Consider the following 47,436-nt stretch of genomic DNA (forward strand, 5'->3'; position numbering starts at 1 on the left):
CAGGAGTCTGGACATACTGCGGTATATGAGTTTCCCTACCGACAGGGCGGGGCCAAAGTGCGCCTCACGCTGCGTGTTCGCTGGGAATCCGATCTGGAGCGGGGACTGAGCACTGCGTGGTGCGCGTCGTTCAGCCGCCCACCGTGGCGACTGGATGGGGAGGCCTGCGGCCTGGTCCCCGTCGATGCCCTGAAGGATGTGGTCGCCGCCGAGCACCAAAACGCCGGCCCCGTTGGCCCCGCGCCGTAGAGAGATGGCGAGCACTCGCGAGTCCAAACGATAATCGCCGCGTCCGACAAAGCCTGTCGGACGCGGCGATTGGTGGTTTGTCAGACGCTAGTCAGCGACCCTTCGGCTGCTCTTTGAGGAGCATGTTGCCGATGGGCACGCCGAAGTTGTACGTCGTGCCGACGTAGCCGTTCTTGGTTCGGCGATACTCGGTCCGGTAGTACCACTCGACGGCCGGGTGCGACGAATAGCTAGCCACGCCACCGTTTTTCGTCGGCCGGATCGAGTACTGATACACGTTTGCCGGGCCGACGCCGTAGTAGTCCTGCTGGTAGGTGTTTCCGATGACCCGAGCATTCGACTCAGGTGTCGGCACGACGCCATACATGAGGAGCTGATGCTTGTAGCGCCCCTCTTTGATCTTCGCGTCAGAGTCGCCGGCACCGGCGACCAGTCCGAAAGTTGCTGCTCCGGCGATCAACGCCCCCGCTATTAATCGTTTCACAAGGTTCGACGCTAGCAGCCGAACGCCGGTTTCCACTCGGGCAAAGTCGATCCCGTGAAAGTGGCTCGGTTGTCCGAGCAGCACGCTTCGAGTCCGGCCAGTTCCACGAAGCGAGCATAGGCAGAACGTATGACATTCGGTGTCGCGAGCCTAGCCAGAAAACGTGATGCATGTACAGTTACGTCACTGGTGACGTAACCCGTTGTCCCACAACGCATTTCGCCGATAATAGCGATTATGTCAGGTAAGCCTGACGTCGATTCGGGTAGCGTCTGGGCATCCTGACATTCGGGTGTACCCTACCAGCATGGGTTGGATACATGAGACCGACACTCATTTGCACGAGGCGGCGTTGGTGGCGGTATTCGAGGACGGCGCCGAGAGCCACGCATCGACCATGGTCGACGGCGCCGACTACGAGATCGTTGAGCGGGGCCGAACCTCGAGCGAGGATCGTTTGCGGCCGTCGACCGAGATTGTCGGCTGGCTTCTGCGGTGCCATTGCGGCCGCTCGAACAGTTCCGACGGCTCATCCTGGACCGATCCCGTCCAGTGGACACGGGTGCCCTCAGCCTCCCTCGAGGACCTGGCCCGGCATCGTGTGTTCGCCCCAGACGCTGACCTCGACGTCGGCGTGCGAGCCGAGGTCGCCGCGGCCGCCACAGCAGTGTGGCGGCGTGAGCATCTTGACCCGCTCGACGTCGACGGCGAGATCCGGGCGGCGGTCACAGCCCGCAGGGACGCCGACGCACAACTCGACGCCGCGGTGGCCAAGGCCCGTCGACTGGGCCGTTCGTGGGCCGAGATCGGCGCGGCGACCGGCATGACCCGGCAAGCAGCAAACGAGCGCTGGAAAGACCGCACGTGAGCGTTGTCGGGTCATTCCGGGGTCCCGGTAGTAATGGCGCAAAAAACAACGAGGTTCGCGTAGCGCCTGGTCGGCGGTGATTTCTCGGTTCGGGCTGCGGGCCGGGGTGGTTGGTGCTTGGCTTGGCTGCCGATGAGGTTGGTCGGCGTTTTGGAGGCTGGGGTTCGTGGCGACGCGGGTATTCGCGGACGAGGAGTTGCAGCGCCTGCGGGAGTTCCCGGAGATCAGTCGTGAGGAGTTGTTCCGGTACTTCACGCTGACCCCGGCGGATCTGGCGTTCGTTGCTCCGCAGGGCAGGGGCCCTGCGGTCCGTCTGGGCCTGGCGGTGGCGTTGTGCACCTTGCCGTGGCTGGGGTTCGTGCCGGACAAGGTGTCGTCGGCGCCGCCGGTGGCGGTGGCCCGGTTGGCGGATCAGCTGAATGTCGATGCGGTGCAGCTTCGTTCGTATGGCAAGCGGGCGCAGACGCGGACCGAGCATGTGCGGCTGGTGGCCCAGTATCTGGGGTGGCGGCCTGCCGGGTCGATGGAGTTGAAGGAGCTGGATGAGTTCCTGCTGGCGCGGGCGATGGAGCACGATTCGCCGACTCTGTTGTTCCGGCTGGCGTGTGAGTACCTGATCTCGGCGCGGGTGATCCGGCCGGGCCCGGACACGGTGGTCCGGCGGGTCGCGCATGCTCGCACGCAGGCGCAGCGGGAGACCTATGATCGGTTGGCGCGCGAGTTCACGCCGCAGCGGTGTAAGGAACTGGATGCGTTGCTGGTCGTCGACCCGTCTATCGGGATGTCGCGGTTGCGGTGGTTGTCGACCGGCCCTGTGGAGGCGTCGGCGACCGCGGTGAAGGCCGAGGTCGAGAAGCTGGTGTTCCTGCGCAACCTGGGCGCGGATGAGCTGGATATGTCGGTGCTGCCGGCGGAGCGGCGGCGGTTCCTGGCGACTGTGGGCCGACGCTTGACGGGCCAAGCCTTGGAACGCCGGGATCCGGCGGCTGCGCGGCCTTGACCCTGTACTCGGGTACAGGGTTGAGAATGTGTGCATGCGGACCGGTGAGCTGGCAGCCAGGGCGGGGATCAACGCGCAGACCCTGCGCTATTACGAGCGCCGTGGTCTGCTCGCGCGACCGGCGCGGTCCCCGGCAGGCTACCGCAGCTACCCCGACGAGGCGGTCGCGGTGGTCAGGTTCGTCAAACGATCCCAGGAGCTGGGGTTCACCCTCGACGAGGTCGCCGAACTGCTGCGGCTGGCCGACGGCGGCCCCGACGACTGCGACACCGCCCGCGCACTGGCCGAGTCGAGGGTTGCCGAGCTGGAACGGCGTATCGCGGACCTGCAGCGCATGCGCGGCTCGCTGGCAGAGTTGATCGCGACGTGCGAGCTGCCCCGCAACCGCCGGTCCTGTCCGATCCTGACCTCGCTGCACGAAGGAGACCACCCGTGAAACTGGAAATCCTCCAGGTCCCCGACTGCCCCAACGTGGCGGTACTCGAACAGCGCATCCGGCAGGCGACCGCCGGCCAGCCGGTGCAGCTCGAGATCACCCGCCGTGTGATTGACGATCCCGGCCGGGCCGCCACCGCGGGTATGACCGGATCACCCACCCTGCTGGTCGACGGCTGCGACCCGTTCGCAACGCCGGGCCAGGTCCCGAGCCTGTCGTGCCGCCTCTACCCCTCCGACACCGGGCGGCTCGACGGCGCACCCTCGGTCGCCGCGTTGCGCGCCGCGTTGCGGCTCGTCCCGGACGGCACCGCGGCACTCGGGGACGACACCGCATCCTCATGCTGCACCCCACCCGCCGCCGAATCTCCGGCAACAGTGCTCCGCGCCTGGCGCGCCGCCGCGCAACCGGCAGACCCCACCGAAAAGGCTGTGCACCAGGCGATCCTGCGTGCCTTCGCCACCGATGGGCAGGCGCCGACCGGTGACGATCTGACCGAGATGGCCGCCGGGCCCGACGTGCCGGTCGAGCAGCTACTGCGCCGCCTGCACGACGCCGACATCGTCCGCCTCGACGCGACCGGGAGCATCGCGGCGGCGTATCCATTCTCGGCCACACCGACGCCGCATCGAGTCCGGATCGCTGGTGGAGCCACGGTTTCGGCCATGTGCGCGGTCGACGCGCTCGGTATGGCCGCGATGCTCGACACGCCGGTGACGATCACCTCCGCCGACCCGGTGACCGCCGACCCGATCACGGTCACCGTTGACGGCGGGCACGTCACCGCCGACCCGGCCACCACGGTCGTCTTCGTCGGCGCACAGGCCGGCCCAGGCCCGTCCGCCGACACCTGCTGCCACTACCTCAACTTCTTCACCGACCGCGCCAGCGCCCAGGGCTGGGCAGACACCCACCCCGGCATCGGCGGCGTTATCGTCGAACTCCCCGACGCCCACCACCTCGGCACCACCATTTTCGGGCACCTGCTGCACAGCTGACCGCACCCGGGCGTGCCACAGATAACACCCTGTTATCTGTGGCACCATGAAACCCGGCCTGCGACGACTCCGCTCCGGCGGTGCGCGAAGCGGCCCTGTTATCTGTGGCAAGCAGGCCAGGGAGGTCACAATGTTGCCGTCCGGGATCACCGTCCGCGCCGCCGGCGACAGCTTCCTCGACTCGATCCACTCCCCGAACACCCGCCGCTCCTACGCCATCGCCGTCGACAAGACCACCGCCACGCTCGGCGAGACCCGGCCGCTGGCCAACGTCGCCGACGACGAGATCGGCGAAACCCTCGAAACCCTGTGGGGCTCCTCAGCAGTCAACACCTGGAACGCCCGCCGCGCCACGGTCGCGTCCTGGCTGGCGTGGTGCCGCGAGCACGGGCACACCACCCCGGCGGTCCCGGCCTGGGTGAAACGCTCCACTCCACCGGACTCCGCCACCCCGGTGCACTCGCGCACCGCGATCGACCGGCTCATCGCCCGCCGCGACATCGACATCCGGGAGAAGACGCTGTGGCGGATGCTTTACGAAACCTGCGCCCGCACCGAGGAACTGCTCCAGGTCAACATCGAAGACCTCGATCTGGCCGGGCGGTGTTGCCTGGTGAAGTCCAAGGGCGCCAAGCCCCGCACCCGCCGCCGCGGTGCCACCTACCACGAGTACGCGCACGAGCTCGTGTACTGGGATGCGGGCACCGCCCGGCTTCTGCCACGCCTCACCAAGGGCCGCACCCGCGGACCGCTGTTCGTCACCCACCGCCGACCGGGCCCCGGCAAGGCCGCCGCCGACCGGGACATCTGCCCCGACACCGGGCTGGCACGGCTGTCCTACGGCCAGGCCCGCGCCGTGCTGGATGCCGCCACAGCGACGAATGGCCCCGGCACCGGCTGGGACCTGCACGAACTCCGGCATTCTGGCCTGACGCATCTCGGCGAGGCCGGAGCCAGCCTGCTCGAGCTAATGGCCAAGTCTCGCCACCGCAAACCCGACAACCTGCGCCGCTACTTCAAACCCTCACCGGCAGCCATGCGCGGAATCACCAGCCTCCTCGGTCCCGACCGCAGCCACCGATAGCGGCCACCAACAACGGCTCGTCCGTCTACCCGCTGACCAGGCGCTACGCGAACTTCGTTGTTTTTTGCGCCATTACTGCCGGAACCCCATTCCGGCCTAGGTTGCATGTCGCGTATAGTTGACATCGACCTAGTCGAGTCGACGGAGGACCAGCCCCCTTGTCATAGGACTCGGGCAGGATCAGACGCACACCACCCAGGCACAACAGAGCCGCCACAGCGGAAGGCCCAGGAATGTCGATAACCGTAGGCCATGTATTACTCATGATCCTCGCCTTCCTGCTCGCCCTGTTCATCTACCGGCCCCGCTCCGACCGTCAACCACGCGAACCCCACCGTCAGCCACGCGGTAAACGCCCAGCTGATCCGGCCACAAAGTACGGTGTGCTCCTGGTGCTCGTCGGCTACCCGTCGTTCGGCTTGCTGGTCTACTCAATGTGGCCGAACCTTCAGGGCCTGTTCACCGCGATTGGCGGCGATACCCCCAGCGACAGCACAGGAATGAGCGGATCGCACTGGGCGGCACTTGCCGTCGCTATCATCCTTCCCAATTTGATCGGCGTCCTTCACATGCTGCAATCCCGCCATGCCAAGACACCGAACTCGGAAGCCAACAGCAGCGACCAAGCACCCAACCTCGAGAAATGACTCACACCGATGGAACGGCTCAGACTCGGACTCGGACCGCTCTGCGGCGGCCTGGCCGCCGTGGCGTTAATCGCGACCAGCTGTAGCGACGGCGAGGACTCCACATGGAGCGCCAGCCGCTCGTCGTCCACGAACCCACCACCCGTCACAACGCTTGCAACTCCCCCGCCTCCTAAATGGATCGGAGACCGTAGCTGCGGGGTGACCTGGGGACCAGACGGCATTTTGGACATCGTGCCGCTGAGCCCAGGCGTTGACTGCGCAGCCGCGAAACGGGCCGCGGACACCTACATGTCCAGTGTCGACGGGTTCATGACCAGCAATCCACTCGAAGTCACCGATGGATGGACCTGCCGAATCTCCCTAAAGGACCGAGGCGAGATCGTTCGATGCACAGCTGGCCGGCAACAGGCTTCCCTCAACCGGAGAAACCACCAGACGAGCCCAGGAACCGGATCGGATGCCGGGACCACCTCCCCACACTGAGCCGCTTACTGCGGGACGGTCGTGTCCTCCGAACGGAGGAAATCATCTTCCAGGTTCTTCGTGTACTCGCGCACTGAAGTTGTCACCGGGATAACAACATTCACTCCGCAGCGGCTACACATCGTGAACGCACAATCAGCTTCGACGTCGACCAGTTGAACTTTCGCTTGGCCTTCAAACTTGGCACGGGCACAACAACTGACGATCCGAGTGCCTCGAAATTGGCAGAGTAACAACAACTTTCAATTCACCCTAGGGTTCCAACGGCACGTAGGCTGCCCGCCATGCGCCATCTCATCAGCAAGAAGATCCTCGTTGCCGCCGGCTCGGCCCTGGTTGTCGCTGGAGGAGTTGCCGGTGGCGCGGGTCCCGCGTCGGCAGTGAGGTGGGCCCTTCGTAGTGGTCCAGTTGTTGTGCGACTCTGTTGCCCGAGTGTTTGGGCAGGAAGAATCGACGACGACATGGCAGGTAGCAAGCGCCGGCGGCATACGCCGGATCAGATCATCCGCAAGCTGGCCGAGGGCAACAAGCTCCTCGGGACCGGGCAGGAGTTGGCTGAGGTGTGCCGGCATCTGGAGGTCACAGAGTCGACCTGGCATCGCTGGGTGGCCCAGTACGGGGGCATGAAGGCCAATGACGTCAAACGCCTCAAAGAACTCGAAGCTGAGAACGCTCGGCTCAAGAAGTTGGTCGCCAACCAGGCCCTCGATATCGACATGCTCAAGGAGATTTCGTCGGGAAACTTCTGACCCCGAACCGCAAGCGCAGCGCCGTGACGATGCTGCGTGAGCGGTTCGGGGTATCTGAGCGGCGAGCATGTGCTGTGGTGGGCATCCACCGCTCCACGATGCGACTGCACCCAGCGCCGATCACCGCGGAGGAAGCCGAGCTGCGGTCCTGGCTACGTGGGTTTTCCACCGACCGGCCCCGCTGGGGCTGGCGACGCGCCGCGATCGCCGCGCGCAAAGCGGGCTTCACGGTCAACAACAAACGCATCCGCCGCCTGTGGCGTGAGGAGGGGCTGCGAGTTCCCCAGCGCCGCAGGAAGAAACGGCTCACCGGAATCGGGACCGCGGTTGGGGCGATGTGCCCAATCCGGCCGAACGTGATCTGGGCGATGGACTTCCAATTCGACACCACCGCCGACGGCCGAACCATCAAAATGCTCAACGTGATCGACGAGTTCACCCGCGAAGCCCTGGTGATCCACGTCGACCGCGTCATCAACGCCGATGGCGTGGTTGACGTTCTCGACCGCCTGGCCCTGATACATGGTCCACCGTGCTACGTGCGGTTCGACAACGGACCGGAATTCGTCGCTCACGCCGTCAACGACTGGTGCCGATTCAACGGCACCGGATCACTATTCATCGACCCCGGCTCCCCGTGGCAGAACGCCTGGATCGAATCGTTCAACGGCCGCCTGCGCGACGAGCTGCTCAACTCCTGGCGCTTTGACTCCCTGCGCGAAGCCCGGGTCATCATCGAAGACTGGAGGATCGACTACAACGCCAACCGACCCCATTCGGCCCACCACGGACTCACCCCCGCCGAGTTCGCCCTACAGTGGACCACGACCCACCAACCTCAAGCCGCATAGCGACTGGACCATCGAATGGGTCCCCCTCAGCAGCACCCGGACCGGCCATGATCTTCATCGAGAACGGCGTCAACATTCGCACTGCCGCCGACATCGACGCGACCATCGTCGGACACGGCCAGCGCGGACAGAAGTTTGACTCACAGTGCTCGCGCCTCGTCCCGGATCGCCGCTGGAATGGCGCTGTGACCAACTGGGTTTACGGCACGAACCGGGCCACCGGAGTCAAAGGCTGGACCTCGACCGAAGTCCTTGAGGGCATCTTTAACAAGATTCCCGACTGCTGACATCGTTTAGGTCGCGTGAGCGACTACTGCAGACGTTCGACTTCACTACCGTTGGCTCGCGCATATTCTTCAGCTTCGGCGACCTCTTCACCGGCGAACACCCTGATGTCAGCGGGGCGGCCAGGCGGTCGCACGATGAGAGTTAGGTCGGATAGAGCAGCTCGGCCGCGCTTCGGAGTCACCCGCCTGGTCACTCCCCCACTGTCGTTGTCGCTCATTGTTCCTCCTGGACCTGAATCGCTTCGGGCGGCACCCAGAGCGTGATGGTCATCGAGGAAGTGCGGTTGGCACTTCGGAGCTGCATCTCGCAGATCCCGCGCCACAGCCCGTTGCTGAGCTGGAGCCAGGCGAGTTGCCGCGCCGGCATCGCCGCCTCGATCCGCGCACCAGATGCGCGCACTCGTAGGGACACTCCCTCTGGTGCGGCTGAGTACGGACGGCCCGAGGTTGGATCGAAGCGCACCATGTCAACAACGACGGGGCGTGGTGGATCGAACACCCGCAGCGTCCGCCCGTCGGGCCAGCCCTCGAACATGATCGACCTCGAAGTCCCATCTCACGCCCTGCTCAAACCGTCGATGGGGCACCAGCCGCTTCCCGACGACCAGTACCCCATCCGCCGTCAGAATAGACCATTGTCGAACTAATGTGCGAACAGGGGTTTGTTCAATTGCATCCCCTTCACTCCCCCACCAAATCCTTGTCGTCCGACCGATCTCACGCCGATCTGGGTACGGATACCAGAGGGCAACCGACCCGAAGGGAGGGCGGCAGCGCATCGTAGCGAAGTCTCAGTTGCGCCACGATCAAACAGGACAATCCCCTCCTAGAGCAGCCGTACTGCTGTACAGCTGTACAGCTGTACAGCAGAGGGTCGCTCGACACCTTCCATTGCGGACCACGCCGCCACCTCCCCTGCCAAGCACAGGAATGTGTGACTTAGCAGGGGTGGCGGAGCCTAGCTAGTGAGCATCAACGAGTGCACGCTCGCCAAGCTCAGAGTGCGCCGCCTGCTCGTTGTGCGCGCGTGCGTTGCTCCTGCACTCCTGAGAGAGAGTCAGCCATCGCCCGATCGTGGTTCTGTGCGCGCCGATGAAGATGGCGGCTTCCTCTTTCGGTGCATCGAGGCGCTCACACACAAGTGCGCGCGCGACGGCGAGTGCACCGTGCTTAACGCGGCCACGGCTGCACACCAGATGCGCTAGCTGCCAGTCTGCGTCGGTGATCTGCCCATCGATCTCGGCAAAGCTCACGCTCATCGCGGTGTGCTGCGCTTCTGAAACCGACGATCCTTGTACCGATCCGCTGACCTGGGGCTGTGCACACTGCGCATCGGAGCTCGTAGCGTCGTCAGCTTCCTCCTGGGGACGCTCGGGTACTCGCATCGGCGGGACCGGGATACTCTCCCCCGCACCCCGATTCCCTGTCCAGACGTGCATCACGACGCCGTGAACGCTCGCCAAGAGCGCGAGGGGCGCGACGATTGCGATGGCCACAGACAGAAGCCCGTGCGTGACCCCTCGGTCGGCGACGAGGAAGGCATGCGCTGCATTCCCTGCGACAGAGGTCGCGGAGAAGATGGCGAGCATGGCGAAGTGATACCGCCGGCCAGCGGCATCACCCCGCCGTGTGGACAGAAGCGCGCAAAGTGTGGCCTGAAGGATGAATGTGTCAACGACGACCGGGAGGAGCGGGGTGAGTCGTTGAGGAATGGCTCCGGACATGGCTGCCAGTTCGGACAGGGCGCTGAAGGACAGTATGAAAGAGGCGGCAACGACGATCAGGCTCAGGACGACTGCACCGGCCATGCTGGCGGCGCTGGGTGATCCTTCGTTGTGCTGGGCGGTGCGCGAAGTATCGTCATGCATAGATCAACAGGCTCCATCTGTTGGTCGGTAGGCCCTGGTGGTGCTCCAATCACCACCAGGGCCGTTTCTTGGCAGGGGTCGGACTCAGCTCTCGTTCTTGCGTAGCCATTCGGTGATCAGTTCCTCCATGACGTCGCCCATCGTGGTGCCAGCGGCGGTCGTCGCAATCTTGAACCTGCGACGGAGATCCCGGTCGATCCGATGGGTGAGCTTCACCTGAGAGTCACTGAGGGTTTGAAAGGTGGACGAGACCGGCACCTTGACAGGCTCAGGCGTCGGTTCCGCAACCAGTGGCTGACGAGGCGCCAGGTTGGCTCTGGGGTTGCGTTGGATACTCATTCGACTCCCTCTTTCAGCGCCTCAAGCATTTCGTTGAGAACGTCGGCGTATGCGCCATCGTGTGGAGGTCGGAACCCATACGCGGTGCGGATGTGCTCACGAAGGGGCACGATCGTGTCGAAACGACTAATGCCCTGGTCTTCCAAGGTTGCGATCGTGTCGTTGAGAAGTTTGGTATTGAGCCGTGCTGAGGTGATGAGAACTGCGTACATCTGTGTGGTGATCGCCGGCAGCGTTTCCCACACACGACTGAGGTCGAGTCCTGCGGCCTGGGTCGGCACGATGACGAAGTCCGACGCCTCGATCGCGTTCTGGATCACCGTGCTGTCCCCTGGCGGGGTATCAATGATGATGGCAGCCTCGGCGTCGCTTTGCGCCAGGCGCGGCAGTCGCTTGATGTTCGACACTTCAACCCGGAATGGAAACGGGTCGCCGTTGTCCTGGGCGCGGTCAGCCCACTCGGTGGCTGAACCCTGCTTGTCGAGGTCCGCCAGAATGATCTCCCGATCCGGCTCCCGAAGGGCTAGTTCGTTCGCAAGGAAGACACTCGTCGTCGTCTTCGACACACCCCCTTTCGTGTTCACAACCGACACGATCATGTGGCACTCCCCTTTCACTGGTGCTGTATTGCCGTACTGCCGCACTGCTGTAGTGGCGGCTGCCGTCTGGCAGGATGCGCGGCCCAACTAAGCCTGCCGTACTGCTGTACTGCAGTACTGCTGTACTGGCTGGCTATCTGTAATGCCGTACTGCTGGCTATCTGTAATGCCGTCTCGCCAGCACTACTGCTCTCGCTGCTGCCGGTGTCGTATTGCCGGGTTTGTTGGTTGGGCAGCTGAGCTGAGGTTATGGCTGATTGGTCCACGTTTCAACGCGACGCGCCGCAAAGCTGTATTGCCGTATTGCTGTATCGCTGTCTCCTATAGCCGCTCACTCCCGCGCACATCGACTTGCGGCCGTATTGCCGTACTGCTGTATTGCCGTCAAGGTTGCACCACCCTGAGGTGTGAGTGCTGACCGGCCGTGTCGAGATGCAAAACGGTCCGCCCTTCGGCGCGTCGCCGTCATGACAGCAGTACAGCAGTACAGCAGAAGTGGCGGGCGGCTTCCGGCGTTTCTGAGTCAGATGGCTGTGAACGTCGATCGGTCCCACGGTTCATGGAAGACTCGGCTCAATGCACGCGAAGACACTTAGTGAACTTCCTCATCCACCTGGACGTGTGCCGCTGTTGGGGGATATCAGGTCAGTCGATCGCCATCGACCGACACAACACGAGGCCCAGCTGTCCAGGGATCTGGGGCCGATCTTTCAACGGTTGCTGTTGCGCGATCGTCTTGTTGTGGTTGGGGGAGCGGAGCTTGCCAAGGAGACGCTCGACGAGCAGGCGTGGGGACGTGTCCTCGTCGGTCCACTTGCCAAGCTTCGCGAGATTGTCACATCAGGACTGTTCACCGCCCGAACCAGCGACCCGCTTTGGGGGCAAGCTCGCCGGATTCTTACCCCCGGCTTCTCCCAGGCCGCCATGCGCGCGTATCACCGCGCGATGCGGACCGTGGCGGATGATCTGGCGGTTAGGTGGAAAGAAGACCCGGACGTCGACGTACACGGTGACATGACCGCTGCCACACTGGAGATCATCGGCCGTGCAGGCTTCTCCACGCCGATGGGACTGCTCGGGGACAACGCCGCCGCCCCGCAGGGGACGGGCGAGTTCGTTGCAGCGTTAAGCCGAGTCTTGGCCTGGGCGAGCGAGTCCACCAACGATCTCCCGGTGATCGGACCCATTAGAGGAGTGCTCGCGGCACCGGGCATTCGCCGAGATGTCAACTACGTGCGCGGTTTCGTCGACTCGATCATCGAACGTCGGCGGAACGACGACGCCGACCAGAACGACGACCTTTTGGGGCTCATGCTGACCACTCGAGACACCGAGACGGAGGAACTGCTGCCCGTCGAGAATGTGCGTGACCAAGTGCTCACATTCCTTGCGGCCGGCCACGAAACGACAGCGGCCCTGTTGGAGGTCGCGCTGTACCATCTCGCCGCCGATCCCAGCGTCGGCGACCTGATAGTCGACGAAGAACTCAGCGAAGCTACAGCGCTGGACTACGACGAAGTCGTCCGGTTGCGGCGGGTCAAGGCGCTGATCAACGAATGTCTGCGCCTGTGTCCTCCTGCACCTGGATTCTTCCGCATTGCCCGGTCTGATCAAGAACTCGGCGGATACCGAGTGCCAGCAGGCAGAGCGGTGTTCGTGCTCAGTCTTGCCGCTCAACGCGATCCGGTGGTGTGGGGACCTGATGCCGACGAGTTTCGCGCGGATCGCTTCTTAGGCAAGAGATTGACGGCCAGTTCACCGGAGTTCTTTGCGCCGTGGGGGACCGGGCCACGATCGTGCATTGGCCGCCAGTTCGCGATCCATGAGACCACTCTGCTCATCGCATCGCTACTCTCGAAATACAGACTGACGATGGATAAGCCAGTTGAGCTACGCCTGCGCGAGCGGGCAACACTGAGGCCCGAGCCGTTCCGGATCGTGGCAACTCCGCGGGGGAGGACAAGATGACCTGGTATCTCATTGAGACGTTGGCACAAGCGCCGAGTGCCTCCATCGTCTTCAAAGAGGGCGAGCATCGAGACTGGACCTCGGTGCGAACACTGACACGCAGCGATGGTCTCGACAAGATCGAGGACCTCATCGCCGATGTCCGTACGTCCTGTGAGGGGTTGGACCGGGTCGAGCAGGGACGGCTCGGCCCGAGGCGAATCGTGATGCGCCCTGTACTCGGATACGAAGGCGACGTCTACGGAATCAAGACCTGGGTGGGCAAGCCTGAAGAGGACTTAACTCCCGAGCGTGCTATCGCGTCGGTGAACTGGGATGTGCAGTCTCTGGTAGCTCGACACACACTCGAGTCATACATGATGTCGTCTATCAGCCCAGAGGGATTCGGACAGGACCGCGACCCTGGACAATTCCTCCGCAAAGTCGCTCAGTTCGATGCCCTCAATGAGCTCGCCGAACTGTGCTTAAACGACGGGACCCGTACCCACTTTTCAGGTCGTCTCACTGTTCTTCACGACGACACACGTCTGATGGCGTGGCGTGGCCTAGCCCGCAGTAGCGCCGGCCCGGACGGCACCGAGGTGCGCGGAATGTTCCACGACGTGACGGACACCGAACCGCCGCAGATCGCCCCACTGACAGCGCTGAAACTTAGTACCAGTGACGAAAGTGCCACGGGGACAGTGCTGGTGGCGTATCGCCGTGTGCCCGGCGAACCGGAAGTTCCAGCACTGATCTACTGGATCTCGCCGCGCCCGTTCTTCGTCGCGGAATCAGCCACAGAGCACCATCTGGCTCAACAACCACACGCGCGACTTCCTGGGAACCTGATCAATCCCGAGTTCTTCGACGAGTTCATCCGGGCTAAGAAGGTCCTTGAAGCAGGCCAGGACGACCTCGAAATCCCTATGGTGATCGAAATGCTGGGCCGAGAGGGTGATTGGGTTCGCGTCCGGTTTCATATTCGGCGCTATCCGGGAGCGGTCGGCAGTCTCCTTCACATCGGCCGCTTCACTCGTTTAGAGGACTAACCAGGGACCTCACGCGGTACGCGCCGGTACCTTGGCCCCGCTCGCCGATGCGTGGGTACCCCGTGGCGTGCCGCCGAAAGCGAGTACACCATGCCAGGGAGCGCGTCAGCGTGGGTCAATCTGGTCCGCAGGACCTCCAGACCTCGCTTGCTCCTTGCCTGCTCCGAGCGAGATTCGGCGTGCCAGCATCGGCGCTCCGCGACTACTCGGGCGCTGATCTGCCGTGCACGGTCGAGCGCACCGCAGGACACCGCTGCATCGTCGGGGCTTAGTTCCGCCAGCGCCCAACGCGTTCCACGACCGCGTCCGATCCTCTGTACCAATCCGAGTTCCCCGAGCTGGTGGAGGACTCGCAGCGCGCCGTAGGTCTGGTCCCCGGGGGCTAGGTCGAGTTCGCTGGCGATGCGGGAGGTTGTGGGGGAGGGGAGGGTGGTGAGGAGGGTCCACACGCGGCGGCAGTGATGGCCGACCTGTGCCCAGAGTGGGTGGGTGAGGGTGGGGACTGTGGGGCTTGTGACGTCATGGGCCACCTTCCCCCGGTAAATACGCGCTGGGATTGCGAGGCTGTAAAGATTGGCATGGCGGGGATTGCTTTCAGGCCAGCGCCCGGCGAGTACGAGCAGCCCGCGACGAACGAGCTCCTGGAGCGTCCTCGTTGCAGTCCCGTCCGACAGGTGCAGCCAGGTCGACAGGTCGCGGCGGGCTACTGGTCGGGCAGTGATGCCATGCCCGTCTCGGTACCGCTGGTGGATAACGACCGCAGCAGCAGCCGAGAGATCGGCTTCTGGCCACCAACTGATTTCTTCCAGCGCCGCGTTGATAACGGCCTGCTCGACAGCGGGGATCGCAGGCCGGTGTGACCGGGCACGCCGCACGACGGACTCCCAATGCCGCCGGCAGGACTCCCACCGCATAGGGCCACGACCCCCGGCTTTGCGATGAGAGTCGACGTCTCTGTCCCTGAACTTGGCGAAGGCCGGCATACGTTCGTACCACCAGCGGGCAGCAGCGAAGGATCGGACGCCATGCCGCCACAAAAGCCAGGCTGCTTCGGTGGCCGCCAGCGAGCGGTCCGCGGGGTTCGTCGCATTGAGCAGCCTCCAGTCGGCTGGTGACATCCGTTGCCGAGCGCGCCAAGCCCGAGGTGATTCCCATTGCAGACCGTGGCTTTCGATGTCCTCGGCGGAAAATGGGAGCGACGGCTCGACGGTGCCACTATCGACGGCTGGCGCGGTTGGAATCGCTGCGACGGCATCCGCGGCTCGCTTGGCTGCTGCGATAGCAGTGATCTCGGCCAGGGTGTACTCGTCGACGACTGTGCAGTGCGCGTGGCCTTTGAGCGAAGCACTACCTGGCAGACGGATGGGTTTACGACCACGAACGTCGATGGCTGCACCGACAGACAGATAGGGACCATGATGGCTGCGAAGTTCGGCGATGACCTCGATCAGCCGGGCATGGGCGAGTCGAGTTGGAACAGTGAGAGCCACGTGCAGACAGTTAGGCCGGCCAGACATCGCGCAATGGGCGATGCCTGCTCCGACGTCTGCTGCTACATCGCGGATCGTCGGCCACACCTCGTCGGCACACTCATCAATGTCCAGGACCAACAGATCGGCTCTGAGCGGCGCGACGACTGCCCAGATCGCTCGACCGGAACCTGCTCGCTCGGCTTCAGCCATGAGGTCGACGGCATCGCCTGAATTGACCTTGACCGGCTCGTTTGCACGGTCAGTCGGGGCGAGTGCGTAAGCAATCACCCCTGGATCAAGCAAGATCCTGAATAACTCGGCCCACCGCGTCTCATAAGACGACGCGTCGACCGACACGCTTATGTCAGAAGTAGCCCCGTACCGTGGGTACGCGCTATCCTGAGTGCAGTCCGGCAAAGACTGAACCCTTTCAATTTGGGTGGAGAAATTCTTCCCAGGTTGATCCCGAGCCAAGTTGGCGCTTGGCCTCTACGACGAACTCCCTGGTGTGGCAGCTAGGGAGTTTTCGTCTATCTAGGGAAGCTCTCCTCGTTGAAGTTGTCTGAGTAGCTCTTCTCAGCCTGCTTGCTTGAGTGGGACCTCCAAGATCGCGAGTTGTTCTCCTGCTCCCGCTGCGACGTCGCGAGCGATGAGCTGCTGGATGTAGTCATTGAGGTTCAGCCCTTGTGCACCGGCACGTTCTGTGGCGGCGTCCTTCAAAGGACCTGGTACGAGCGCTTTCACGACCTCCCGCGGCCCCTTCGACGGGCGACCGGGGCGCCGCGGAGATGCTGAGGATTCACCCATGCCACCAATTATGCGTACCAGAAATCTGTGCGCGTGCAGACACGCCGAGGTGGCGCGATCTGTTTGTGATCATACCCAGCCTAACTCGCCCAAAAATTGCGTCGTTCACTTGCGCCTACGGCGTGCCGCAGCTCTCGCTTCGAGCACCTGCCTGCGAGTTGCGAGGGTGACCTCCCAGGCCGCATACACATCGGCTGGCGTAGATGCGTAGACCGAGGCCATCCCGTCCGCCAGAGGAGCCGGCAGCTCCCGACGCTGACCGCGTTCGACAACCCCGAGCACGGTGCGTGAAACCCCTAAAGCGACAGCAGCAGCCGTCTGCGACAGACCTGCTCGTACCCGTAGGTCCACCAGTGACGGGTCTCCGACCGCCGACGGCGTGAACTCGGCGACTTCGACCTCGAGTACGTCTGCGACTTTCGCCAGAGACCCCGGACTGGGCACCGTGACGTTATTGAGCCAGGCGGAGACCGTCTGGCGCGCAACGCCAATCAACTCCGCCAGCTCGTCGGTCGAGACGCCTGCGCGAGTCATGGTCCGACGGAGAGCGGCGGCAGAGAATCCATGCACGCCAGCGCGGGGCATGTGAGCACCTCTCTCGGTCGGATCAATGCCCACGGATTGCGGAGCATTACCGCAATCTTCCCGCTTGTTGACATCTCGCCCAACCACGACCAAACGAAAACACGCGCCCATTAATTGCGCAAGCGGCGCGGGTGGCTTACCATCGCAGCATGTGGAAACACGCCGTAGCAGTGGTCGGGGTCAGTGTTACGATCAGCTCCCTCGGCGCCGCGATGGGGCTGGGTTACGCACGGACCACCACGCTGGCGTTCACCGCCGCCGGCAACAACTTCGAACTCGCCATCGCCGTCGCGATCGCGACCTATGGTGCGACCTCCGGCCAGGCTCTCGCCGGTGTCATCGGGCCACTGATCGAGGTCCCGGTTCTCGTCGCCCTCGTCTATGTGTCCCTGGCATTGCGGAAACGCTTCACAACTCCCACTGCTTCTAGCCTAGATGTGTCGAAGGAGCCTGCTCGCGATGTCTGAGAATGCGTTGGACGAACACCTACGTCGCGGTGAACACCGCGAGCAGCCCGAACTGTTGATGCCTCATACCGTGTTGGCCCGTACCGCCGCCGACTTGGCCGCCAAGTACGAAGGGGTGGTGTCTCGCCAGACGGTAGAACGCTGTGTCTTCGAGTCCTACACCGTGTTACGGCGTACCTCCCGGGTGCATACGCATCTGACGACCTTGGCGGGCCGGTTCGCGGCTGATCGGTTACGCGCCCTCGCCCAGGCTGAGGGCGCGGTGCCCAAGGATGTGCCCGAGGTTCTCTTCATCTGCGTGCAGAACGCCGGCCGCTCGCAGATGGCCGCAGGATTGTTGACCCATCACGCCGCTGGGCGGGTACACGTGCGCTCAGCCGGGTCAACACCCGCGCACTCGATCAACCCGACCGTCGTCGAAGCAATGAGCGAGATCGGCGTCGACTTGGGTACGCAGTACCCCAAACCGCTAACCGACGATGTGGTCGCCGCCGCCGACGTGGTCGTAGCGATGGGTTGCGGCGACGCGTGTCCGATCTATCCCGGTAAGCGGTATCTCGACTGGACGGTCTCCGATCCTGAAGGCCGTCCACTAGGCGAGGTTCGCGCCATCCGCGATGACCTTGATGCCCGGGTTCGCGAGCTCCTTGCCGAGCTCACGGCCGACCGTGTGTGACTTTCCGAGCTTTCCTCCACAGCTGAAAGGGCCTGTGTTTCATGTCTTCCTCTCGACCTAGCGTGCTGTTCGTGTGCGTCCACAATGCTGGCCGCTCACAGATGGCCGCGGGGTTCCTCACCGCTCTGAGCCAGGGCAGTGTCGAGGTCCGCTCCGCCGGATCTGCTCCCGCCGACTCAATCAATCCCGCCGCTGTCGCGGCGATGGCCGAAGTCGGTATCGACATCTCCGCGCAGTCACCGAAGATCCTCACCCCCGACACGGTCGAATCCTCCGACGTGGTGATCACCATGGGCTGTGGCGATGCATGTCCAGTATTCCCCGGCGTCAGGTACCGCGACTGGGCCCTCGACGACCCAGCCGGCCAAGGCATTGACGCGGTCCGCCCGATCCGCGATCAGATCCGCGGACTCGTCGAGGACCTCCTCGACGAACTCGTACCCGCCGACCAGCAGGTCGGCCGGTGAGCACGACACCGCAGGTGCTGTTCGTGTGCGTGTCCAATCGCGGCAAATCGGTGATGGCCGAACATCTCACACCGACAGTCACCGCCCGGATCACCCCATCCTCGGCCGGCACCAGCGCGAAAATCGGCGGCCAGGTCAACGACCTGTCCGCCCAGGCGCTCGCCGAAGTCGGCGCCACCGTGGACGGACATCAGCCGCGCCAACTCACCGACGAACTGATGCAAACTGCAGATCTCGTCGTGGTGGTCGGCACCGCCGACGTCACCCCACCCGACGGCGTCGCCCTCGAAGTGTGGAACACCGACGAACCCTCCGAACGGGGCATCGACGGCATCGAACGGATGCGACTAATCCGCGACGACATCACCAACCGGATCCGCGCCCTCGCCGACCGCATCGCGCGGTAGGCGAGAGCGCAAGCCACGACCCCTCAGCAGCAAGCAGTGCGCACCTCAGCCGGTTCGGCGGCGCTGCCACCGCAGCACACCGAACCCTGCTCGACGTCATCGTTGGCGTTCTGCTCCAACAGTTTCGGGCTGGTCCCGAACGTGTCGGAGTCGGCGAGCACGGTGTAGACCTCCCACTTCTCGTTCGCCGGTCCGGTCACCCAGACCTTGTCCTGGGTTGCGAAACAGCAGGTGGAGTTGATCTCCTCCTGGGTGAACAGGCCCTCCCCGGACAGCCTGGCGATCTCGGCGTGCACCTTCTCGCTCGATTCGACCTCGACGCCGAGGTGGTTGATCGTGCCGCCCTGGCCGGGGTTCTCTAGCAGCACCAGTTTCAGGGGCGGCTCGACGATCGCGAAGTTGGCGTATCCCGGCTTGCGTTTGGCCGGGGTGGTGTTGAACAGCTTGGAGTAGAACTCGATCGCGGTATCGAGATCATCGACGTTGAGCGCGAGCTGCATACGGGACATGACCATCACCTTCACCTGTGAGACATATATCGAACTACTGACACATGCAGGGTGCCACCTTTTCGACATATGTCAAGTAGGGGCGTACGATCTGGTCATGCCGAAGCCCTTGCCGATGGTCGACATCAGCGCCCCGATCTGCTGCGCACCGGTATCGGCGGCACCGCTCGATGACGACACCGCGCTGCAGATCGCGTTGCGGCTCAAGGCGCTTGCCGATCCCGTTCGGATCAAGCTCGTCTCAATCCTGCTTACCGACACCGGTGACGGGACCTGCACCTGCGACCTCGCGACCGCGGTCGGCCTCACCGAAGCCACCACCAGTCACCACCTGGGGCAGCTCCGCAAAGCCGGCATGGTCACCCCCGAGCGCCGCGGCATGAACGTCTACTACCGAGCGCAACCGGACTCGTTGGAAGCACTACGCAACGTTCTCAGCGCTACGACGGGTTGCTGTTGAACGGCGACGGCACGAACTGAGCGAGCCTTATCCGGGTGTCCTTTTGGCAGGCCAACTCCGGTGTCTTTCAGCAGGTCAGCGAGCATGGCGAGCAATCCAGCTCGGCTGGTGGCGGGCAGATCGGATCGGTGATCACGGCGTGGCCGGCGCCAGCGAGGGCGGTGATGCGGGCGGCGACGCTGACCGCGTGCCCGAACAGGTCTCCGTCGCGGACGACTGCGCTGCCGTAGTGGATCGATCCCGGCGCGTAGGGCGATGAATCCGTCTTGACCGGCGGCCGCGGCCGCGGGGGCGGTGATCGTGGCGAGGATCACTTGGGGGGCGTCGGCGGTGAGCATCACCGCATCGCCGATGGCCTTGACCAGCCGCGTGCCCGGTCGTAGAGCCTGCCTGCCAGGTCTGAGAGGCCAACCGTATGGCCAGTTCTGCGGCTTCCTGGTCGCCGCAGAACTCGGTGAACACGCTGTATCCGGCGAGGTCGACGAACGCCACCGCGACGTCACGCTGCTCGAGCTCGGCGAGCTCGTCCGAGGGAGGGCCATGGTGATGCCCGTGCAGTGGTGGCGTGGTCATCGGTCACCGGCACGGCGGGCACGGAACCGGGCGAGCGCAGGGTTCTCGCGGACCGTGATGTCGGTCAGAGGCAAAGACGTCAGGCGCAGGCGGAGTTCGCCACGGGGGATGAACCGGTGCGGTGCCCCTTCGAGGTTGTGCAGCAGCCGCGCCGGTGCGCTGCCGAGCAGGTCGTAGCCGACCAGCATTCCGCCGGGCGCGAGCACTCGGGCGGCCTCGGCGAGTGCGCGTTCCCAGTCGATGACGTGGTGCAACATGATGAACGAGACGACGGTGTCGAAGCTTCCGTCCTCGAACGGCAGGGCTGTGGCGTCGGCGACCTGGGCGTGAGCGCGGGCCCCGAAACCCTGCAGCCGATCGCTGGCGGCGGCGACCATGACCGGGTCGAAGTCGGTGACGGTCACATCCACGAGTTCGTCGGGGTTGGTGGTGAGGATCTGTTCGGTCATCGCGCCGGCGCCGCCACCGATTTCAAGGACCCGGCCTCGGGGATGGATGCCTTGCAGCGCCCACGGGAGTACCCACCTGCCGGTGGCCGCCTGCCACGGTGCGCTGCGGCAGAACAGAGACTCGATCGTCGACATCGACGGCATACCAACAGCTCCCACCATCTCGCCCGGCCGCGCCTGCTGCCACTTCTTCGTGATGATTCGATTACAGCACACAATGCCGCTATCATCGTCATATGACGATGAATGAGTGCTCGGTGGCGACTAGGGCGGACCTCGATCCCGCGGTGGCGTTGTTCCACAGCCTCTCCGATGGGACCCGTCTGGCAATCGCAACCCGCCTCGCGCACGGTGGCGAGGCCCGGGTGGCGGATCTGATGGCGGAGCTGGGGTTGGCGCAATCGACGGTCTCCGCGCACGTGGCGTGCTTACGGGACTGTGGGCTCGTCGAAGGCCGCCCGCAGGGGCGGCAGGTGTTCTACAGCCTGGCCCGACCGGAGCTGATGGACGTGCTCGCCGCCGCCGAAACCCTCCTGGCAGCGACCGGAAACGCGGTTGTGTTGTGCCCGAACTACGGCACCGACGCCACCACCTCCTGCTGCACAACGGGCGACACGAAGGCGGGGGTGCGGCGATGAGCGACGCATGCGGATGCGGGCACGACGAACCGGCCAGTGAGGACGAGCAGGCTCCGGAGCACTGGTGGCAGGTGCGGGAGCTGCAGGCTGCCGCCGCGGCCGCGGTGTTCCTGCTCGCCGCGTACATCACCAGCTGGTCCGGCGGCCCCGAACCGGTCGCGCTCGCCCTGGAGTGGGTGGCGGTGCTGATCGGGGCGTGGACATTCGTCCCCTCGACCCTGAGCCGGTTGGCGAAGGGCAAAATTGGCGTCGGCACCCTGATGACGATTGCTGCGGTCGGCGCGGTGATCCTCGGCGAGGTCGGCGAAGCCGCGATGCTCGCTGTGCTGTTCTCCATCAGCGAAGGCCTTGAGGAGTACGCCGTCGCCCGCACCCGCCGCGGGCTGCGGGCGCTACTAAATCTGGTCCCGGACTCCGCGACCGTGCTCCGCGACGGCACCCCGGTCACCGTCTCCCCGGCGGAATTGGCCGTCGGGGACCAGATGTTGGTCAAACCCGGCGAGCGGATCGCCACCGACGGCACCATCACCGAAGGCCGCACCGCACTGGATGTTTCGGCGATCACCGGCGAATCCGTGCCTGTCGAAGCCGGACCCGGCACGCAGGTCTACGCCGGGTCGATCAACAGCACCGGCGCCCTGAGCGTGCATGTCACCAGCACGGCGGAGAACAACTCGCTGGCCAAGATCGTGCAGATCGTCGAGGCCGAACAGGCCCGCAAGGGCGACGCGCAACGCCTCGCCGACCGGATCGCCAAGCCCCTGGTACCGGCGATCATGATCTTCGCCGCCGCCATTGCGATCCTCGGCTCCCTGCTCGGTGACCCGGCCACGTGGATCGAACGGGCCCTGGTCGTGCTCGTCGCCGCGTCGCCGTGTGCGCTGGCGATCTCTGTGCCGGTGACCGTGGTCGCGGCGATCGGCGCCGCCAGCAAGATCGGCGTCCTGGTCAAAGGAGGTGCCGCCCTCGAAGCCCTCGGCCGGGTCCGCACCGTCGCCCTCGACAAGACCGGCACTCTGACCGCGAACCGGCCCACCGTCGTCGACATCGCCACCACCCCCACCGACACCGCTGCTCCTAGCACCGGGAGCAGCCTGGGCGACCGCACTCCGGGCCAGGAGCGGGTGCTCGCCGTCGCCGCGGCGCTGGAAGCGCACAGCGAACACCCGCTCGCCCGCGCGATCCTCGCCGCCCACGGCGAGACCACCGCCGCGCGCGATGTGCAGGCTGTTCCCGGGGCCGGCCTGACCGGCCTCGTCGACGGACGGCCCGCGCGGCTGGGCCGTCCCGACTGGATCGAGCCCGGCCCGCTCGATGAGCGGGTCGCGGCCATGCAGGCCGACGGCGCCACCGCCGTCCTGATCGAACACGACGGTCAGGTCATCGGCGCGGTCGCCGTCCGTGACGAGCTTCGCCCCGAAGCCGGCGCGGTAATCGAGCACCTGCACCGCATCGGCGCCACGGTCGCGATGCTCACCGGCGACAACACCGCCACCGCCAACGCGCTGGCGAAGATCGCCGGCATCGACGACGTACACGCCGACCTCCGCCCCGAAGACAAGGCCCGCATCATCGGCGACCTCCGAACGAACTCGTTCACCGCGATGGTCGGCGACGGCATCAACGACGCTCCCGCCCTGGCCACCGCCGACCTCGGCATCGCCATGGGCGCAATGGGATCGGACGTAGCGATCGAAACCGCCGACGTCGCCCTCATGGGCGAAGACCTCCGCACCCTCCCGCAGGCACTCGATCACGCCCGCCGCGCCCGGAAGATCATGCTGCAGAACGTCGGCCTGTCCCTCGCCCTGATCGCGATCCTCATCCCTCTCGCGCTGTTCGGGATACTCGGCCTCGCCGCCGTCGTCGCCGTCCACGAACTCGCCGAGATCGTCGTCATCGCCAACGGAGTCCGCGCCGGCCGGGTCAAAGCGCTAGCCCGGGCGAGGACCGGAACTGGCCAGCGGACTCCGTCCGTAGTGACGGTCGGGCAGTGATCACCGCGGTTCCGGTGGCGCACCGCCGCGTACGCCTCACACGGCGGTGCGGGCTGCTGGCCGTCGCTGTCGGACTCGCGGCCACCGATCTGGCCGTCAAGGCATGGGCCACAAGCGCGCTCGCGGACGGCGCAGTCATCGGAACGGGGCCGGTGCAGCTGCGGCTGGCATTCAATCCGGGCGCGGCGTTTTCGATCGCCGCCGATGCCCCGGCATGGGTGCTGCCCACAGTCACCGGAATCATCACCTTCATCGTCGCGGTCACCTCCTGGCGGATGGCGCCAGGCACCGGGCACCTCGGGCGGCTGGGGTTAGCAGCGATCCTCGGCGGGGCAAGCGCCAATCTCATCGATCGGTTCCCCGACGGAGTGGTCACTGACTATCTCCACACCGGTTGGTGGCCAACGTTCAACCTCGCTGACACATTCATCGTCGGCGGCGCTGCCATCTTGATCACCCTCACCGCATTCAGGAGTCCCGACGAACGAGCGCAGCATTCACCCGAGCGCTGAACCCCCCCCCCCCCCCCCCCGATCCGGCGCAGGGCCCGGCTGGCCGCGCTGGTCACTGCCCGGCTCACCGTCTGCCCGGAGTCTCGATGGTCCGCTCCCAGAGGAAACGCCAGAGACTCCTCGCTGCCGGATACAGAATCTGATCCGCTTGTAGCGCGCACCCATGAAGACTGAGAACAGACATCAGGTTCATACATTCCGGGCGCTACCCCGAAGGCAACCCCCGGCCTGATGAGACCGATCCTCATTCCCGCCGACATCGCCTCTACGTTGAACGTATGACCAGACCAACCAAGTTCGCGTGGGCGTTCTTCGTAACCATTATCGTCGGTATCGGAGTCGCCGTCCTCGTCGATCAGGACACTTCCACACCCGCCCCGTCCGATACCGCCGCGGTGTCTGATCTGGTGACCCGGCCCGACAGTCATCGGCTGACGTCGCCTGCGCAGAGCCGGGCGCAATTCGTCGAGTTCCTGGACTTCGAGTGCGAAGCCTGCGGAGCCATCTACCCGGTCATCGAGGATCTGCGGCGAACCTACGGCGACCGCGTTACGTTCGTCGTCCGCTACTTTCCGATGCCCGGACACTTCAACGCCGAACGTGCTGCTCGCGCGGTCGAAGCCGCCGCCCAGCAGGGGCGGTTCGAGCAGATGTACCAGCGCATGTTCACCACCCAAACCCATTGGGGCGAACAGCAAGTCCCCGCTGACGACCTGTTCCGTAGCTTCGCCGTCGACCTCGATCTCGATATGGCGGCCTTCGACACGGTCTACAACAGCCCGGCCACGCTCGAACGGATCCGCGCCGACGTCGCTGACGGTCTGGCTCTCGGGGTCCAAGGCACCCCCACATTCTTCCTCGACGAGAATCGGCTACAACCGAACACGATCGACGACCTCACCGCGGCGGTGCGTGCAGCGGCGTCTGAATGATCTCAGGGGCTAGGCGGCAGCCTCCGCGATGGGCGGGCCGGCGCCCCTCGGAGTCCATTCTCGGCCATCACGGATGAGTGCCCACACAACATCAATCAACCGTCTGGCCAGCGAGATGAGCGCATGCACGTGAGAGCGGTTCTCGCGTCGTTTGCGCTGGTAGAACTCCCGTGATGGTCCGTCGCGTTGCGAGCTGTTGAGTGCGGCCATGTAGAACACCTTCCGCAGACCCCGGTGGTAGCGCTGCGGTCTACGCAATGTGCCCCGCCGGTTACCTGAATCATGCGGGACGGGAGCAAGACCGGCGTAGGCAGCCAGTTTGGCAGCCGAGCCGAACGACGTGAGGTCGCCACCAGTGAACGCGATGAGTTCGGCACCACTTCGGGTGCCGATACCGGGTACGGATTCAAGAATCCGGGCGTGGCGGTCTCGGCGGAACACCTCGGCGATCTGTTTATCCAGGTAGGTGATCTGGCGAGTGAGCGCCATCAGCGAGGTAGCCGCCTGCTGCACCAGCAATGCCGTGGTCGCCTCACCAGGCAGAGCGACGGTCTGCGCGGCCGCGGCGGCACGCGCCTTGCTGATCATCTTCGGGATGGTCGGCCGGCGGACTCCTTGACCGCGTAGGTGGTCGTAAATCTCCTCGTCGGAGACCCCATCAATCGCCGACGGTGTGGTGAAGCGGGTGACGAACGCCAAACCAGTCAACGTCGAGTAGTCGAAGCACCGTTCGAGACCGGGGAAGATGCGGGTCAGCAGGCCGCGCAGTCGATTGATGCCTCGTGTGCGTTCGGTGACCAAGTCGCGGCGATGCCCGGTCAACAGGTCGAGTTCGATCGCGACGTCATCAGGGACCGCGACCGTCGCGAGATCACCACGCAGGCGCGCGGTCTGGGCGATCACCACCGCGTCGCGGGCGTCGGTTTTGCCTTCGCCGGCGAAAGCGCCGGTCATGCTGTGCACAACGCGACCAGGTACATAGCGAATGTGTTGGCCGCGGCGGGACCACACCCCTCGGAGGAGGGCCGATTCCGGCGCGGTCATGTCGATCGCCCACACCACCGATTCGACACGGCACGCCTGGTCCACAATCGCTTCGATGGCCGCCTGATCGTTCGGTACCCGACGTGACCACAGCACCGTCCCCGCGTCGTCCACAGCGGCGGCGTGGTGTGCGTGACGGCCGACATCGATTCCTACCCAGATTGTTTCGACCACATGAACCTCTCTGCTCGAACCTGTTGACCTCGTCAGGGGTTGTTTCGCCGGCGCACCTTTACACAGCGACAAGTTCGCGAACACTTCTCAATCAGCGGCCGAAACGACCCGTCACGGTCCGGGGTGGCCTTCCACGCCGAGCCACCGAGGGCACACAGGTGATTGTCGAGCCACGCCCCGAACCGCGGACGAGCGTCCGAGGCGACCGCCCCGGACGTACTCCAACGTAAAGGTGATTGTGCGGGAGCGACGCGGGCCGCGGTAGGGCTCGGTGTCGCGGCAGCACAACGTCGTCTTTGAAAGTGGGCGCATCTCGTGGCGCTCACGCCCTCGTGGTGGGTGCGGCGGCGGATGCCGAGTCGATCAGTACTGACGTAGAAGCCACGGCGGGTGGCCTCGAAGCTCAGTGCGGATACCTGGCCTACCCAGACTCCGATGAGATCGTGACACCGGACGGCAAAGGTCGCTTTAATTCGTTTCAGAATGGCTCATTTACCCCACAACTGGCGCACATCCTGTCAACGAACCTATTATGGACATTTGGGCGGATGCTGGATATGAAGCCGGAAAGTGGGGTTAGCCCATCACCGCACCGGTCATCGACCGCATCAACAACAAGGTCTTTAGGGTCCTCTCCGAAATGCTCGGCCATCAGAGGTAGCGCGGTGGATCGACCGTAGGGTCGTCGTCGATGGTGTCGACGTGTGGGTCGGCGAGAATGTTGGTAACCGCAAGGGAGCTGGCACCGAAGGTGGCGAAGTGCGGGTTGACGTCTCTGACGACACTCCGTGCACGGTCCGCCGGCCAAACGAACGCCGGGATCGGCCAAGAAGACCCGAACGGCCCGCGGCGTGGTTGTCGTCCCACGCGGCCAGATCAGCCTCGCCTCGCACAGGTAGTACCGACGGACGCTATGCCGCCGCTGCTCGTTATTGATGTTGATCCTCACGGCACCGGTTCGCCCGCACAGGGTCTCGACATGACTGACCAACGGCCCTCGTGAATTAACCCCTGGCTCAGTGGGTGACCGGTAGTAGCACTCGTCGCGAGTGGTGGTGTGCTGCATTCGAGCGAAGTTCTGTACACCGCGAGAAGCGCCTGAGACAGTGAGCGGGTGAGCCCGTCGTGAACTCGCCCCGGCCGTGCATGGTCGGAAGAACGTGCTGAGCGTCGACGAACTCCAGCCAGGCGGGGGCGCCTAGGTGTCTGCGTTGCCGTTCTTCCATTGTGGCCACGGGATGTTCCAATCGCCGAGTCCATCAACTCCCGGCAGTGTGTCGGCGTTGGTGTTCTTGACCGTGACGGGGTCACCGCGCAGGGTGTTCTTCACGAGCCATTCCGCGTCAGTGGGACTCAGGTTTGGGCAACCGTTGCTGACGTTGCTGCTGCCTTGCGCCGACATCGACCACGGTGCGCCGTGCATGTAAATGCCGCTGTAGGACATTTGCACCGCCCATTGAACGGGTGTGCGGTATCCCGCTGCGGACTCGACAGGCACTCCGTAGGTGGACGAGTCCATGATGATGTGCTCGACGCGATCTCCGATCATGTAGATACCGCGGGGCGTCGGAGTGCTGTCTTTGCCGAACGAGGTCGGCATCGTGCGGATGACCTTGCCGTCTCGTTTGACGACTATCGTTTTGGTGTTGTCGTCGGCAACGATTTCCTGAGCTCGGCCAATCGTGAAGTCGTAGGACAAGTTCTCGTCGCCGTAGAGCCCGTCGCCGAGGTCGACTCCGTAAATGTTGACGGCGACACTGACTTTGGTGCCCGGCGTCCAGAAGCGTTCGGGCCTCCACCGGACTTCGGAGTCGCTGATCCAATAGAACGCACCCCGCATCTGGGGGTCAGACGACACGGTGATCGCCGCCTGTGCCTTCTTTCGGTCGGGGATGGGATCGGCGAACCGCACCCCGACTGTGTGGGCGATCCCGACGGTTTTCTCGCCGAGGATGGCAGCGCTGGTCAGTGACTCCGGTGAGGTCGTGGTGAAGCGCTGCGAGACGACCGATCGACCGCCCACGCCCACGGCCTCGGCTTGAACGGAATACCGCTTCGAATATCCCAGGGGTTGGGTGCTTGTCCACGTTGAGCCGTCCTCGCTCAGTGAGCCCGCCAAGGGACGGCCGCTGGCTGTGGGGATACGGACGTTTGTCAACGCGCCGCGGCTGGCCGTGACAACAATAGGAAGCCCAGGTTCGACAACCGCGTTGGGCGCGAGTCGACCGCCACCTTCGGTGGCCACAGCAATGGAAGGCTGTGCGATGTCGGCGAAGTTGTCAACGGCCTGAATCTCGTTGCTGTAGGCGGCGCCTCCGGTTGAGCTGCACGAGGTCAATAACATCACCACAGCCGTCAGGGCTGCGAGCATCAGCAGTCGCGGAATACCTGCCCGGACCGACCCGCGGCATCCACGAGCGCTCGAGCACTGCGGCTGCGCACCGTAAGCCGCCAAGAGATCACGTGGCTCTTCGATAGCTCGAGTCCTTCTTACGCGGCCCATCGATTGTGGCGAACCCTCTCACTCGGCGCCTGGACTAGGTTTACTATCCACGATAGTAGTTGAATGCTGTGCGCTCCTCTACCCGCTGCACAGCGCGAGAGAAGGTTCGAAACGTCTTCGTGGTGGGCGACCGCCGAGCGGTCACGTCGACCTCATTATTGCCGTGTGGCGACACCCCACAGGTAGTCCCCGCCGATGCGTGTTCGCCACCGCTCGCCGACGTCGAGGCCGTGGTGCGACAACTCTCGCGACACCTGCGGGACCACTCGTCCTCATACCTCCCGCGCGCCGATAAGGCGGGTCGTCCGACGACGTAGACTCCCCGGGTTCTCAACCACGGTGCAGGATCGAGTTTGGGTCCATCTTGCTGCCACACCTTGTAGTGCAGGTGTGGGCCGGTGGAGTAGCCGCGGTTTCCTACCGTTGCGATCTGCGCGCCGGCCAGGACTCGCTGCCAGACGCTCACCACTGTCTCGCTGATGTGCCCATACACGCCGATCGTGCCGTCGTCTTGCAGCACTCGCATCCACAGCCCGAAGCCGGCGGCCTTCGATAACCGTCCCCGCCCAAGGCGATCTTTGAGGTCGCGGGTTCGGTGTGCTCACGCAGCTGTGACACGCGCAGCAAGTTCGTGGGGTAGTCGGGGCTGCTCGTCTCATCGATAACGACAGTGACGTCTTCGAAGACGTGGCGTTTCTGGGTGCCGTCAGGTGGTCGAGAGTGACCACCCAGGTCGGCCGAGTGCCACCGTCTGTCAGATCCTGCTCGTGGAGTGGGTGGAGTGGACGTGATCAAAAGCGCGTCCGGATCTGAGTCGCCTCCTTCCTTCGTTGCTCCACACGAGTCCGTTAGCTGAGCGTGTAGAGCAATTGTTCGTTTGCGGCGTATGCATTTTCGGCGTTTCTGGCGACCAGCGCGTTGACACTATTGATGGTGCTGCGTTGTTCCCAGTGTGTGCCGTCTGGGCTGCGCCAGACGGTGTCGGCGGTGTCGATGCCCCAGAGCGTGCCATCGGGTGCGGCCGCCAGGAGAGCTAGGGCCGGCGCATCGGGAACGGTTGTGAAGGTCTGGGCGTCGTCGGTGCTGTGTTGCAGGCCATCTGGGGTAGTCGCCCATACGCCGCGGTCGGTGATCGCGAGTGCTGCTGCGGCCAGGGGCGCGCCGGGGGTCCAGCTTCTCCCGTCATCGGTCGATACGAGCAGGCCGTTGATTCCGTCGAAGCCTACGAGTAGTTGTCCGTTGGTGGCGAGCGCGTGGAAGTCGATGTCGCCGGCCACCGATCTCGGTGTCCATGTCTGCCCGCCATCTTCGCTGGCGACGAGTCCCAGCGGGTTGGGTGCCGAGCTCCGCGGGCCGGGATGGCCGGAGGCGAAGATCCGATCAGAGCCGGTTACCCCGGCCAGTCCCATGAAGTCGTCGTCGGAGACGCCGACCCGGCTGGTGGTTCCATCTGCGGTGAGGGCGATTACGCCGGTGTGAGTTCCGGCGAGGATAGTGCCGTCGGCGCGGATGTGCAGGGCGTGGAGGTGGTCGAGTTCTGGGGTCAGTGTTGCGCTCTCTGCTGAGGTTGCCGACGGTGGTGGGGATGTGGGTTGTTCCCGGGTGGAGCAGCCGGTTAGCACAGTCAGCGTGGCGATGACTACGACCGCAACAGTGCGGATGGACAGGCTCGAGACAGGCAAGCGGCTAGGACTTTCGTGTGGATAGGGCCGTGTTCGGTGGTGGCGGCGCTGGATGGTGTGCTCGGTGTGGCGGCGAGACCGGGATCGAGGGTCGGTAGAGAGCCACCCTGGCCCTCTGGGGCGTCGTGGTCGTGGTCACGACTTCTGGATGGGGATGGAAGCCTGCGAAGGTTGTTGGCCGCAATGTCTTTGGAGGACGAGGGAGGCAAGGACGGTACCGAGGTGGTGACGCGCCCCGGCGAGGTCGCCGATCGCAGCGAGGTGGCGGACGAGACCGATGTGTGCGGCGAGGTGGCGGCGTCGGTTCGAGGTGACGCTGAGGTGATGGGCGCGGTGGAAGAACTGGTGGGCCGAGTATGGCGTGGGTGCCCGGTAGACGTCGCGCATGGCATGCAGATACTGACGACGGTGGTCGTCCGGGGGCGAGTGCGTCCCCCTCGGGTTCTCGGTCACAGCGCATCCCTCGAACTAGTACGCGCAGGCTGGGTCAACCCGCGTCATCTAACTACTATAGGGCCTAGTAATTGGCGGCGCGGTGGGTGCTGGAGTTGCGGCGTCACCGACGAACTTCTGGGGCATACTGGCTGGTGGTGCAGGTGGCGGACCGCCGGGAAGGTGTATTGAGCGTGGGTCTCAGCGAGCACGACGGCGGGCGTCGAGGATCGAGGCGAACGATGGGTGAGCATCCATGAGTGCAGCGGTGGTGTTAGTTGTTGCCGCAGGTGTGCTGGGCTGGCTGTGGCCTCGATGGATGGTTCGGGTGCAGGGCCGTATCGATGCTCGTTGGGTGTTGGTGGCCTGGCCGGCCGCGCAGGTCGTGTTTGCGTTGTTGTGGGTGGGAGCTGTTGTGACGCTGGCGGTTCCCGGTCATTTCGGCATCCATTCGTTGTCTGAGGTGGTGTCGTGTCTGCGGGTGTTGTCACACGGCGCATCCCCGCGGGTGGAAGCGATCTCTGGTGGCGTGCTGGCGGTGGTGACCGTGGCAGCGATTGTCCGAGCGGTGACGATCGCGGTGCGATCGGCGGTGCGGATGCGTGGTGCTCGTGAGGAGTATCTTCAGTCGTTGCGGTTGGTGGGCGCCCGCAGTGAGCGCTATCCCGATGTGTGGTGGCTCGCCGACGGGCGGCCGATGGCGTTTTGTCTGCCGGGCAAGGATGCCGGGATCGCCGCCACGACCGGGTTGCAGGCGGCGTTGTCCGGTGAGGAACTCGATGCCGTCGTTGCTCATGAGCGCGCACACCGGCGGCAACGTCATCACACCGTGGTGTTGGCGGCCCGCGCTCTCGGGCGTGCGTTCCCGCTGATTCCGTTGTTCAGCCGCGCGGCCCGTGAGGTCGCCGGCTTGGTCGAGCAAGCCGCCGATGCCCGCGCCGCCCAGCTGGTGGGTGCGCGGGCGGTCTGCTCGGCGTTGGGAACGTTGGCCCGTTCGGGACCTGTAGCGGGCCCGGTGGGTGTGTTGTCGATCAGCGATTCGTCGTCGGTGGGGCCTCGGTTGAGCCGCTTGGACTCCGGTCACCGGTGCCGGTCGCGGCGTCATCATGTGGGTGCTGCCGCGGCGGTGGCTGGTGTGGTGGCGGTGCCGACCACGCTGGCGGTGTCCGGTGTCGTCGCGGCGATGGTGATCGCGATGTGTGTGTAGCCGAGACCGACCCGGGCGGGTCGGGCCGCTAGGGGTTGTTGAGAAGCTGCTGCATCCTCGCAATTTCGCTCTCCTGGTCAGTGACGATCTGGCGTGCCAGCGCGATCGCCTCGGGCGATTGGCCGTCTTGAATCTCGGTCTTGGCCATGGCGATGGCGCCGCGGTGGTGTTCGATCATCTGGGTCAGGAACAGGCGCGACGCCTCGGCGCCTTGCGCGTCGCGTAGCTGCTGCATCTGTTCTGGCGACATCATGCCCATCATCGACGGCATCGGGGAGGTACCCGGTGCCATCGAGGTACCCATGTCCATGTTGTGTCCCTGGCCCTCGAGTGGGGCTCCCCATTGCTTCAGCCACGACTGCATCTGCTCGATCTCAGGCTGCTGAGCGTCTTTGATCTGCTGGGCCAGACTGACGACCTGGGGGTTGATGTTGTCCTTCTCCAACAGGATGTCGCTCATCATGATCGCCTGGGTGTGGTGCGGGATCATCTGCTGGGCGAACGAGATGTCCGCGCTGTTGTGTTCGGCAGAGGCCGCCGCTGACGATTCGGTACTGACCGTGCTGGTACCCATCCCCGACATCGAGGAATGATCCTCAGTCGAGGTGTCCGAACACGCGGCCACCACTGTCAGAACAGCCGCCGCGGCAGCAACGACGACACCCGTTCGTGTGACTCTCATCGATCTCCTCCTCAAGAGTGATACTTCGCCACCGCCCGGCGGCGCTTCGATAACAATTCTACTAACACCGATAGTAGTTAGTCGCCTGCCCGGCACCCACAAAACGGGCGGTGAACTGCGCAAACAAAGCCGCTAATGCCTGATTAGTTCGCTTCGTAGTGGAGCCGCGTGTGACTGGTGGGGCACAAGTGACTTGTGGTGTGATCTCGCGGGTACACGCATGGCACTCGTGCGTGGGTCTACGACGTCCGTGGGGAAGGTCCGACCGCATGCAGATGGTGTTGACATCGCTACGGGTCAAGGCGGGGCAGCGGTGGGGCCCCAAGGCGCTGGGGGTGGCGGTGGCGGTGTGTGTGGGCGTTGCGCCTGTGATTGCCACCGCACCGGCGGCGGCCTCGACCGATGGACATGTGGCCGGGGAGTTGATCGCGATCGTGCAGGACTCGGTGAAGGCCGCTTTGGGTGGTGCCGCGGCGGCGAGTTTGGGGGAGCCGATCACGCAGGCGGCGTCCTGCCTGGGCGCTCAGGCCCAGTCGGGCAGTGTCGGCGATGCGGGCAGTGTGGCCGCGCTGCAGTGCTTCGGCACGTTTTCGCTCATTGATCCGATAGACGGGTTCCGGATCATCGACGCGTTACCGCTGGCTCGGCTGGTGGCCACCCTGATCGCCGCGATCGTGCCGCACGATCCGAACGAGCCGCATGGCCCCCAGCCGCAGGAACCCGGAACGCCGACGCCGCTGCTGCCCGGTAGTGGCGGTGCGGTGGCGCCGACTGCGGGTGAGATCACGTCCACCTTCGGTGACGGACGGGGCCATCAGGGCATTGATATCGGTAATGATCTGGGCGCGCCGATTGTCGCTGTGGCTGACGGGGAGGTCATCACCTCCGGACCCGCTGAGGGGTTCGGGTTGTGGATGCGGATCCGGCACGATGACGGCACGATCACCACCTACGGCCACAACGACGAGAATCTGCTCGAGCAGGGCGCGCGAGTACGGATGGGCCAATCGATCGCCACGGTGGGCAACCGTGGGGTGTCGACCGGCCCGCATCTGCATTTCGAGGTTCTCGATCCGACGGGAGTCAACGTTGATCCGGCACAGTGGCTGGCCGATCGTGGGGTGGTTCTGGCGATGGCCGCTGATGCAGACGCCCGCGCGCCGGGGCCGGTGGTGCCGCAGTGGGTCGGCGAACGACGCCTGTGACGAACCCGGCGTGGTGGGTCAGGAACGAACGAGGCGAGCGATGGCCGCCGAGGCTTCAGCGATCTTCTCCTGTGCCTCGTCGCCGCCGGCGTGGGCGGCATCGAGCACGCAGTGGGTGAGGTGGTCGTCGAGCAAGCCCAGCGCCACCCCCTCCAGTGCCTTGGTCAGCGCCGAGATCTGGGTCAGGATGTCGATGCAGTACTGCTCCTCGTCGACCATCCGGTGGATACCTCGGGATTGGCCTTCGATGCGCTTGAGGCGGGCCAGGTATTTGCCCTTGTCGCTGATGTAACCGTGGGAGGAGTGTTCCGGTGCGGAGGAGTTTCCCGGGGCGGAGGCAGTGGTCATGGACTCACCTTCTCAGTGGATCTCGGTCGGTTGTGCTGCAGTGCACGCACTGTACTCGCGCCTGGGTGCAGGTCGAGTCGGCGCAGCAGTTGCGCGTTGAGTGCGACCACGACCGTCGAGGCTGACATCAGGATCGCTCCGACCGACATCGGCAGGACGAACCCGATGGGCGCGAGAATTCCGGCGGCCAGCGGTACAGAGATCAGGTTGTATCCCGCTGCCCACCACAGGTTCTGCTTCATTTTTCGGTAGCTGGCGTCCGACAGCTCGATGACCGACAGCACCGAGCGGGGGTCGTCGCTGGCGAGGATGACCCCGGCCGAGGCGATCGCGACGTCGGTGCCGGCCCCGATCGCGATGCCCACATCGGCTTGGGCCAAGGCCGGGGCGTCGTTGACGCCGTCGCCCACCATCGCCACCTTGCGGCCTTCGTGCTGCAGTTCGGCCACCTTGCTGGCTTTGTCTTCCGGGCGTACACCGGCGAACACCCGGTCGATACCGAGGTCGTGAGCGACGGTGTGCGCGACCGCTTCGGCGTCGCCGGTGATCATCACGACCTCGACCCCGCGGGCGTGCAGCGCCTCGACGGCTTGGCGGGATTCCCCGCGCACCTCGTCAGCGAGTTTGACAGCTCCGATCAGCTCAGTGTCGCGGGTGACATGCAGGATGATTGCGCCGTCGGCGCGCCAGCGATCAGCGATGGCCAGTTCCTGATGGCCCTGTTCCTCGAGCATGCGGGGCCCGCCCACCCGCACTGTGGCACCCTCGACGCGAGCGGTCACACCGACCGCCGGTGACGAGGTGAAGTCGGTGGCCGCGGGAACCGGCTGGGCGCGGTCTCCGGCAGCTGCGACAATTGCTCGCGCCAGCGGGTGCTCGCTGTCGGCTTCGGCGCTAGCTGCCAGGGTGAGCACGGTGTCCTCATCGACGCCGTCGGCGGCCGCGATCTCGATGACGGTGGGCTCACCCTTGGTCAGGGTTCCGGTCTTGTCGAACAGCACCGCATCCACAGTGCGCATGGCCTCAAGTGCCAACCGGTCTTTGACCAGCACGCCGCCGCGGGCGGCGCGTTCGGTGGCAATGGCCACCACCAGGGGGATAGCCAAGCCGAGTGCGTGCGGGCAGGCGATGACCAGCACGGTGATGGTTCGAATCACCGCCTGGTCGGGTTGGCCGATGACCGTCCACACGATGGCGGTGATGATCGCTGAGCCGAGCGCGAACCAGAACAGCAGCGCTGCGGCGGAATCGGCCAGCCGCTGGGCGCGGGAGGTGGAGTTCTGCGCGTCTGCCACCAGGCGCTGAATCCCGGCCAGCGCCGTGTCGTCGCCGGTGGCGGTGATCTGGACCCGCAGCCCCGAGTCGGTGGCCACCGTGCCGGCCACCACCTGATCGCCGATGCCGCGGCGCACCGTGCGCGATTCTCCGGTGACCATGGATTCATCGAGCTCGGCCGAGCCGTCCACGACGCGACCGTCGGCCGGGACGCTGGCCCCGGGGCGCACGATCACCACATCTCCGACCTGCAGCTCACTGGGAGCAACGGTGGTGATGTGGTCGCCATCGACGCGTTCGGCCTCATCGGGCAGCAGCGCGGCCAGCGAGTCCAGGGCCGAAGTTGTCTGGGCCAGCGACCGCATCTCGATCCAATGCCCCAACAGCATGATCACGATGAGCAGGGCCAGTTCCCACCAGAAGTCCAGTTCGTGGTGCAACACACCGATGCTCGCACCCCAGGACGCCACGAAGGCCACCGTGATCGCCAAGGCGATCAACAGCATCATTCCCGGTGCGCGCGACCGCAGTTCTGAATAGGCGCCTACCAGGAACGGCCGCCCACCCCAGCAGTACATCACCGTACCCAGCACCGGTGAGACCCACTGCAGCACTTGACTATCGGGTAGGTCGTAGCCGATGAGCATCGCGAACATGGGTGAAAAGGCTACGACCGGCACAGCCAGGGCCAGCATGATCCAGAACAGCCGGCGGAACTGCCCGACGTGATCACCATGGCCCGCATGCCCGCCATGCCCAGCGTGATCATGTTCGGCGTGATCATGGTCTGCGCGGGCGCGCTCAGCATGGTGATCGTGGTGGTTGTGTGACGCTGCGGCGAGTTGGCCGTGGTGGCGTTCGTCGGCGGCGTCGTGACCGGCGTGCTCAGGGGAAGAGTGCTCGGAGGAGGAGTGCTCGTTCATGCCGCTACCTTATACCCCTGGGGGGTATACGTCGAGGGGTTGGTGGGTGGAACTGTGGACGATGAGTGGGGCGGGCTGGTGAAGGCGCGCAGCCGCAGGCTGTTGCTGACGACGAACACGCTGGACAACGCCATGGCGGCCCCAGCCAGCATGGGGTTGAGCAGTCCCAGCGCGGCCAGCGGTATCGCGGCGACGTTGTAGGCGAATGCCCAGAACAGGTTCATTTTGATCGTTTTCAGAGTGGTGCGTGCCAAGGCGATCGCGTCGGCGGCAGCGTTGAGGTCGCCGCGGACCAGGGTGATGTCAGCGGCATGCATGGCGGCGTCGGTGCCGGTGCCCATCGCCAGCCCGAGATCGGCGTGGGCCAGGGCAGCGGCGTCGTTGACGCCGTCGCCGATCATGGCCACAACCTTGCCGTCGGATTGCAGGTCGGTGATGACGGCGGCTTTGTCGGCCGGCAAGACGTTAGCGATGACGGTGTCGATACCGACCTCAGCGGCCACGGCATCGGCGACGGTCTGGTTGTCGCCGGTCAGCAGGATGGGCGTCACACCCAGTGCGGTGAGCCGGGCGATGGCGTGTGCGCTGGTGGGTTTGATCGCATCGGCGACCGCCAGGACCGCATGGGCGCGGCCGTTCCAGCCGACGAGTACGGCGGTCTGTCCGGCTTCCTCGGCGGCGGCCTGTGCCTCGTTGAGGTGGGGGTCATCCACGGCGATGTCGTGTTCGGCCAGCAGCGTCGGACGCCCGACGGTGACAACTCGTCCCTGGACCAGACCGCGCACGCCTCGACCTTCGAAGTTGCGGAAGTCGTCGACCTCGTCGAGCGGCCCGACTTCGGCGGCTGCACCAGCAGCGATGGCGGCCGCGACGGGGTGCTCGGAGGCGTTTTCCACCGCTCCAGCGAGGGCGAGCACGTCTTCGCGAGTGGTGGTGGGGGAGGTGGTGACCTGGACGAGTGTCATCTGTCCCGTGGTGACCGTGCCGGTTTTGTCGAGGACAACGGTGTCGATGGTTCGGGTGGATTCGAGGACTTCGGGGCCTTTGATCACGATGCCGAGTTGGGCTCCGCGGCCGGTACCGACCAGAAGTGCGGTCGGGGTGGCCAGTCCCAGCGCGCAGGGGCAGGCGATGATCAGCACAGCGACCGCGGCGGTGAACGCCGCTTGCAGGGGATAGCCGGCGCCGATCCACGCGCCGAGGACTGCGATGGCGACGGTGATGACCACCGGCACGAAGACGCTTGAGATCCGGTCGGCCAGTCGCTGGGCGTGGGCTTTGCCGGTCTGGGCGCGTTCGACCATCGCGGCCATTTGCGCGAGTTGGGTGTCTGCCCCCACGCGGGTCGCCCGCACCCGTAGGTGTCCGCCGGCGTTGACTGTCCCGCCGGTCACGGTGTCGGCGGGGGCGACCTGGACTGGCATCGACTCGCCGGTGACCATGCTGGCGTCAACTGCCGAGGTGCCAGACACCACCACACCGTCGCTGGCGATCTTCTCGCCGGGGCGCACAATGAACTCGTCGTCGACGGCGAGCTCGCCGATCGGGATCCGATGCTGGTGGCCGTCCCTGACCACCGTGACGTCTTTGGCGCCCAGCTCCAACAAGGCCCGCAACGCCGCACCGGCTTGCCGTTTGGACCGCTTCTCGAAGTATCGGCCGGCCAGGACGAACATCGTGACCCCCGCGGCGACCTCGAGGTAGATGTTGCCTGCACCGTCAGAGGCGCTGACCGTCAGGGTGAATCCGTGGGTCATGCCTGGTTGTCCGGCGGTGCCGAAGAACAACGCATACAACGACCACAACAGCGCCGCGGTGGTGCCGACCGAGATGAGGGTGTCCATGGTGGCCGCGCCGTGGCGCAGGTTGAGCAACGCGGCGCGATGAAACGGCCATGCCGCCCACACGATCACTGGCGCGGCCAACGTCAACGACGCCCACTGCCAGTAGGTGAACTGCAACGTCGGGACCATTGCCAGCGCGATCACCGGTACCGAGAGAACCACCGCACCGATCAGTCGGTGACGCAAGGCCACGAGCTCCCCGTCGTCGTCCGAAGGGTCATCGTCGGGGGCGGCACCTTTGGTGGGAGTGGCGGGCAGCGCAGCGTGGTATCCGGCCTGTTCGATGGTCTCGATCAGCAGGTGGGGGTCGACACCGGCGGGTGCGCTGACGTGAGCTTTTTCGGTGGCGTAGTTCACCGAGGCGCTCACTCCGTCGAGTTTGTTCAGTGTGCGTTCGATGCGTGCCGCGCACGAGGCACACGTCATGCCCGACACGGCGAGTTCGACATCGACGGTGCCTGTCTGCTCGGCGGTGGCCGCAGGTGGGTGGATCGGAGCTGAGGTGGTCATGGGGGGGTTCCTCGTTGGGTGAATGCCTCGGCGCAGTGCCCCGGGTGGCGCTGGTCAGCGAGTTAGTGTCCGGCGTGCGGATCGGCCGAGGGGGCCGTGGAGTCAGGTGTCGGGGCCGGGGCGCCGGTGGGGGCGTCGAGAACGAAGGTGGCGGTGTGCACAGCGCCCTGGACCTGGAAGTCGAGGTAGAGCAGATAGCGGCCCGGGGTGGGGGCGGTGGTGGCGAAGCGGACCTGTGGTCCCGCGAGTTGACCGGCGGTCGGTGCCGCGCCCTCAGGGTGAACATGCAGGTAGGCCAGGTCGCCCTGTCGCAGGGCCACCAAGTGACCGAAAGCGCCCAGATACGGCTGCAGGGTGGTGACCGGTTGTCCTGCTCGGCGCACGGTGACGGTCAGTTCGGACTCGGCTCCCGCGCGCAGGTGCCCGGCCAGCTCGATGTCGAACCCGTCGACGGATGACTGTCGTGATTCGGCGGCGGGTGGGGCCGGCTGGTAGTCACCGCTGACTTCGACGGTGCTGGTCAGGGTGAGGGGTTGACCGGTGGCGGCGGGCACGAAGTCGGCATAGATCCGGTAGCTGCCTCCCGTCGCCCACTGCCAGGGCAGCGACCAGCGCCCTTCGGGCGAGAGAGTGGGGTGCACGTGTCGAAAGTAGGCGCCATCCGCGCGGACGACGATCAGGTGCAGCTGCTTGTCGTGCTCGGTGGCGAAGTCGGTGACCGCGGCCCCGGCGGCGTCGAGGATCTCAAAGCTCAGCGGTGCTTGCATCCCGGGCGCATGGGGTGCCACCACATTTCCCAGGATGAAGCCGCCTGCTGCCAGCGAAACCCCGCGAACCTGATCGGCACCGGGGGACGCAGATGATGACGGTTGGGCAGTGTGGCCGACATGGGTGGACTCGGCCGACGACGGTCGTGGCCGATCGGGTGCGACACCCGCGGCGATGGCATAGGCCGCGGCGAAAACTATCAGCAGAGCCGCAGCGAAGACGCCGAGCTTGGTTGGAACATTCATCGCTGGATTCCTGTCATCGGTGGTGGCGACACACACGCCGCCCGGAGAAGGGCTGAAGTCGCCAGTGGGCAGACACTTCAGCCCCTCATCGGCTACTGCGCCAGGTGGTAGCCGGCCTCTTCGACCGCGACGCGGATCGCGTCGGGCTCGATCGGGGCCGAGCTGGAGATGGTGACTTGCCCGCTGGCCACGTCGACCTCGACGTCGGTCACGCCGGCCAGTGCTCCGACTTCTTCACGCACCGACGACGCGCAGTGCCCACACGTCATTCCGGAGACGATCACTGTCGATGTGCTCATGAGATGTGCCCTTTCGGTACAGCAGTGGTGCCGACGACCCTCAGGAGGCCTGTCGCTGTGGCGTCTCGCCACACCACCTTTATACCCTACCCCCCTAGGGTAATCAATGGGTGGAGGTGGGTTGAGCTTCGGTGGGGGCGGAGACGCTGAGCCATCCGCGGCGGTGCAACATCAACAGGGCGGACGCCGCCGCTATGCCGGTGAGGACCAAAGCGATCCACACCAGTTCGGGCATGTCGCGGGTGGTGGCCGCGCTGAACAGCCACCCGGTCGCGGCATTGCCGAGCAGAATCCCGATCCCGACGATGGTGTTGTAGAGCCCGTAGTGGGTGGCGACAAGCGTGCCGCGGGCCAGTCCCACCACAGTGTCCATTTCGAATGGGAACACTGCTGCGGTGGCGGCGGCGAGCAGGGCTGCGGTGAGTAGCAGTGCGGCGATGTTGAGGGCGATGTTGCGCTGATGCGTTGCGGCGCTGGCGACTAGGGGCAGGAAAGCTGCAGCCATCAGTGTCATTCCCACGCTCAGGCTGCCGGTACTGCCCCAGCGGTTGCCGAACCATGCGGTGATGCGTAGCTGTCCGGCGATGGCCACCAGACCGGTCACCACAAACATTGCGGTGACAATGCTGGTGGCGAGGGTGGGGTTGTCCGCTATGCGGTCGGCGTGCAGGGGCAGCGCGAGGTAGACCTGAAAGGACAGCACATACGAGCTGGCCATCGCCACAGCGAAGAGCAGGAATCGCCGGTTACGTACGACGCTGCGCCAGTCCTGAATGATCGAGGTGTTGCTTGGGGCTGGTGTTGTTGCGGGTAGCGCTTTGATCTGCACGAGGGTCAGGACCGCGAAAACTGCTGCCGCACACAGGGAGGTGAGCCGAAAATCCAAAGCGGTCAACGCCAGTCCGACCAGCGGCCCGAGCAGGATGCCGGCCTGGTAGAAGACGTTGAACACGGCGAATGCTTCGATGCGACGTTCACCGGCGTCGGCGGCCAGGTAGGCGCGGACGGCGGGGTTGAACAGCGCCCCGGCGAATCCCGTTGCCGCCGAGGCGATCAGGATCGCGGGCAGCGAACTGGCCAGGGCCAGTAGGATGAATCCGATGACCCGCATCAGGCATCCGGCGATGATGAGCGGTTTGTACCCCCAGCGGTCAGCGAGTGTTCCCCCGATCAGGAACATGCCCTGCTGGGAGAAGTTGCGTATCCCCAGGACCAGGCCCACTGCCCATGCCGCCAGGGCCAGCGGGCCGGCGAGATAGGCGGCGAGATAGGGCATGAGCATGTAGAAGCCGAGGTTGATGGTGAACTGGTTGACCATCAGCACTTGGCTGGGGCGATCGAAGCTGCGGAAACTGCGGTAGAGGCGTCGCATAGGTCAGCTCGTGGGCTCGGTGTGCGGCATGTGGGTGGGGTCGATGATGGTGGGGCACCGGGTCCAGCTACTCGCGACCTGGGTCAGCGGATCGTTGATGGTGTGGGGGGCAGTGGGCGCTGGGGCGTCCATCAGGTCGTGAGCTTGGCAGTACTCGTCGTTGTAGATGGTTCCGTAGTAGCGGGCGGGGCCATCGGGGAAGACCGCCGCGATGCGCGTATCGGCCGAACGAGTGCGAGCCAGCCAGCCCGAGACCAGGGCCACCGCGCCCACGCTCCAGCCGCCGGTGGCGTACTGCGTGGCGGCCAGGGTGCGGCATGCCCAGACTGCTTCGGCCGGCGCCACCCAGTGCACCTCACTGAACTGGTCGTAGGCGACGTTGCGGGGGTAGATGCTCGAGCCGAGTCCCCGCATGATCCGTGACTGTGCGGGCTGGCCGAAGATCGTCGAGCCGATGGTGTCTACGCCCACGACTTCCAGCTCAGGGTTGAACTGCCGCAGAGTATGAGCCACACCGGCTGAGTGCCCACCGGTGCCCACCGAACACACCAGGACATCGATATGGCGCAGCTGCGCGATCAGCTCCACACCCAGTGAGCTGTAACCGGTCACGTTGTCGGGGTTGGAATACTGGTCGGGACACCACGCAGCCTCGTCGAGTGCGAGCAGGGCGCGCACACGGTCGCGGCGGGCTTGTTGCCAACCCCCGACCGGGTGGGGCTCGCTGACGACATCGACCCGGGCGCCGTAGGCGGCGAGCATTTGCCGCAGGATCGGTTCCAGTCCGGGGTCGGTCACCAAGGTCACCGGATGACCGAACACAATGCCCGCTAGCGCTAACCCCAATCCCAGTGTGCCGCTCGTTGATTCGATGATCTGCGCCCCCGGGGCCAGCTCGCCGCGGGCGCGGGCGCGTTCGACCATGTGCAGCGCCGGCCGGTCTTTCATGCCACCGGGGTTGAAGCCCTCCAGCTTGGCCCAGAAACCGTGCCCGTGCTCGGCAAAGGGTTCTTCGATCCGCAGTACCGGGGTGCCGCCGACCAGCTGACGACTCAGCCCAGCACGGCGCGATGTGGCCTCGGCAGGGAAGGTGGTGGCGAATGGATCACTGGTGGTGAGGCTGTAGGAGACAGTCACACGGGCATCCTCTGCATCGATGGACAGGATGTCGCCGGGCCGAAAGCAGATCAACAGTGTGAGAGGGAACTGGGACATATCGTTCGGCGCGGCGACACCGCCACCTTGCCCACTCAACCTCAAGGCTGATCGGCGGTCGGGATCAAGATCTGCTCAAGAATGCCCGCGGGGTTGGATGGTCGTGTAAACCACCGCCACCATAGGGACGTGCCTCATGACCGCGTCATCGTCGACGACGACCTTCGTGGGCCGGCGGCCCGACCACCGCACGGGCTACACGCGCTGGTCATCGAAGATGAGCCTGACATCGCCGAGGTTGTCGCCGACTACCTGCAGCGCAGCGGATTTGTGGTCACCATCGCCCACGACGGCCAAGAGGGGATCGCCGCCGCACGCACGGTGAGTCCTGCGGTAGTCATCCTCGATCTGGGTTTGCCCTCGATCGACGGCGTCGAGGTGTGTCGGCAGTTACGCACCTTCACCGACGCCTACATCGTGATGGTCACCGCCCGCGCCGACGAGGTCGACACCATCATCGGTCTCGCGGTTGGAGCCGACGACTACCTCACCAAACCGTTTCGTCCTCGTGAGCTGATGGCGCGCATCGACGCCATGCTGCGCCGTCCGCGCCCGACCTCGGCGGTAGACACAGCACACCCGCGGACACTGGGGGAGCTGACCCTGGACCCACAAGGCCGTGAAGTGCGGGTACAAGACACACTCGTGGAACTGACCCGCACCGAATTCGACGTTCTGGAAGCCCTGAGCCGACGGCCCGGTGTGGTGTTCAGTCGAGAACAACTGCTCACCGAAATCTGGGGACCCAACTGGGTCGGCGATGCCCACGTTGTCGAAGTTCATATCGCCAGCCTGCGCCGCAAACTCGGCGACAGCGCCGCGGCCGGTCGATTCATCCGTACCGTGCGCGGCGTGGGCTACCGGATGGGTGACGGCCAACCTCGAGGAGACAGCCATGAACGGTGATCGACGACGGGCACGTATCCCGGGCAGCTTCGGCTCCCGGTTGATGCTGGCCCAGGCCATCGTGATCGGCGGCGGCGGCATCAGCGTCGCGATCGTGGCACTGTTCGTCGCGCCGCACACCTTCCACGATCACCTCGGCCAGTCCAGCCTCGAACCGGGATCAGCACAGGCCGAACACGTCGAGGCCGCATTCACCTTCTCCATCGTCGTCTCGATGACCGCAGCCCTGGTCACCTCGACGATCCTGGCCACGGCCGTCAGCTGGTTCCTGGCTCGCCGCGTACAACAGTCAGTCGCCAGCGTCGCGCGCTCGGCTGTGGCGATCGGCGCAGGCAACTACCGCACCCGTGTTCCCGATCGCCAGCTCGGCACTGAGTTCACCCAGCTCAGCCGAGCCATCAACCAGCTGGCACAACGTTTGAACTCCCAGGAAGACATCCGCAAGCGGATGCTGTCAGACCTCGCCCACGAACTGCGCACCCCGTTGACCACCATCGGCGCGATCACCGACGCCCTCGAGGACGGTGTCCGCGCGCCCGACTCCCACACCTTCGACGTCGTGCGCACCGCCACCACCCGGTTGCAGCGCCTCGCCGAGGACATCGCGACCGTATCCAGCGCCGACGAGCATCAGATGCCATTGCAACCCTCGACGATCACTGTCAATGAACTACTCATCGCGACCTACGAAGAAGCCGCCGAGCTGTTCACCGACGCCGGCGTCACGCTGGGCATCGTCACCACCGCCGCGCGCGTACACATCGATGTCGATGCCGAACGAATGAGCCAAGTACTGCTCAATCTGCTCACTAACGCGCTGCGACACAGCTCCCCGGGCCAGCGGGTCGTAGTGAAAGCCGACACCGCCCCGGCACACGCGGTGCGCATCAGCGTCGTCGACTGCGGGGACGGGATTCCCGCTCAACACCTTCCACACATCTTTGACCGCTTCTACCGCACCGACTCCTCACGGACCCGAGACGCCGGCGGCAGCGGTATCGGACTCACCATCGCCCGCTCCATCGTCGAAGACCATGGGGGCACCTTGCTCGCCGAAAGCCTGGGAACCGGGCACGGAGCCACCTTCACCATCACGTTGCCGACCACAACACGACGTCACATCCACCGCAGCACCCCTGGAACCGAATTCTCCGCAGCCATCGAACACCGCCCGCCTCGCGGCGCTGCCGATGCGCTCCAACGGGACCGAGCTACTAACTGAGGTAGTCCGTCGTAAGATTGACCCGCATCTAGAGATGGTGGGTGAAAATGACTGGGCTGGGTTCGCTGGAACGCGCAGTGATGGACGTGCTGTGGTCGGCCGGTGCGGCGATGTCGGTGCACGACCTAGTCGAGGAACTCCACGACCGCGAACCGGCCTACACCACAGTGCTCACCGTCGTCACCAACCTGCACAAAAAAGGGTTCGTCGGTCGAGAAAAAGTCAGCCGCGCCTACCGGTACTTCCCCATGCAGACCCGCGAGGAGGCCACCTCACGCACCTTGCGTCAGGTCCTCGACGCCAGCGGAGACTCCGCGGCAGTACTGATGCACTTCGCCCAGACCGTGACACCCGCCGAGCGGGAAGTGCTCAGCGAATACCTCAGCCGCAAACCTCGCCACACCCGCGGCGGCGGCACCAAAGCCTAAGCCACAGAAACGTTCCAAGAGTCGAAATCCCGGCCCGACTACTCAACCGGCGCGCGCCCCTTGACTGCGGGAAGTAGATGCGCCGCCAGCGCACCGGCCACACCCGCAGCGAAGGCCGCAGCACTCAGCGCCGACACCCAGTCGTGCACATCCACCGCGGTCAGCATCCGCAGCTCGACCTGATCACCGCGCCCGACTCCTGACGGGTCGGATGGCACGAGATCCGACGTTCGGAGCAGCATCACCAGCCAGAACGCGGCAACCGCCTCAAACATCACCACGGCAAGGCCCACCGCACGAGAGATCGTACGGGCAGGACCGCGCGGGCCGAACCGATCCGTACGCGGCACCTCGACACCGTCAGTCATGCCCACCACCTCCTCCGCACACTCGCATCACGCCCCACTTCTACTAACCACCTTCGTATTTTGTGGGAATCGGGCGTGGGCGCCGGGAACGAGGGCGTCGAAGCCATCACCGCGGGAGGCCGGCCGGGCCAGGCGGAAGACTATCGCGGCCACCAGACCGAAGATCGCGATCACACTGCCTGTGCGGGACCACCTCGGGGTTCGATTGAGCTCCGCCCTCAACGCCAGCTCGGCGATCGGATCAGCAGGCACCGCGCCAATCTCGATCGGCGCGCCCGTGGCGGCGAACACGATGAACACCCACATCGCCGAGGCCATCCACACGAGCGGGTCAACCATTACAGCCAACGACGTACCGTGCAGATGAGCAGAAAACAGCATGAGCGCCCCAACACAGAGCATCACCAACACGATCGCCGACGAGAAATCGCCCTGGGGAGCAACCACCATCACGCCGACGGCCGCACTCACGGCCACCGCACACGAAACAAGCGCCCGCCACGCCTCCCCACCTCGATCCGGCTGGCGGGCAGCGGCGACACCACACGCTACGACCGCACCGAACAGTCCCAGGAGTGTCCCTTGGGCCACAATGTTTGCGATCACCACGCCTCCAACAGCCAACCTTGAAACTATGCTAGATAGTAGTTTAGGTGGGCTGGAGGGCGCTGACGGAGGGGGAGTAGCTCTATCTTCTTCGTCGGTGGGACCGCCGCCTGCATCGATGAGTTGGTCCTCGCCCCCGATTTGGAAGCCTGGGACATCGAACTCGACCACGAATCATGGCTCACGACGCGTTCAACCCGCTGCCACCCGCTACGCGCTGACTTCGTTCCTAGCCCGTCCTACCTCACGATCAACGTTTTCGCGACGTCTCCCCGCGGAGCTGTGACGGCTACGGTTAAGCAATGTCGTCGACGGGCTTTGTGCGGGTATGGCATTTCAGTAAAGGGTGGGGTGTGTTCGACTCACCGGACACTCCCGGCGGGGTGTACGCCGACGCTCAATCGCTCAGACTCCTAGCGGTAGCCGATCTGAACGATCCACTCGCTTCGATGGGTTTGCGTCCGGGGACGGAAGTCGAGTTCGTTTGGTCAGATGCTGCGGATGACCCGCTCGAAGGTTTGCGCTACGAAGTACAGCAGGCGTGGCCGATCGGCGTGGCCGCTACTCCGCCGTCGCCGCCGGCCGGGGCGTTCTCCACCACCTTTTGGACCAGCGAGGGTGACGCCGGCCCAGATGGTTTGACATCGATGCGCGAGCACCGCCACGAGCAACACTTCAGGTCCCCGCGATCTCTCGATGTTATGTAAGGAGCGCTTGAAAGATACTCTCCCCCAGTGATTTACAAGTGCCATCTAGCTATCTCCCTCGAAGATTCGCGTGTGATGTGAGCGTTGAGACGAGATTAGGCGAGGTAGGTTTCACCACCCGCACTGTCTACTATAGTTGACATCCCCGCCGTCGCATATAGTTGGCGCGTGAATATTCGGGACCGTAGCGACAACCTGCGTGCGGTAGGCCTCGGCCTTCGTGCGTTGCGCCAGTTGCGCGGGGAGACCCAGGCAGAGACCGCTACTGCCATCGGGGTCTCGCGCCAGTACGTCTCCGAGGTTGAGGGCGGCCGGAACATAACGCTTGACCTGGTCTTTCGATTCTCCGCACACTTCGGCGTCCCCCCGTCCGCGATCGTTGAACCCAACCGTAAACAGTAGGTACGACACCTCGCGCGCGCGACCGCCAACACGAGCGACACTTCACCACCGTCGAGCTAGGTCACCGTCGAACGAGGCAACGGGTTCAAAGTCCATCCAGTGGGAGTTCGAGTGCCGCAGAAGGCACAGGGGGATGATCAGTGCAGTCAGAACCAAGGCCCGAGTCTGGACGAG

At 64.9% G+C, this 47,436-nt stretch carries 48 protein-coding genes and 4 pseudogenes; 29 read left to right on the plus strand and 23 right to left on the minus strand.

The annotated features are described in order from the left end of the window. Nucleotides 1–249: hypothetical protein (locus GOAMI_RS23320; protein ID WP_006438308.1), on the plus strand; the 249-nt coding region annotated here is incomplete at its 5' end. A gap of 91 nt (nucleotides 250–340) precedes the next feature. On the opposite strand, the gene GOAMI_RS19490 is transcribed toward GOAMI_RS23320, so the two are convergent. Further along, nucleotides 341–817 (minus strand): hypothetical protein, encoded by a 477-nt coding sequence (locus GOAMI_RS19490; RefSeq protein ID WP_006438309.1) that lies wholly within the window; start codon nucleotides 815–817, stop codon nucleotides 341–343. A gap of 223 nt (nucleotides 818–1,040) precedes the next feature. On the opposite strand from GOAMI_RS19490, the gene GOAMI_RS19495 reads away from it, so the two are divergent. The 8 genes and pseudogenes from GOAMI_RS19495 (at nucleotide 1,041) to GOAMI_RS19535 (ending at nucleotide 8,139) form a co-directional block, all read left to right on the plus strand. Further along, the gene (locus GOAMI_RS19495) at nucleotides 1,041–1,601 is read left to right on the plus strand and encodes a hypothetical protein (RefSeq protein ID WP_006438310.1); all 561 of its coding nucleotides are present in this window, start codon (nucleotides 1,041–1,043) and stop codon (nucleotides 1,599–1,601) included. A 166-nt stretch (nucleotides 1,602–1,767) separates the two neighbouring features. Beyond that, a pseudogene (locus GOAMI_RS19500) lies at nucleotides 1,768–2,598 on the plus strand (DUF4158 domain-containing protein); the annotation flags it as partial. A gap of 37 nt (nucleotides 2,599–2,635) precedes the next feature. Then, nucleotides 2,636–3,037 carry a MerR family transcriptional regulator gene (locus tag GOAMI_RS19505; protein ID WP_006438312.1) on the plus strand — a complete coding sequence of 134 codons (402 nt, stop codon included), beginning with the start codon at nucleotides 2,636–2,638 and terminating at the stop codon, nucleotides 3,035–3,037. Further along, entirely contained in the window at nucleotides 3,034–4,035 is a 1,002-nt protein-coding gene (locus GOAMI_RS19510; protein WP_006438313.1) for an alkylmercury lyase family protein, read from the plus strand. Before GOAMI_RS19505 ends, GOAMI_RS19510 begins: the two co-directional genes overlap by 4 nt. A 130-nt stretch (nucleotides 4,036–4,165) precedes the next feature. Then, nucleotides 4,166–5,119: a tyrosine-type recombinase/integrase gene (locus tag GOAMI_RS19515; RefSeq protein ID WP_040005029.1), complete on the plus strand. Its 954-nt coding sequence runs from the start codon at nucleotides 4,166–4,168 to the stop codon at nucleotides 5,117–5,119. Nucleotides 5,120–5,382: 263 nt separating this feature from the next. Continuing rightward, entirely contained in the window at nucleotides 5,383–5,766 is a 384-nt protein-coding gene (locus GOAMI_RS19520; RefSeq protein WP_006438316.1) for a hypothetical protein, read from the plus strand. Between the two features lie 947 nt (nucleotides 5,767–6,713). Beyond that, nucleotides 6,714–7,852 (plus strand): IS3 family transposase gene (locus tag GOAMI_RS19530; protein ID WP_085950464.1). Its coding sequence is split into 2 segments (ribosomal slippage): nucleotides 6,714–6,984 and nucleotides 6,984–7,852, totalling 1,140 coding nucleotides; the frame shifts between segments, so codons are not numbered across the junction. A 47-nt stretch (nucleotides 7,853–7,899) separates the two neighbouring features. Beyond that, nucleotides 7,900–8,139 (plus strand): hypothetical protein, encoded by a 240-nt coding sequence (locus GOAMI_RS19535; RefSeq protein WP_006438319.1) that lies wholly within the window; start codon nucleotides 7,900–7,902, stop codon nucleotides 8,137–8,139. A 214-nt stretch (nucleotides 8,140–8,353) separates the two neighbouring features. Here GOAMI_RS19535 and GOAMI_RS19540 read toward each other — a convergent pair whose 3' ends face one another. The 4 genes from GOAMI_RS19540 to GOAMI_RS19555 form a co-directional block, all read right to left on the minus strand. Next, nucleotides 8,354–8,674, minus strand: a complete 321-nt coding sequence (locus GOAMI_RS19540) for a hypothetical protein (protein WP_006438321.1) — start codon at nucleotides 8,672–8,674, stop codon at nucleotides 8,354–8,356. 427 nt (nucleotides 8,675–9,101) lie between these two features. Beyond that, a complete protein-coding gene (locus GOAMI_RS19545) occupies nucleotides 9,102–10,007 on the minus strand; it encodes a DUF2637 domain-containing protein (RefSeq protein ID WP_006438322.1) in 906 nt (301 codons plus the stop codon). A gap of 84 nt (nucleotides 10,008–10,091) precedes the next feature. Next, a complete protein-coding gene (locus GOAMI_RS19550) occupies nucleotides 10,092–10,346 on the minus strand; it encodes a plasmid partition protein ParG (protein ID WP_006438323.1) in 255 nt (84 codons plus the stop codon). After that, the gene (locus GOAMI_RS19555) at nucleotides 10,343–10,945 is read right to left on the minus strand and encodes a ParA family protein (RefSeq protein WP_006438324.1); all 603 of its coding nucleotides are present in this window, start codon (nucleotides 10,943–10,945) and stop codon (nucleotides 10,343–10,345) included. The genes GOAMI_RS19550 and GOAMI_RS19555 overlap by 4 nt, the downstream gene beginning before the upstream one ends. A 576-nt stretch (nucleotides 10,946–11,521) precedes the next feature. On the opposite strand from GOAMI_RS19555, the gene GOAMI_RS19560 reads away from it, so the two are divergent. The 4 genes from GOAMI_RS19560 (at nucleotide 11,522) to GOAMI_RS23110 (ending at nucleotide 15,647) form a co-directional block, all read left to right on the plus strand. Next, a complete protein-coding gene (locus GOAMI_RS19560; RefSeq protein ID WP_006438325.1) occupies nucleotides 11,522–12,913 on the plus strand; it encodes a cytochrome P450 in 1,392 nt (463 codons plus the stop codon). Next, nucleotides 12,910–13,944, plus strand: a complete 1,035-nt coding sequence (locus GOAMI_RS19565; RefSeq protein WP_006438326.1) for a GAF domain-containing protein — start codon at nucleotides 12,910–12,912, stop codon at nucleotides 13,942–13,944. The genes GOAMI_RS19560 and GOAMI_RS19565 overlap by 4 nt, the downstream gene beginning before the upstream one ends. A 674-nt stretch (nucleotides 13,945–14,618) precedes the next feature. Continuing rightward, nucleotides 14,619–14,804, plus strand: coding sequence for a hypothetical protein (locus tag GOAMI_RS23105; protein WP_157228348.1), 186 nt, complete (start codon nucleotides 14,619–14,621; stop codon nucleotides 14,802–14,804). Nucleotides 14,805–15,107: 303 nt separating this feature from the next. Next, nucleotides 15,108–15,647, plus strand: a complete 540-nt coding sequence (locus GOAMI_RS23110; RefSeq protein WP_157228349.1) for a hypothetical protein — start codon at nucleotides 15,108–15,110, stop codon at nucleotides 15,645–15,647. 681 nt (nucleotides 15,648–16,328) lie between these two features. On the opposite strand, the gene GOAMI_RS19585 is transcribed toward GOAMI_RS23110, so the two are convergent. Continuing rightward, nucleotides 16,329–16,919 (minus strand): helix-turn-helix transcriptional regulator, encoded by a 591-nt coding sequence (locus GOAMI_RS19585; RefSeq protein WP_310649855.1) that lies wholly within the window; start codon nucleotides 16,917–16,919, stop codon nucleotides 16,329–16,331. Between the two features lie 89 nt (nucleotides 16,920–17,008). Here GOAMI_RS19585 and GOAMI_RS19590 point away from each other — a divergent pair. From GOAMI_RS19590 to GOAMI_RS19605, 4 genes and pseudogenes are all read left to right on the plus strand, one after another. After that, a pseudogene (locus GOAMI_RS19590) lies at nucleotides 17,009–17,275 on the plus strand (arsenic resistance protein); the annotation flags it as partial. Continuing rightward, nucleotides 17,268–17,951, plus strand: a complete 684-nt coding sequence (locus GOAMI_RS19595; protein ID WP_006360545.1) for an arsenate reductase ArsC — start codon at nucleotides 17,268–17,270, stop codon at nucleotides 17,949–17,951. The pseudogene GOAMI_RS19590 and the gene GOAMI_RS19595, both read left to right, overlap by 8 nt. 41 nt (nucleotides 17,952–17,992) lie before the next feature. Beyond that, nucleotides 17,993–18,418, plus strand: coding sequence for an arsenate reductase ArsC (locus tag GOAMI_RS19600; protein WP_006360546.1), 426 nt, complete (start codon nucleotides 17,993–17,995; stop codon nucleotides 18,416–18,418). Continuing rightward, a complete protein-coding gene (locus tag GOAMI_RS19605; RefSeq protein ID WP_006368838.1) occupies nucleotides 18,415–18,825 on the plus strand; it encodes an arsenate-mycothiol transferase ArsC in 411 nt (136 codons plus the stop codon). Before GOAMI_RS19600 ends, GOAMI_RS19605 begins: the two co-directional genes overlap by 4 nt. Nucleotides 18,826–18,848: 23 nt before the next feature. Here GOAMI_RS19605 and GOAMI_RS19610 read toward each other — a convergent pair whose 3' ends face one another. Continuing rightward, on the minus strand, nucleotides 18,849–19,334 hold the full coding sequence (locus GOAMI_RS19610; protein WP_010844638.1) for an ArsI/CadI family heavy metal resistance metalloenzyme: 486 nt from the start codon (nucleotides 19,332–19,334) through the stop codon (nucleotides 18,849–18,851). 97 nt (nucleotides 19,335–19,431) lie between these two features. Between GOAMI_RS19610 and GOAMI_RS19615 the strand changes: the two genes are divergently transcribed. Continuing rightward, nucleotides 19,432–19,794: an Rv2640c family ArsR-like transcriptional regulator gene (locus GOAMI_RS19615; RefSeq protein WP_005193682.1), complete on the plus strand. Its 363-nt coding sequence runs from the start codon at nucleotides 19,432–19,434 to the stop codon at nucleotides 19,792–19,794. A gap of 569 nt (nucleotides 19,795–20,363) precedes the next feature. On the opposite strand, the gene GOAMI_RS19620 is transcribed toward GOAMI_RS19615, so the two are convergent. Beyond that, a complete protein-coding gene (locus GOAMI_RS19620) occupies nucleotides 20,364–20,960 on the minus strand; it encodes a class I SAM-dependent methyltransferase (protein WP_005193680.1) in 597 nt (198 codons plus the stop codon). A gap of 92 nt (nucleotides 20,961–21,052) precedes the next feature. On the opposite strand from GOAMI_RS19620, the gene GOAMI_RS19625 reads away from it, so the two are divergent. From GOAMI_RS19625 to GOAMI_RS19640, 4 genes are all read left to right on the plus strand, one after another. Beyond that, nucleotides 21,053–21,454 carry an ArsR/SmtB family transcription factor gene (locus tag GOAMI_RS19625; RefSeq protein WP_039879766.1) on the plus strand — a complete coding sequence of 134 codons (402 nt, stop codon included), beginning with the start codon at nucleotides 21,053–21,055 and terminating at the stop codon, nucleotides 21,452–21,454. Beyond that, nucleotides 21,451–23,451, plus strand: a complete 2,001-nt coding sequence (locus GOAMI_RS19630) for a heavy metal translocating P-type ATPase (protein WP_006438333.1) — start codon at nucleotides 21,451–21,453, stop codon at nucleotides 23,449–23,451. Before GOAMI_RS19625 ends, GOAMI_RS19630 begins: the two co-directional genes overlap by 4 nt. Continuing rightward, the gene (locus GOAMI_RS19635) at nucleotides 23,448–23,963 is read left to right on the plus strand and encodes a signal peptidase II (protein WP_005193672.1); all 516 of its coding nucleotides are present in this window, start codon (nucleotides 23,448–23,450) and stop codon (nucleotides 23,961–23,963) included. Before GOAMI_RS19630 ends, GOAMI_RS19635 begins: the two co-directional genes overlap by 4 nt. Before the next feature lie 278 nt (nucleotides 23,964–24,241). Next, on the plus strand, nucleotides 24,242–24,895 hold the full coding sequence (locus GOAMI_RS19640) for a DsbA family protein (RefSeq protein ID WP_005193670.1): 654 nt from the start codon (nucleotides 24,242–24,244) through the stop codon (nucleotides 24,893–24,895). A 9-nt stretch (nucleotides 24,896–24,904) separates the two neighbouring features. On the opposite strand, the gene GOAMI_RS19645 is transcribed toward GOAMI_RS19640, so the two are convergent. Then, nucleotides 24,905–26,113, minus strand: coding sequence for an IS110 family RNA-guided transposase (locus GOAMI_RS19645; protein WP_006438334.1), 1,209 nt, complete (start codon nucleotides 26,111–26,113; stop codon nucleotides 24,905–24,907). 335 nt (nucleotides 26,114–26,448) lie between these two features. On the opposite strand from GOAMI_RS19645, the pseudogene GOAMI_RS23660 reads away from it, so the two are divergent. Beyond that, a pseudogene (locus tag GOAMI_RS23660) lies at nucleotides 26,449–26,693 on the plus strand (hypothetical protein). A gap of 618 nt (nucleotides 26,694–27,311) precedes the next feature. On the opposite strand, the gene GOAMI_RS19650 reads toward GOAMI_RS23660, so the two are convergent. From GOAMI_RS19650 to GOAMI_RS19660, 4 genes and pseudogenes are all read right to left on the minus strand, one after another. Continuing rightward, nucleotides 27,312–28,484: a L,D-transpeptidase gene (locus GOAMI_RS19650; protein WP_006438336.1), complete on the minus strand. Its 1,173-nt coding sequence runs from the start codon at nucleotides 28,482–28,484 to the stop codon at nucleotides 27,312–27,314. Between the two features lie 436 nt (nucleotides 28,485–28,920). Further along, a pseudogene (locus tag GOAMI_RS23665) lies at nucleotides 28,921–29,163 on the minus strand (M23 family metallopeptidase); the annotation flags it as partial. 301 nt (nucleotides 29,164–29,464) lie between these two features. Next, nucleotides 29,465–30,298, minus strand: a complete 834-nt coding sequence (locus tag GOAMI_RS19655; RefSeq protein ID WP_006438338.1) for a F510_1955 family glycosylhydrolase — start codon at nucleotides 30,296–30,298, stop codon at nucleotides 29,465–29,467. A gap of 135 nt (nucleotides 30,299–30,433) precedes the next feature. Further along, a complete protein-coding gene (locus tag GOAMI_RS19660) occupies nucleotides 30,434–30,751 on the minus strand; it encodes a hypothetical protein (RefSeq protein ID WP_039994217.1) in 318 nt (105 codons plus the stop codon). A 235-nt stretch (nucleotides 30,752–30,986) separates the two neighbouring features. Here GOAMI_RS19660 and GOAMI_RS19665 point away from each other — a divergent pair, with 235 nt between their 5' ends. Then, on the plus strand, nucleotides 30,987–31,937 hold the full coding sequence (locus GOAMI_RS19665) for a M56 family metallopeptidase (protein ID WP_006438340.1): 951 nt from the start codon (nucleotides 30,987–30,989) through the stop codon (nucleotides 31,935–31,937). 28 nt (nucleotides 31,938–31,965) lie between these two features. Here GOAMI_RS19665 and GOAMI_RS19670 read toward each other — a convergent pair whose 3' ends face one another. Then, nucleotides 31,966–32,619 carry a DUF305 domain-containing protein gene (locus GOAMI_RS19670; protein WP_006438341.1) on the minus strand — a complete coding sequence of 218 codons (654 nt, stop codon included), beginning with the start codon at nucleotides 32,617–32,619 and terminating at the stop codon, nucleotides 31,966–31,968. Between the two features lie 269 nt (nucleotides 32,620–32,888). Between GOAMI_RS19670 and GOAMI_RS19675 the strand changes: the two genes are divergently transcribed. Further along, nucleotides 32,889–33,824 (plus strand): M23 family metallopeptidase, encoded by a 936-nt coding sequence (locus GOAMI_RS19675; RefSeq protein ID WP_006438342.1) that lies wholly within the window; start codon nucleotides 32,889–32,891, stop codon nucleotides 33,822–33,824. 18 nt (nucleotides 33,825–33,842) lie between these two features. Here GOAMI_RS19675 and GOAMI_RS19680 read toward each other — a convergent pair whose 3' ends face one another. From GOAMI_RS19680 to GOAMI_RS19710, 7 genes are all read right to left on the minus strand, one after another. Then, a complete protein-coding gene (locus GOAMI_RS19680; RefSeq protein WP_006438343.1) occupies nucleotides 33,843–34,172 on the minus strand; it encodes a metal-sensitive transcriptional regulator in 330 nt (109 codons plus the stop codon). Beyond that, nucleotides 34,169–36,103 carry a copper-translocating P-type ATPase gene (locus GOAMI_RS19685; protein WP_243829194.1) on the minus strand — a complete coding sequence of 645 codons (1,935 nt, stop codon included), beginning with the start codon at nucleotides 36,101–36,103 and terminating at the stop codon, nucleotides 34,169–34,171. Before GOAMI_RS19685 ends, GOAMI_RS19680 begins: the two co-directional genes overlap by 4 nt. Nucleotides 36,104–36,366: 263 nt before the next feature. Beyond that, nucleotides 36,367–38,724 (minus strand): heavy metal translocating P-type ATPase, encoded by a 2,358-nt coding sequence (locus tag GOAMI_RS19690; RefSeq protein ID WP_006438345.1) that lies wholly within the window; start codon nucleotides 38,722–38,724, stop codon nucleotides 36,367–36,369. 62 nt (nucleotides 38,725–38,786) lie between these two features. Then, a complete protein-coding gene (locus GOAMI_RS19695) occupies nucleotides 38,787–39,737 on the minus strand; it encodes a DUF8832 domain-containing protein (RefSeq protein ID WP_006438346.1) in 951 nt (316 codons plus the stop codon). Nucleotides 39,738–39,829: 92 nt separating this feature from the next. After that, nucleotides 39,830–40,036, minus strand: a complete 207-nt coding sequence (locus GOAMI_RS19700) for a heavy-metal-associated domain-containing protein (RefSeq protein ID WP_006438347.1) — start codon at nucleotides 40,034–40,036, stop codon at nucleotides 39,830–39,832. A gap of 103 nt (nucleotides 40,037–40,139) precedes the next feature. Next, nucleotides 40,140–41,408, minus strand: coding sequence for an MFS transporter (locus GOAMI_RS19705; RefSeq protein ID WP_006357626.1), 1,269 nt, complete (start codon nucleotides 41,406–41,408; stop codon nucleotides 40,140–40,142). 3 nt (nucleotides 41,409–41,411) lie between these two features. Next, complete coding sequence (locus GOAMI_RS19710; protein WP_035718250.1) at nucleotides 41,412–42,545, minus strand: PLP-dependent cysteine synthase family protein; 1,134 nt, start codon at nucleotides 42,543–42,545, stop codon at nucleotides 41,412–41,414. A gap of 282 nt (nucleotides 42,546–42,827) precedes the next feature. Between GOAMI_RS19710 and GOAMI_RS19715 the strand changes: the two genes are divergently transcribed. The 3 genes from GOAMI_RS19715 to GOAMI_RS19725 are packed head-to-tail and all read left to right on the plus strand — an operon-like array spanning nucleotide 42,828 to nucleotide 45,179. After that, nucleotides 42,828–43,529, plus strand: a complete 702-nt coding sequence (locus tag GOAMI_RS19715; RefSeq protein WP_042375763.1) for a response regulator transcription factor — start codon at nucleotides 42,828–42,830, stop codon at nucleotides 43,527–43,529. Further along, the gene (locus GOAMI_RS19720) at nucleotides 43,519–44,751 is read left to right on the plus strand and encodes a sensor histidine kinase (protein ID WP_006438349.1); all 1,233 of its coding nucleotides are present in this window, start codon (nucleotides 43,519–43,521) and stop codon (nucleotides 44,749–44,751) included. Before GOAMI_RS19715 ends, GOAMI_RS19720 begins: the two co-directional genes overlap by 11 nt. A 47-nt stretch (nucleotides 44,752–44,798) precedes the next feature. Beyond that, on the plus strand, nucleotides 44,799–45,179 hold the full coding sequence (locus GOAMI_RS19725; protein ID WP_006438350.1) for a BlaI/MecI/CopY family transcriptional regulator: 381 nt from the start codon (nucleotides 44,799–44,801) through the stop codon (nucleotides 45,177–45,179). 38 nt (nucleotides 45,180–45,217) lie between these two features. On the opposite strand, the gene GOAMI_RS19730 is transcribed toward GOAMI_RS19725, so the two are convergent. Beyond that, on the minus strand, nucleotides 45,218–45,547 hold the full coding sequence (locus GOAMI_RS19730; RefSeq protein WP_006438351.1) for a hypothetical protein: 330 nt from the start codon (nucleotides 45,545–45,547) through the stop codon (nucleotides 45,218–45,220). Between the two features lie 27 nt (nucleotides 45,548–45,574). After that, nucleotides 45,575–46,018 carry a hypothetical protein gene (locus tag GOAMI_RS19735; protein ID WP_231380857.1) on the minus strand — a complete coding sequence of 148 codons (444 nt, stop codon included), beginning with the start codon at nucleotides 46,016–46,018 and terminating at the stop codon, nucleotides 45,575–45,577. A gap of 1,010 nt (nucleotides 46,019–47,028) precedes the next feature. Here GOAMI_RS19735 and GOAMI_RS23840 point away from each other — a divergent pair. Then, entirely contained in the window at nucleotides 47,029–47,262 is a 234-nt protein-coding gene (locus tag GOAMI_RS23840; protein WP_051995443.1) for a helix-turn-helix transcriptional regulator, read from the plus strand. The last annotated feature ends 174 nt before the right edge of the window (nucleotides 47,263–47,436 follow it).

The sequence above is a fragment of the Gordonia amicalis NBRC 100051 = JCM 11271 genome (assembly GCF_000332995.1).
Lineage (GTDB): Bacteria > Actinomycetota > Actinomycetes > Mycobacteriales > Mycobacteriaceae > Gordonia > Gordonia amicalis.

Bases quoted from the DNA above. Each gene is read 5' to 3' on its own strand.
- GOAMI_RS19495 (WP_006438310.1), top strand. From the start codon at position 1,041: ATGGGTTGGATACATGAGACCGACACTCATTTGCACGAGGCGGCGTTG.
- GOAMI_RS19505 (WP_006438312.1), top strand. From the start codon at position 2,636: ATGCGGACCGGTGAGCTGGCAGCCAGGGCGGGGATCAACGCGCAGACC.
- GOAMI_RS19515 (WP_040005029.1), top strand. From the start codon at position 4,166: ATGTTGCCGTCCGGGATCACCGTCCGCGCCGCCGGCGACAGCTTCCTC.
- GOAMI_RS19520 (WP_006438316.1), top strand. From the start codon at position 5,383: ATGATCCTCGCCTTCCTGCTCGCCCTGTTCATCTACCGGCCCCGCTCC.
- GOAMI_RS19535 (WP_006438319.1), top strand. From the start codon at position 7,900: ATGATCTTCATCGAGAACGGCGTCAACATTCGCACTGCCGCCGACATC.
- GOAMI_RS19540 (WP_006438321.1), bottom strand. From the start codon at position 8,674: ATGTTCGAGGGCTGGCCCGACGGGCGGACGCTGCGGGTGTTCGATCCA.
- GOAMI_RS19545 (WP_006438322.1), bottom strand. From the start codon at position 10,007: ATGCATGACGATACTTCGCGCACCGCCCAGCACAACGAAGGATCACCC.
- GOAMI_RS19550 (WP_006438323.1), bottom strand. From the start codon at position 10,346: ATGAGTATCCAACGCAACCCCAGAGCCAACCTGGCGCCTCGTCAGCCA.
- GOAMI_RS19555 (WP_006438324.1), bottom strand. From the start codon at position 10,945: ATGATCGTGTCGGTTGTGAACACGAAAGGGGGTGTGTCGAAGACGACG.
- GOAMI_RS19560 (WP_006438325.1), top strand. From the start codon at position 11,522: ATGCACGCGAAGACACTTAGTGAACTTCCTCATCCACCTGGACGTGTG.
- GOAMI_RS19565 (WP_006438326.1), top strand. From the start codon at position 12,910: ATGACCTGGTATCTCATTGAGACGTTGGCACAAGCGCCGAGTGCCTCC.
- GOAMI_RS19585 (WP_310649855.1), bottom strand. From the start codon at position 16,919: ATGGGCGCGTGTTTTCGTTTGGTCGTGGTTGGGCGAGATGTCAACAAG.
- GOAMI_RS19595 (WP_006360545.1), top strand. From the start codon at position 17,268: ATGTCTGAGAATGCGTTGGACGAACACCTACGTCGCGGTGAACACCGC.
- GOAMI_RS19600 (WP_006360546.1), top strand. From the start codon at position 17,993: ATGTCTTCCTCTCGACCTAGCGTGCTGTTCGTGTGCGTCCACAATGCT.
- GOAMI_RS19610 (WP_010844638.1), bottom strand. From the start codon at position 19,334: ATGTCCCGTATGCAGCTCGCGCTCAACGTCGATGATCTCGATACCGCG.
- GOAMI_RS19615 (WP_005193682.1), top strand. From the start codon at position 19,432: ATGCCGAAGCCCTTGCCGATGGTCGACATCAGCGCCCCGATCTGCTGC.
- GOAMI_RS19620 (WP_005193680.1), bottom strand. From the start codon at position 20,960: ATGCCGTCGATGTCGACGATCGAGTCTCTGTTCTGCCGCAGCGCACCG.
- GOAMI_RS19625 (WP_039879766.1), top strand. From the start codon at position 21,053: ATGACGATGAATGAGTGCTCGGTGGCGACTAGGGCGGACCTCGATCCC.
- GOAMI_RS19630 (WP_006438333.1), top strand. From the start codon at position 21,451: ATGAGCGACGCATGCGGATGCGGGCACGACGAACCGGCCAGTGAGGAC.
- GOAMI_RS19640 (WP_005193670.1), top strand. From the start codon at position 24,242: ATGACCAGACCAACCAAGTTCGCGTGGGCGTTCTTCGTAACCATTATC.
- GOAMI_RS19650 (WP_006438336.1), bottom strand. From the start codon at position 28,484: ATGCTCGCAGCCCTGACGGCTGTGGTGATGTTATTGACCTCGTGCAGC.
- GOAMI_RS19665 (WP_006438340.1), top strand. From the start codon at position 30,987: ATGAGTGCAGCGGTGGTGTTAGTTGTTGCCGCAGGTGTGCTGGGCTGG.
- GOAMI_RS19670 (WP_006438341.1), bottom strand. From the start codon at position 32,619: ATGAGAGTCACACGAACGGGTGTCGTCGTTGCTGCCGCGGCGGCTGTT.
- GOAMI_RS19675 (WP_006438342.1), top strand. From the start codon at position 32,889: ATGCAGATGGTGTTGACATCGCTACGGGTCAAGGCGGGGCAGCGGTGG.
- GOAMI_RS19680 (WP_006438343.1), bottom strand. From the start codon at position 34,172: ATGACCACTGCCTCCGCCCCGGGAAACTCCTCCGCACCGGAACACTCC.
- GOAMI_RS19685 (WP_243829194.1), bottom strand. From the start codon at position 36,103: ATGTTCGCGATGCTCATCGGCTACGACCTACCCGATAGTCAAGTGCTG.
- GOAMI_RS19690 (WP_006438345.1), bottom strand. From the start codon at position 38,724: ATGACCACCTCAGCTCCGATCCACCCACCTGCGGCCACCGCCGAGCAG.
- GOAMI_RS19695 (WP_006438346.1), bottom strand. From the start codon at position 39,737: ATGAATGTTCCAACCAAGCTCGGCGTCTTCGCTGCGGCTCTGCTGATA.
- GOAMI_RS19700 (WP_006438347.1), bottom strand. From the start codon at position 40,036: ATGAGCACATCGACAGTGATCGTCTCCGGAATGACGTGTGGGCACTGC.
- GOAMI_RS19705 (WP_006357626.1), bottom strand. From the start codon at position 41,408: ATGCGACGCCTCTACCGCAGTTTCCGCAGCTTCGATCGCCCCAGCCAA.
- GOAMI_RS19720 (WP_006438349.1), top strand. From the start codon at position 43,519: ATGAACGGTGATCGACGACGGGCACGTATCCCGGGCAGCTTCGGCTCC.
- GOAMI_RS19725 (WP_006438350.1), top strand. From the start codon at position 44,799: ATGACTGGGCTGGGTTCGCTGGAACGCGCAGTGATGGACGTGCTGTGG.
- GOAMI_RS19730 (WP_006438351.1), bottom strand. From the start codon at position 45,547: ATGACTGACGGTGTCGAGGTGCCGCGTACGGATCGGTTCGGCCCGCGC.